At 42.6% G+C, this 57,671-nt stretch carries 46 protein-coding genes and 1 tRNA gene (2 of these 47 cut by a window edge); 22 read left to right on the top strand and 25 right to left on the bottom strand.

Annotation, left to right across the window (positions count from 1 at the left end; genetic code table 11):
• From PQO05_RS13030 to PQO05_RS12965, 14 genes are all read right to left on the bottom strand, one after another.
• Positions 1 to 388: the 5' portion of a carboxylesterase/lipase family protein gene (locus PQO05_RS13030; protein ID WP_273633355.1), read on the bottom strand. 1,166 nt of this gene lie to the left of the window's left edge; only the first 388 of its 1,554 coding nucleotides appear in the window; it begins with the start codon at positions 386 to 388; its stop codon lies beyond the left edge, outside the window.
• Between the two features lie 21 nt (positions 389 to 409).
• A complete protein-coding gene (locus tag PQO05_RS13025) occupies positions 410 to 1,804 on the bottom strand; it encodes a glycoside hydrolase family 30 protein (RefSeq protein ID WP_273633354.1) in 1,395 nt (464 codons plus the stop codon).
• A complete protein-coding gene (locus PQO05_RS13020) occupies positions 1,804 to 3,477 on the bottom strand; it encodes a carboxylesterase/lipase family protein (protein WP_273633353.1) in 1,674 nt (557 codons plus the stop codon). Before PQO05_RS13020 ends, PQO05_RS13025 begins: the two co-directional genes overlap by 1 nt.
• A 25-nt stretch (positions 3,478 to 3,502) precedes the next feature.
• Positions 3,503 to 5,104, bottom strand: a complete 1,602-nt coding sequence (locus PQO05_RS13015) for an FG-GAP repeat domain-containing protein (RefSeq protein WP_273633352.1) — start codon at positions 5,102 to 5,104, stop codon at positions 3,503 to 3,505.
• Positions 5,105 to 5,132: 28 nt separating this feature from the next.
• Positions 5,133 to 5,735, bottom strand: coding sequence for a hypothetical protein (locus PQO05_RS13010; RefSeq protein WP_273633351.1), 603 nt, complete (start codon positions 5,733 to 5,735; stop codon positions 5,133 to 5,135).
• 11 nt (positions 5,736 to 5,746) lie between these two features.
• The gene (locus PQO05_RS13005) at positions 5,747 to 7,444 is read right to left on the bottom strand and encodes a RagB/SusD family nutrient uptake outer membrane protein (protein WP_273633350.1); all 1,698 of its coding nucleotides are present in this window, start codon (positions 7,442 to 7,444) and stop codon (positions 5,747 to 5,749) included.
• 27 nt (positions 7,445 to 7,471) lie between these two features.
• Positions 7,472 to 10,402, bottom strand: a complete 2,931-nt coding sequence (locus PQO05_RS13000; RefSeq protein ID WP_273633349.1) for a SusC/RagA family TonB-linked outer membrane protein — start codon at positions 10,400 to 10,402, stop codon at positions 7,472 to 7,474.
• Positions 10,403 to 10,440: 38 nt separating this feature from the next.
• The gene (locus tag PQO05_RS12995) at positions 10,441 to 12,231 is read right to left on the bottom strand and encodes a RagB/SusD family nutrient uptake outer membrane protein (RefSeq protein WP_273633348.1); all 1,791 of its coding nucleotides are present in this window, start codon (positions 12,229 to 12,231) and stop codon (positions 10,441 to 10,443) included.
• Between the two features lie 30 nt (positions 12,232 to 12,261).
• Complete coding sequence (locus PQO05_RS12990; RefSeq protein ID WP_273633347.1) at positions 12,262 to 15,576, bottom strand: SusC/RagA family TonB-linked outer membrane protein; 3,315 nt, start codon at positions 15,574 to 15,576, stop codon at positions 12,262 to 12,264.
• Positions 15,577 to 16,221: 645 nt separating this feature from the next.
• On the bottom strand, positions 16,222 to 17,214 hold the full coding sequence (locus PQO05_RS12985) for a glycoside hydrolase family 26 protein (RefSeq protein ID WP_273633346.1): 993 nt from the start codon (positions 17,212 to 17,214) through the stop codon (positions 16,222 to 16,224).
• A gap of 8 nt (positions 17,215 to 17,222) precedes the next feature.
• Positions 17,223 to 18,389 (bottom strand): esterase, encoded by a 1,167-nt coding sequence (locus PQO05_RS12980; protein ID WP_273633345.1) that lies wholly within the window; start codon positions 18,387 to 18,389, stop codon positions 17,223 to 17,225.
• 100 nt (positions 18,390 to 18,489) lie between these two features.
• Positions 18,490 to 21,312, bottom strand: coding sequence for a glycosyl hydrolase 2 galactose-binding domain-containing protein (locus PQO05_RS12975; RefSeq protein ID WP_273633344.1), 2,823 nt, complete (start codon positions 21,310 to 21,312; stop codon positions 18,490 to 18,492).
• 161 nt (positions 21,313 to 21,473) lie between these two features.
• Complete coding sequence (locus PQO05_RS12970; RefSeq protein WP_273633343.1) at positions 21,474 to 25,595, bottom strand: hybrid sensor histidine kinase/response regulator transcription factor; 4,122 nt, start codon at positions 25,593 to 25,595, stop codon at positions 21,474 to 21,476.
• A 186-nt stretch (positions 25,596 to 25,781) separates the two neighbouring features.
• On the bottom strand, positions 25,782 to 26,657 hold the full coding sequence (locus PQO05_RS12965) for an AraC family transcriptional regulator (RefSeq protein WP_273633342.1): 876 nt from the start codon (positions 26,655 to 26,657) through the stop codon (positions 25,782 to 25,784).
• A 376-nt stretch (positions 26,658 to 27,033) separates the two neighbouring features.
• On the opposite strand from PQO05_RS12965, the gene PQO05_RS12960 reads away from it, so the two are divergent.
• Genes PQO05_RS12960 through PQO05_RS12950 form a run of 3 tightly spaced genes read left to right on the top strand, consistent with a single transcriptional unit; the run spans position 27,034 to position 29,666 of the window.
• Positions 27,034 to 27,798, top strand: coding sequence for a hypothetical protein (locus PQO05_RS12960; RefSeq protein ID WP_273633341.1), 765 nt, complete (start codon positions 27,034 to 27,036; stop codon positions 27,796 to 27,798).
• Between the two features lie 11 nt (positions 27,799 to 27,809).
• Entirely contained in the window at positions 27,810 to 29,051 is a 1,242-nt protein-coding gene (locus tag PQO05_RS12955) for a glycerophosphodiester phosphodiesterase (protein WP_273633340.1), read from the top strand.
• 27 nt (positions 29,052 to 29,078) lie between these two features.
• Complete coding sequence (locus tag PQO05_RS12950; RefSeq protein WP_273633339.1) at positions 29,079 to 29,666, top strand: outer membrane beta-barrel protein; 588 nt, start codon at positions 29,079 to 29,081, stop codon at positions 29,664 to 29,666.
• Positions 29,667 to 29,672: 6 nt separating this feature from the next.
• Here PQO05_RS12950 and PQO05_RS12945 read toward each other — a convergent pair whose 3' ends face one another.
• The gene (locus PQO05_RS12945; RefSeq protein WP_273633338.1) at positions 29,673 to 30,599 is read right to left on the bottom strand and encodes a metallophosphoesterase family protein; all 927 of its coding nucleotides are present in this window, start codon (positions 30,597 to 30,599) and stop codon (positions 29,673 to 29,675) included.
• 197 nt (positions 30,600 to 30,796) lie between these two features.
• The gene (locus PQO05_RS12940) at positions 30,797 to 34,492 is read right to left on the bottom strand and encodes an ATP-binding protein (RefSeq protein ID WP_273633337.1); all 3,696 of its coding nucleotides are present in this window, start codon (positions 34,490 to 34,492) and stop codon (positions 30,797 to 30,799) included.
• A gap of 166 nt (positions 34,493 to 34,658) precedes the next feature.
• Between PQO05_RS12940 and PQO05_RS12935 the strand changes: the two genes are divergently transcribed.
• Complete coding sequence (locus PQO05_RS12935; protein WP_273633336.1) at positions 34,659 to 35,828, top strand: GAF domain-containing sensor histidine kinase; 1,170 nt, start codon at positions 34,659 to 34,661, stop codon at positions 35,826 to 35,828.
• 94 nt (positions 35,829 to 35,922) lie between these two features.
• A complete protein-coding gene (locus PQO05_RS12930; RefSeq protein ID WP_273633335.1) occupies positions 35,923 to 36,351 on the top strand; it encodes a PepSY-like domain-containing protein in 429 nt (142 codons plus the stop codon).
• 90 nt (positions 36,352 to 36,441) lie between these two features.
• Here the strand turns inward: PQO05_RS12930 and PQO05_RS12925 are convergent, their stop codons facing one another.
• The 4 genes from PQO05_RS12925 to PQO05_RS12910 form a co-directional block, all read right to left on the bottom strand.
• Entirely contained in the window at positions 36,442 to 37,434 is a 993-nt protein-coding gene (locus PQO05_RS12925; RefSeq protein WP_273633334.1) for a hypothetical protein, read from the bottom strand.
• A 68-nt stretch (positions 37,435 to 37,502) separates the two neighbouring features.
• Complete coding sequence (locus tag PQO05_RS12920; RefSeq protein WP_273633333.1) at positions 37,503 to 39,716, bottom strand: LA_2272 family surface repeat-containing protein; 2,214 nt, start codon at positions 39,714 to 39,716, stop codon at positions 37,503 to 37,505.
• Positions 39,691 to 40,656 carry a FecR domain-containing protein gene (locus PQO05_RS12915; protein WP_273633332.1) on the bottom strand — a complete coding sequence of 322 codons (966 nt, stop codon included), beginning with the start codon at positions 40,654 to 40,656 and terminating at the stop codon, positions 39,691 to 39,693. Before PQO05_RS12915 ends, PQO05_RS12920 begins: the two co-directional genes overlap by 26 nt.
• Positions 40,656 to 41,222, bottom strand: coding sequence for an RNA polymerase sigma-70 factor (locus tag PQO05_RS12910; protein WP_273633331.1), 567 nt, complete (start codon positions 41,220 to 41,222; stop codon positions 40,656 to 40,658). The genes PQO05_RS12915 and PQO05_RS12910 overlap by 1 nt, the downstream gene beginning before the upstream one ends.
• Before the next feature lie 103 nt (positions 41,223 to 41,325).
• On the opposite strand from PQO05_RS12910, the gene PQO05_RS12905 reads away from it, so the two are divergent.
• From PQO05_RS12905 to ade, 8 genes are all read left to right on the top strand, one after another.
• Entirely contained in the window at positions 41,326 to 41,907 is a 582-nt protein-coding gene (locus PQO05_RS12905; RefSeq protein WP_273633330.1) for a helix-turn-helix domain-containing protein, read from the top strand.
• Between the two features lie 339 nt (positions 41,908 to 42,246).
• Complete coding sequence (locus PQO05_RS12900) at positions 42,247 to 43,536, top strand: DUF5690 family protein (RefSeq protein WP_273633329.1); 1,290 nt, start codon at positions 42,247 to 42,249, stop codon at positions 43,534 to 43,536.
• Positions 43,502 to 44,590: a zinc-binding dehydrogenase gene (locus PQO05_RS12895; protein ID WP_273633328.1), complete on the top strand. Its 1,089-nt coding sequence runs from the start codon at positions 43,502 to 43,504 to the stop codon at positions 44,588 to 44,590. The genes PQO05_RS12900 and PQO05_RS12895 overlap by 35 nt, the downstream gene beginning before the upstream one ends.
• Before the next feature lie 21 nt (positions 44,591 to 44,611).
• Positions 44,612 to 45,289, top strand: coding sequence for an HAD-IA family hydrolase (locus tag PQO05_RS12890; RefSeq protein ID WP_273633327.1), 678 nt, complete (start codon positions 44,612 to 44,614; stop codon positions 45,287 to 45,289).
• 348 nt (positions 45,290 to 45,637) lie between these two features.
• Positions 45,638 to 45,829: a cold-shock protein gene (locus tag PQO05_RS12885; RefSeq protein WP_174313819.1), complete on the top strand. Its 192-nt coding sequence runs from the start codon at positions 45,638 to 45,640 to the stop codon at positions 45,827 to 45,829.
• Between the two features lie 5 nt (positions 45,830 to 45,834).
• Positions 45,835 to 46,281, top strand: coding sequence for a cold-shock protein (locus tag PQO05_RS12880; RefSeq protein WP_273633326.1), 447 nt, complete (start codon positions 45,835 to 45,837; stop codon positions 46,279 to 46,281).
• A gap of 240 nt (positions 46,282 to 46,521) precedes the next feature.
• Positions 46,522 to 47,085, top strand: coding sequence for a thioredoxin family protein (locus PQO05_RS12875; protein WP_273633325.1), 564 nt, complete (start codon positions 46,522 to 46,524; stop codon positions 47,083 to 47,085).
• Positions 47,086 to 47,106: 21 nt separating this feature from the next.
• Positions 47,107 to 48,735 (top strand): adenine deaminase, encoded by a 1,629-nt coding sequence (gene ade / locus PQO05_RS12870; protein ID WP_273633324.1) that lies wholly within the window; start codon positions 47,107 to 47,109, stop codon positions 48,733 to 48,735.
• On the opposite strand, the gene PQO05_RS12865 is transcribed toward ade, so the two are convergent.
• Positions 48,732 to 49,082, bottom strand: coding sequence for a hypothetical protein (locus PQO05_RS12865; RefSeq protein WP_273633323.1), 351 nt, complete (start codon positions 49,080 to 49,082; stop codon positions 48,732 to 48,734). The two genes, ade and PQO05_RS12865, sit on opposite strands and share 4 nt — an antisense overlap.
• Before the next feature lie 401 nt (positions 49,083 to 49,483).
• The gene (locus PQO05_RS12860; RefSeq protein WP_273633322.1) at positions 49,484 to 50,131 is read right to left on the bottom strand and encodes an MgtC/SapB family protein; all 648 of its coding nucleotides are present in this window, start codon (positions 50,129 to 50,131) and stop codon (positions 49,484 to 49,486) included.
• A 172-nt stretch (positions 50,132 to 50,303) separates the two neighbouring features.
• Between PQO05_RS12860 and PQO05_RS12855 the strand changes: the two genes are divergently transcribed.
• The 5 genes from PQO05_RS12855 to PQO05_RS12835 all read left to right on the top strand — a co-directional run bounded on the left by PQO05_RS12855 (position 50,304) and on the right by PQO05_RS12835 (position 53,331).
• Positions 50,304 to 50,379 (top strand) — tRNA-Gly (locus PQO05_RS12855).
• A 96-nt stretch (positions 50,380 to 50,475) separates the two neighbouring features.
• Complete coding sequence (locus tag PQO05_RS12850; protein ID WP_273633321.1) at positions 50,476 to 50,703, top strand: hypothetical protein; 228 nt, start codon at positions 50,476 to 50,478, stop codon at positions 50,701 to 50,703.
• Between the two features lie 29 nt (positions 50,704 to 50,732).
• Positions 50,733 to 51,692, top strand: a complete 960-nt coding sequence (locus tag PQO05_RS12845) for a quinone oxidoreductase family protein (protein ID WP_273633320.1) — start codon at positions 50,733 to 50,735, stop codon at positions 51,690 to 51,692.
• Positions 51,693 to 51,763: 71 nt separating this feature from the next.
• Positions 51,764 to 53,065 carry a DEAD/DEAH box helicase gene (locus tag PQO05_RS12840; RefSeq protein WP_273633319.1) on the top strand — a complete coding sequence of 434 codons (1,302 nt, stop codon included), beginning with the start codon at positions 51,764 to 51,766 and terminating at the stop codon, positions 53,063 to 53,065.
• Positions 53,066 to 53,082: 17 nt separating this feature from the next.
• Positions 53,083 to 53,331 carry a DUF1456 family protein gene (locus PQO05_RS12835; protein ID WP_273633318.1) on the top strand — a complete coding sequence of 83 codons (249 nt, stop codon included), beginning with the start codon at positions 53,083 to 53,085 and terminating at the stop codon, positions 53,329 to 53,331.
• A 57-nt stretch (positions 53,332 to 53,388) separates the two neighbouring features.
• Here the strand turns inward: PQO05_RS12835 and PQO05_RS12830 are convergent, their stop codons facing one another.
• Positions 53,389 to 53,544, bottom strand: coding sequence for a lmo0937 family membrane protein (locus PQO05_RS12830; RefSeq protein WP_174314988.1), 156 nt, complete (start codon positions 53,542 to 53,544; stop codon positions 53,389 to 53,391).
• 334 nt (positions 53,545 to 53,878) lie between these two features.
• Here PQO05_RS12830 and PQO05_RS12825 point away from each other — a divergent pair, with 334 nt between their 5' ends.
• From PQO05_RS12825 to PQO05_RS12815, 3 genes are all read left to right on the top strand, one after another.
• Positions 53,879 to 54,232, top strand: a complete 354-nt coding sequence (locus PQO05_RS12825; protein ID WP_273633317.1) for a YciI family protein — start codon at positions 53,879 to 53,881, stop codon at positions 54,230 to 54,232.
• Positions 54,233 to 54,275: 43 nt separating this feature from the next.
• Positions 54,276 to 55,502: an RNA polymerase sigma factor gene (locus PQO05_RS12820; RefSeq protein WP_273633316.1), complete on the top strand. Its 1,227-nt coding sequence runs from the start codon at positions 54,276 to 54,278 to the stop codon at positions 55,500 to 55,502.
• An 86-nt stretch (positions 55,503 to 55,588) separates the two neighbouring features.
• Entirely contained in the window at positions 55,589 to 56,260 is a 672-nt protein-coding gene (locus PQO05_RS12815; protein ID WP_273633315.1) for a flavin reductase family protein, read from the top strand.
• Here the strand turns inward: PQO05_RS12815 and PQO05_RS12810 are convergent.
• Together PQO05_RS12810 and PQO05_RS12805 are read right to left on the bottom strand one after the other, a co-directional pair.
• Entirely contained in the window at positions 56,250 to 56,726 is a 477-nt protein-coding gene (locus PQO05_RS12810; RefSeq protein WP_273633314.1) for a low affinity iron permease family protein, read from the bottom strand. The two genes, PQO05_RS12815 and PQO05_RS12810, sit on opposite strands and share 11 nt — an antisense overlap.
• 102 nt (positions 56,727 to 56,828) lie before the next feature.
• Complete coding sequence (locus tag PQO05_RS12805; protein ID WP_273633313.1) at positions 56,829 to 57,347, bottom strand: DUF1003 domain-containing protein; 519 nt, start codon at positions 57,345 to 57,347, stop codon at positions 56,829 to 56,831.
• A gap of 102 nt (positions 57,348 to 57,449) precedes the next feature.
• On the opposite strand from PQO05_RS12805, the gene PQO05_RS12800 reads away from it, so the two are divergent.
• Positions 57,450 to 57,671: the start of a hypothetical protein gene (locus PQO05_RS12800; RefSeq protein ID WP_273633312.1), read on the top strand. The gene runs 423 nt beyond the window's last position; 222 of the gene's 645 nt are visible here — the first part of the coding sequence; the start codon lies at positions 57,450 to 57,452; the stop codon falls past the right edge of the window.

The raw sequence follows: 57,671 nt of genomic DNA, 5'->3' as shown, positions 1-57,671 counted from the left end.
CGCCTGCGGCGAAACCACCACCGTAGAAATAAACCAGCACGGGTAGTTTTTCAGTAGCTTGTTTAGCGGGGGTCCATACATTCAGGTACAGGCAATCTTCGCTCATACCATTGCTTCTGAAAACCATGTCGCTGTAAATAGCGCGCTGCATAGCTTTTGGTCCAAAGTGTGTGGCATCACGAGTGCCGGTCCAGGCTTTGGCAGGTTGTGGATTTTTCCAACGCAAATCGCCAACAGGTGGTGCGGCAAATGGGATACCCTTAAACGAGCGGATGCCGGATGCTTCTTCGGTACCTTTTAATATGCCTTCGCTTACCATAACCGTAGTTTGCGCTAATGCTTCTGACAAAGGAAACATCAAAATCAGCAGCAGTAATATTTTATTCATCTTCATAGGTTTATTATCTGATTACCATACAAATGTGGCTGCCGATTTTTCCTTCATCGTTACATCGGCAACCTTTCCTTTATAACTAATTGCGAAATGCTGCGTTGCATTCCCTTTATTGGATACAATCAGCACCGTTTTACCTTCGGGAGTTTCGAAGGCCACGTTAGATAAGCCATCGGGCACATTACTTTCTATCCGCACCGAACCCGCAGGTACAAATTTGGATACATGTGCCATGGTGTAATAGCCCACATTTCGCCCCACTTTATTATCCTGAATAGTGATTGCTCCCTGGCACGATGGACAGCCGCCGTTATCGGTATGTGGCTTATTGTTTTGATCGGCAGCCAAATTCCATAGTATCACATTACGGCTCCAATTTCGGGTAGCGCCAATCATGATCCGGTCGACGGGGTTAGAGACATTGAACTCACCACGGTTAGTTACCATCATTTCGGTGAAATAAACGTTGCGGTTTGGGAAAGCTTCGTGTGTTTTAGTGAGCGCAGTAATCGGCCCCGCATATAAGTGATAGCCTGAACCATCGATGTATTTATTAGCTTCCGGATCGGTCATAATAGAGATCGGATACTCCGGCGCATCACAATTATGATCGTACAAAATGATCTTGGTTTTTATACCTGCCGACTTAAATGCAGGCCCGAGGTTATTCTTAATAAAGTTCAGTTCTTCCTTCGCGAAAAACTGCATGCTGGGTGTGTTGCCGTTATTAAAAGGCTCGTTTTGTACCGTGATGGCATCTATGTTAATGCCATGCGCCCGCATCCCTTCAATGTATTTCACAAAGTATCTGGCGTAAACCGAGTAATATTCGTCCTTTAAGCGGCCACCCTGAATGTTATTATTACTCTTCATCCACAACGGTGCCGACCACGGCGAGCCCAAGATTTTGATCTTCGGGTTAACCGCCAGGATTTCTTTCAACACCGGAATTACGTCCTTTTCATCTTCCTTTAAAGTGAAATGTTCGAGTTTCACATCGGTCTGTCCATCGGGCAAATCATCATAAGAAAATGTATGGTCATTTAAATCTGACGAACCAATGCTCAGCCTTAAATAACTTATGCCGATACCGTTTTCGGTATGACCGAATAACTCTTGAATCAATTTCTTGCGTTCATCAGCAGGCATACCTATCATTAGCTGTGCGCTGCCGCCGGTTAAGGCAAAACCAAAGCCATCAACCGATTGATATTTTTTGGATGGATCGATAGTAATAACCGGCAAATCAGATTGTGTATTGCTGCCAAAAGTTATAGCTGGTTGTTTGCTGAGTAAAGTTGTTTGGTCTGATGTAGTCAACCACCAGTCTGCCTTTTGTTGCGCCAGGCAAGGGATTGAGAAGCCTGCCACCAAAACAAGTCCTGTTAAAAAAAGCCTTTTTAATTCCATTATACTTCTTTGTTATAAAATATGCGTTGCAATAGTTCGCGGGCCTCATGGTCGGGGTCTACGCGGACTGTTGATTGATTATTGAATATCATCATGGCTCCTTTTTGCTCATTAAAAGACGGCCATTTAGGTAAACCATTATGATTAGGATTTCCAGTACGTGCAAAACTGATCCAGGCCATGGCCATCTGATTAGCTAGTTTACGGGCTTCGGCACTGTCGCCGGTATAGTTTTCGCAGCGGTTGGTATTGGCAAAGGCAAAAGGTATCTCACTGCAATGGAATGATCGCGGCCTACCATCCAACACCGGCGTATGCCAGGCAAACATATACAAGTAAACAGGCGCAGCATTTTGAGCAACTTTACGCTCGGCCTGCAAGTAGGCCATTGGGTTTTGCGCGCTAAGGAATGATAAAATTTCAACAGGCTTTACATCAGGATGTACTTTGCGGATTACTTTGTAAAAGCTTTCACCATTGGCGCCGTACTTATCTGAAAAGCTTTTTTTCAACCCTTCCTCATCCAGGTTTTCTAAAGGCGCATTATCGATACTTGCTGAAGCCTCGTTACGTGTAGTACCCACCATAAACGGGATATGTGCCGAGATAGCGGATGCCGTTGGATCAAAGGGATGAGCAGGTAAAATACGCCCATCAACCACAGGCTGCAAACCAGACCGTCCTACTCCTGAAGGAACTGCGCCACCCATTTTCTTTTCGGCTACAGCCAAAGCTGCTAAAAGTTGTAAAGGCGATACTTCCTGAATTTTATCGATATTTTCTTTGCTGATACCGAGTTCTGTAAGCACAATAGCTGTAATCTGCGTAGCATATTCGTGTGTGGCTACCTGTACAATAGAATTACTTTGAGAGATAGCCCTGTGAAACAATCCTTTGGCCGAAGGCATGGCCATTAACGTAATAACCTTGGTGCCACCACCAGATTGGCCGAAGATGGTTACGTTATCTTTATCACCCCCGAAATTACCTATGTTATCCCTCACCCATTCCAGCGAAGCTACAATATCCAGCATCCCCACGTTGGCTGATGAGGCAAACTGGCTACCATAATCTGCCAGATCAAGATACCCGAAAATATTAAGCCGATGATTGATGGATACTACCACTACATCGCCCAGCTTGCTCAGGTTTTCACCATCGTAAGACGGATGTTCCTGGCTGGAGCCGGAGAAAAACCCTCCGCCGTGGATCCAGAACATTACCGGCCGTTTTTTGCCATCGTTAATGCCTTGCGACCATACATTCAGGCGCAGACAATCTTCATTCTGATAGCCATCTACCCACTGATACAGAAACCCATACTCCTGCTGCGACCAGCCCGTATTAATTTTCTGCGGACTAATTGGCCCGTAAACCAGGCAATCTTTTACACCAGCCCAGGGCTCTGGTTTTACCGGAGGCATAAAGCGGTTCTTTCCGGCGGTATTTGCGCCATAAGGTATCCCCTTAAATGTATAAATGCCATTTCGGATATAGCCTCTCACTTTACCACTGGTGGTAACAGCCACAGCCTCATTGGCCGATGCTGTTACAACAGGTTTACCTTGGGGCGAAGGCGCGGCGCTTACACTGGCCGGCAAGGCACTTGCCAGTCCGGTCGCTGTTGCCAGCAGCCCTGCTTTTTGTAGAAATTCCCTGCGATTGTTTTTCATAGGTCGATGATTTCGCGTGTAAATTTTAATGTTTTATAGATGTTGTTTTGTTCTTTAAAAGAATAAACAGTGGTTCTTTGTGCGTACTTAAATTATCAGTCGAAAAATATCCGTTGCCCAATAATATATCCGGCTTGCCATCCCCATCGGCATCCGCCACATCCATGGTAATGCCTTTCTGAAATGGAGTTTTAACAGGCAGCGACCATGCCTTGAAATTAAAGCCGCCTTTATTTTCGAGATATACAAAGGCTTCCTCCGGCTGTGCTGCTGCCGGGAAGAAACTAATGGTGGCTATGTCCAGGTCGCCATCGCCATCAAAGTCTTTAACTATGGCTTTGTAACAGCCATTTATCGGGAAGAAATATTTTTGACTGAAGTTATTTTTACCATCATTGATGAAAATGTAAACGCCATGGTACGGTTTCAGAATCTGGGTATAGTCGCCATTATCACCGCAGGTATAAATAATATCGGTATAGCCATCGTGGTTAAAATCAACCAAATTAAATGAGGTTGAACCATACGCAGGCGGGAAACGCAATACCTCTCTTTCATCAAAGTGCCCGTTGCCTTTATTGGTGTACAAGAAAATACCTTCTTCGCCCTGTGCAAATTGTGCCCAAATATCGGGTCGGCCATCATGATTGTAATCCTGCACAATGGTACCTAACGCTCCCGGTCTGTTACGTAAAATATGCTCGGTGTATTGGCCATTCCCTTTGCTTTCCATCCACGAAAGCTTGCCGACGAGGTTACCAAACTCAGAAATAAGGTAATCCTTTCTGCCATCACTATTTAAATCGGCTCCCGTAACTTTAACCGGGCGGGCCAATTTGGTAAACAGCGGTTCATTGCTCCAGGAGAGCTTACCATCTGCTCCTATTTTTACCGGCACTATTTCGCCATTATGTAAGTTGTTGGCGCTCATATCTTGCCCTATGCTGCAATACAGCATGTTGTTTGGGCTGAGATCGAAATCGACCACAGGCCCGCTTGTCGAATTTTGGCTTAGGAGGTTAAGCTTGTTATCAAACACCAACATTTTGCTCGCCATACCATCACTTACCATCAGGCGGTGCGGGTTTACCGAAGTATCTATCTTTACAAATGAGGTAAGCGCCATTTTGCCGTAAACAACTGAGTCCTTTGGCATCAGCACCTCAAAAAACGGGTTGCCGCGCTCAATACTAACCGGCCTTTTTTGCGCGGGCAAGATTACGGGAGCAGAAGCGATGTAGTAATTAACGATGCTACCCCATTTTACAGAATCGATGATGGGATGGGATGGAAAATAATCTGAAACCTTAACATCACGGGCGCGGTAATAACCCTGCCCGTGATATTTAGTGATGCCCAGAAATGGCCCCATGCGTGGTAAAGCGCCTCTGTACCACATTTCTTTGGTAAGCAAATTGGGATCGGGCAGCATGTGACATGATTGACAATACTGCAGCGCCAATGCCTTGCCATCGGCCAATTCTTTGGCCGATGGGTTAACACTAAGCTGATCTTCAACTGCATCCGATTTCTTATCGCTGAAGAAGGCATACCTGATCAGTACAACATCAACAACAAGAAATATTACCACAAAAACGATGGTTTTATAGCGCTTTACTCCACTCATTCAATACGTTATAATATATCTAATATAACTATGGCAGCTTTAATGCCGAAACATCAATCACCACCACTGTTTTACTAATGGCCGAATTAAGCTGATACTTTGTTGGGTTACTCAAGGCTACACAAGCTACCAGCTTTTTGCCGGTATATGTTTTCAGCTTGGCTAAATCGACTGACATGTAAAAGGTGTTTTGATTAGCCCCATCCGGCACATCAACCGTGGCCGGGATGGTGTGAGCATCAACCGGTAAAACTACCGCGGTATTACCCAGCGTACCGCCGGCAACAACCTGGGCAGCTGTATCGGCACGCGATATAACGCTAACCGAAAATGCATCATTACTCTGCAAACCGGCACGCTCTACCCCCAACATTACGTTTACTTTGTTGTTTTTGGCATCAACCTTATAATTGTACGTGGCCGAATCTTTACCCGCAGGTACCAGGTAGTTTACCGTGGTACCGCCTGTAGATGTGGCTTGCGGCATAAAAATATTGGTATAACCATAAGCCACGTGGTTATCATCCTTCTCGCAGCCAACTATCACGGCTGCCAACAGTAAGGCAGCCATGAGCAGCGATTGTTTTATATTTAATTTCATCATCATTGATCTTTTAAATATTCGTTTCATTAACCGGGATATTAATATCCCGGGTTTTGTTGAAGTGTTCCTTTTGAATTAGAGATCTCGGCCTGTGTGAAAGGGAAATAGTACATGGCATTGGTAAATACCCGGCTGGCAATTACAGCATCCTGATAGGTATAAACGCCTGCGCTTACCGCTGTAACCTTCACTCCTTTTACAGGTTGATTTAATACGGTGGCTGCATCTTTCCAACGTAGTAAGTCCCAGTAGCGATGATCTTCGAAAGCCAGTTCTATACGGCGCTCATGTTTTAACGCGGTACGAAAATCTGCTGTACCAGTTGCCGTAACAGCAGGCAGAGATGAGCTTGCACGGTTACGTACTAACATTAATGCCTGCCTTGCTGACATGGTGAAACCAGCCGGAACCACATCCGGTCCGTAAGCTTCGTTCAAGGCCTCGGCATAATTCAATAAAACTTCGGCATAACGGAACAAGATCCAGTGATGCTGGGCAGTTGCACCTTGTGTAAGATTTAGGTTATCTGTCAGAAATTTTTTGAGGTAATAGCCCGTTTTGCTGGCGTTGGTATTAGCCATATCATCGGTACCACCAGCGCTTTCATTAATAACCCGGTTATTCCAGGTGCTGTTGTTGGTCACCACACTTGCCGCCAGTCGCGGGTCGCGGTTAACGTAAGGGTTTGTAGCGTTTGGCGTACCGGTATACTCGTAATCGGCTACCAGGTTTTGTGTAGGTGTTAAACCTGTTTTACCGCCAGCTGTTGCTACCGGATAATTGGCTTTTTCGAGTGCATTATCGGCAGCACGTTCTACCAAAAATATGGTTTCATTACTACCCAGCGGGTTACTACCTGTAAAGTAGGTAGCGTAATTGCCATCAAGCGCATAGTTTAAACCTGCGGTGGTTATTACATCGCGGGCAGCTGCAGCTGCGGCCTGCCATTTGGTAATATCATTTGACGGATTATGCAGCGGACTTGCAGCGTACAGCAATACCCTTGCCTTTAAAGCCAGCGCCACACCTTTAGAAAAACGGCCAAAGTTGCCTGTAAACGATGAGGTTTTCCAATTTAACTGCAGGCTGTCTTTGTAAGTATCAACCTCTGATACAATAAAACTTACCACATCATCATAGTTCGATTTTGGTACCTGTGGGTTGTCCATTTGTGTAATGGGTAGAGCCGTTTTAATCAGCGGAACGCCACCATAACGTTTAATCAGTTCTGCATAGTAGTAAGCGCGGGCAATATGTGCTTCAGCACGGTACCATTTTACGTTTTGCTTATCGTTATTGTAATTTACCACATCAGTTATGGTATCGCGGTTAAGCGCCAGTAATGCCTTTGCGTTGTTAGAATAACTCAGAAAATAATTGGCTGCGCGGATACCGTTATAAAAGTTTTTGTACGATGATGTCCCTTTTACTGCCGTATCAATCGGGTTGTTGAAGGAGTTTAACACGCCCTGATTAAATATCATTGCACCAGGCGAGTAAACGGATGCCTGTGCCTCATCTGTGGCATTGGCAAAAAGGTTACCATCCAGCACGTTAAACCCACTTGGCAACGACTGGTAAAATGCATTAGCAAAGCTAAACAGCGTAGCACGGTTGGTTACAATGGTATTGGGGGTATCAAAAGTATCTATTTTGGTATCGAGGAAATCTTTTTTACACCCGCAGAAACAGGCCAGCAAAACGGTGGCGATAAGTGGTGTGTATTTATATTTCATATTCATTTTTTTTGAAATTATTTATGATTAGAAACCTACTATTACGCCTATGTTGTACGATTTAAGACCTGTATAGCCATACGTGGTTTCGGGGTCGATATGGTAATCTTTCAGCAATGAGCTCCAGGTAACAGGGTTCATGGCATTTACGTAAGCCCTTAGCTTACCCAAGCCCCATTTTTTAATAAGTGCTGCCGGGAAGTTATAACCCAGCTCAACATTACGGATGCGCAGGTAATCGCCGCTTTTGATCCAGAATGAACTTGCAGTACCATAGTTATTGATATTGCCCACTGTAGTTAAGCGCGGATAGGTAGCTGTTGCACGGGTATCAATACCCTGTTCCGGGTAATAAGCCCATGCACCCTGTGCTATCTGATAAGCATTACCGTTATTGATAAAGGCAACAGTTTGCGAAGTAAGGTTGGTATTAAGCAGGTTTACACTGTAACCGCTTACGCCCTGAAACAATGCGCCCAGATCAAAGCCTTTAAAATTAACACTGGCACCAAAGGCATAAGTTAACTCCGGGAATGGTGATTTGCCAATCTTGGTAACATCATTTTGATCTACCTTACCATCGCCGTTAACATCCTGGTATTTTAAGTCGCCGGGCTGCACCAAACCGAATGCAGGAATGGGCTGACCTGCTTTTAAAGTACCATCGGTATTAAAATCGCTTTGCTGGTAAAACCCTGTTGATTTCAATCCTCGGAAAGTTCCGTAAGGTAAACCTGTTGCACCGTTGTAGGCATAGTTAGGTGTTACCTCGGCCATGTAATCAACCTTGTTTTTATTGTAGGATGCTTGTCCGTTAATGCTGTAGCCTACTTTACCGAAATGATCGGTATAGTTCATACTCACCTCAAAACCTTTATTGGTCATTTTACCAATGTTCTGGAACACAGCAAGCGTGGTTCCGTTGTTATATCCAAAATCGCTTGGCAGGGTATTGTTAAGGGTGAGGATATTGCTGCGCTTATCTAAAAATGCATCGATGCTCACATCCAGCTTTTTGAAGAATTTAAGATCAGCGCCGATGTTGTATTTCATGCTGATCTCTGGTTTTACATCAGCATTGGCAATGTAACGCGGATTAAGCGTTGTTTGTGCCGATGGACCGGTTGAACCAAAATATACACCACTCGCATTAGACTGATAGTACTGCTGGTATAAATAACGGCCGTTCAATGTACCGAAACCAAAGTTCGACATATCATTGTCAGAACTACCGGTACGGCCCGCAGATGCCCTTAACTTAAAGTAGCTAACAGTCTTGTTATTTTGCAGAAATGCTTCGTTGGATACGATCCACGCACCTGAAATAGCAGGGTATAATCCCCAGCGGTGGCCGGGTGCATAAGCATCTGCCCCAAAATAAGAGAAACCAAGTTCACCAATGTATTTATTCTTGTAACTGTAGTTACCGCGGCCGCTGATATTTTGATAATGGTATTCGAACGAGTTAAAATCATCTGTACGGTAAGCATATTGCTGGTAATTTACAGCCGATGTAATACGGTGATCACCAAACTGGCGGTCGTAACCCAGGGTAACCGTTCCTTGCTTAACATCAATGTTTTGGTTAGCCATTAGCGTACTGGCTACAATGGGTGTGGTGGTATTTGTGGTAGTAGTTACACCATTGTAATAGCGGGCATAGTCAGAATATTTATTATAAACACTCTGTGCCGAATTGTTAAACGAGAATGCTTCATCCAGATACAAACCTTTGGTTATGCCACTCAGGTTTTCTTTCAAACCGAAGTTACCTTGCAGGTAACGGGTATGCAGGCTTTGTACCCCCAATGCATTTAATGATGCAACCGGGTTATTAGGATAAAGCGTGGTGCCCGACCAATGACCCGCAGCATCTTTTACCGGGTAAATATTATCCGGATAGCTGGCGAGATCTTTCCATAACGAGCTACCCAGTGTACCATAGGCAGTATTATAAGGATAATCCGGCTGTTTACGGTCTTCGATGCGGCCATTCAAATCAACCCTTGCTTCAAATATTTTAAACATATTGAAGGTGAGGTTGCTGCGCAGATTGTAACGACCGAAAGTTTGATTTGATGTAATGTCTGAATTTGATACATCGTACAATGCCTTTTGGTTCGAATAATCGAGTGTTACGTTGTAGCGTACAGTAGAATCTCCTCCCGAAAAAATCAGGTCGCCATCAGTATAAGGTGTACGATTTTTCAAAACGGCATCGTACCAGTCTACATTAGTACCGGTGCCATTAGCATAGGCTTGCAACTGAGAAGCGCTGTATTTCGGCGTCCAAACATTGCCATTATCATTACTGATAGCCTGGTTATACAGGTTAGCATAGTTATACGAGTTTAAAGGCTTATTAATATTAAGCGCACTCTGAAAGCCTGTACGCGCCTGAAACTGCACCGAGGCCTTGCTTATCTTCCCACGTTTGGTGGTTACATAAATTACCCCGTTTGCCCCTCTTAAACCGAAGGTTGATAATGCAGCTGCATCTTTCAAGATTGAGATGCTTTCAATTTCGGCAGGTGTGATGTAGGAGAAATAGGCCAAGGTGGTTTCAAAGCCATCTACAAACACTTTGTAAGTGTTATAGCCGCTTGTACCGGCTGCAAGTGAGCCGATGCCACGGATACCCATGTTGGCATAGTCATTACCTGGTTCGCCATTGCCTTGCAGCACAGTTAAACCGGGTAAGCGGCCGTATAAAGTATTGGTAATATTAGGTGCAGGTGTTTTATAAAGCGTGTCGCCCGCTACTACAGATACCGCAGCTGTCGATCGTTCTTTACTCACGTCGAACAGCCGGCCCGGCTCTTTTTTTGGCGCATTGGCATTGCTGGCAGCGCTACTGTCTCTTTTGGAACTCACCGTTGTTTGGGCTGATGCCGGGTGGTTTAAAACCCCAAGCGCCAGGCCAATAAACAGGCTCCGTATTATATATCTTTTATTCATTGTTCTCTTAATATGGTGTGATAAAATGAAGTTGGGGGTTAGTAACCGGGGTTCTGAACGATGATCCCCTTATTGATCTCCGCCTGTGGAAACGGGTCGAGGTACATTTTGGGGTTCCAGTAAGCCGTGTAGGTTACATAATCCTTATAGGTTAATAAGGCCGAAGCCAGGTTAACGTTGGCTGCACCAGGTACAGTGGTGAACGAGAACTCACGCATTGCGCCGCCCAGTAAACCGTTACCTATATCGTCCAGCTTCCAGTGCTTAACCAAAAAGTAGCGTTGGTTTTCGTTGTAAAACTCAACCGCCCACTCGCGCTGGATTGCCTTACGCAAAGCCGACTGATCTGCTGTAGTGATTGACGGCAAACCTGCCCTGTTGTGCACCACATTAAGGTTCTCCAGCGCTTTGGCCGTATTTCCAACTTCATTATAGGCTTCTGCCAGATTGAGGTAAAACTCAGCCATACGGAACAACGGGAACTCCATCCACAAGCGTGAGCCTGCATGGTAATAGAATTTAGTGGTAGTGGCGTTACCTTTACCCTGTCCACCGTTCTGGTTAATAATACCACGTTGCCAGCCCGCTACAGACCAGCTATAATCGCCTGCATTGTTGGCGGCGTCAATACCCGGGAAAAGGTTATCAACCAAACAACGTGGCTCCATTTGCATAATCTTAGTATTATACTCGCTATAAGGGCGAGCTGCATCATTAATACCCGGCCAGGTTTGGTCGGTACCATCAGCTTTGTAATAATTGGTCATGAAATTGCTGAGTGTGCCGCTGTTATCGGTATCGTAACGGTCGCCGTTAAGGTTGTAATAAGGCGAACGGTTAAAGTATTTAGGGATACCGTTTCCGCCCTCGTCAACCTTGTAGGCCAGTATTACCTCGCGGTTTGATGGGGTCGATGTTGCATTACCATAATCATCAAAAGCTTTGGTATTTGGCGTGTTGATGCCGCCACCTGTGTTAATAATGCCGTAACCATTGGCATTAGCCCAGCTGATCATAGCCTCGTTAGCAGTAATAGCAGCAGTCCAACGGTTTTGATCCTGATTACCAAAGCAAATCATTTTGTTGTTGGAGCCAAAACTCAAGTAAGGCGTTGCCGTGTTAAATAACGGGCGTGCAGCAAACATTAAAGTTCTCGCCTTAATAGCCAATACCGATCCCTTGGTTAAGCGGCCGCCAAAGTTATCAGGCCATTTATCGGGTAAGCCCGCAATAGCTGCATCGCAAAGCGTAGTTACCTGATCCAGGGTTTGCTGTAGCGTACCACGCGGTACCGATAAATTATCGCTGGCATCAAAACTTTTGGTAACGATAGGTACACCACCGTAGCGGATAAACATACCCATGTAACGATAAGCGTTAAGGCCTGTCATTTCGGCTTTTATGGTGGCTTTGGTAGCTGCATCCATATCGCTTACCTTATCTACATTTTCCAATACCAGATAATTTTTGCGGATCGATGCATAATCATCGCTAAACTTGTCATCGGCCAAAGCATCATTACCATCGCCCGGGTTTGGCGACATACCATTGCCTGCTATCAGGAAGGTGGCGTGCCAGTTATAACCCTTACTCATTTCGCCCGAAATACCTGATAATGTACCGTGGCCTAAACCGCTGTAAGGTAATCCCTGTATCAAAGCGAGCCTGTAGGCTGCCGACAACGCGCTTAACGCCCCGGTGGTGTTGCTAAATACCGTTTCGATAGTACTACTACCTGTGGTATTTGGCTTTTGCAGAAAAGTTTTCTGACAAGAGTAGATGCCTGTTACCAGCCCCACTCCTATTAATAAATACAATAGCTTTTTCATATTATATATGATTTTATAATATCGTTTCTTTTAGAATCTCACGTTTGCGCCGAAATTGATAACCCGTGTAATTGGGTATAAATAGGTGCTCTGATTATTAATATCCTGCGAAGTCTCCGGGTCTATACCACGCTCAAGGGCTTTTTTATTACCCCAGGTAAACAGGTTATTACCATTGGCATACACTCTGATACTACTAATACCCACACGGCGCAGAAAATCAACCCGTGGGATGGTATAGCCAACCTCCACATTCTTCAGCTTGATGAAGTTGTTTGAGAGCAGCCAAAAATCACTGGTCAGGAAGTCGTTGCTGCTGCCAGTACCGTTCATCACAGCGCGTGGATAGGTTATGGTAGCACCACTGGCCGCTTTTTCAGGTGTCCATCTGCCATCATACTCCCACTGGAAAGCATTACCTGCATTTTTGAAGAAAGGGATAACCATACCTGGCGGCATATAGAACGAGCCTTTGGCCGTACCATAGAATAAGCTGCTTACATCAAAACCTTTGTAGTTGAAGCCTACTTTTAAGCTATAGTTATACTGCGGCAGGTTAGAGTACCCAATCGGCACCATGTCCTTGTTATCAATTTTGCCATCACCGTTAATGTCTTTATAGCGGATATCGCCTAAAGCAGCCACGTTGCTGGTATAAGTATTGTAAGGGCGATTTGCCAATTGCTCTGGCGTGTTAAAGAAACCATCACTTACCAAACCTTTGTACTGGCCAATGGCATAACCGGTCTGGTTCATCCATGGGTAAGGATTTGGTGCTTCGGCCTTGTAAATAATTTTGTTGCGGGCATAGTTAACATTACCGGTAATGTTGTACCCAACCTGGCCAATCTTGTCGGTCCAGCCCAACACAATCTCATAACCGTGATTGGTTGTTACCCCTACGTTAACCGGCGGTACAGATGCCGAAGGCACACCATAAGTAGTAGGGATAGTACCCAGGCTGGTTAAGATATTATTACGCTTATCGTTAAAGTAATCGGCTGTGAAAGAGAGTTTATCGCTAAAGAAACGCAGCTCCAAACCAAAGTCCAGTTTCTTGGCGCGTTCCCAGGTTACGTTAGGGTTACCGATGGTACCTTCGTTCGAACCTGAATAATAAGGGTTAACTGCCGAACCATTAGTATTACCAAAATAATAGCCGCTTTGGTTAATGTTAAAGGTATTAGGAAAGTACAGGTAACGGCGCTGGTTCAGCTGATCATTACCTACCTCACCATACGATCCACGGAACTTCACGAAAGTCACGATCTTATTTTGCGGGAAGAATGATTCGTTCGAAGCCACCCAACCTGCAGAATATGCCGGGAAGTAACCAAACCGTTTACCCGGTGCAAATTGCTCGGTACCATTGTAACCTAAATCGGCTTCAACCAGGTAGCGCTCTTTATAGTTATAAGTTACCCTGCCCAGTAAACCCATAATACCTGATGGCGTGTTGGCATTGTTGGCCGGGTTGTTCGCATCGTAAGGGATGCTGTATAACGAGGCTTTACCCAATAACAATGCAGTAATGGTATGCGGACCGAATGCCCTGTTATAATTTAAACCGGCATCGAAATAGGTTTTATGCCAGGTTGAGTTATGGCCGGGGTTGTTATTGAACGAGTTATTGGTAACCGCACCACCATAAAAATCCAAAATATTAGGATCGGCGTGGTCGCGGCGTACGGAGTAAACCGGCAGCGATGGGTTATAACTTACCGCTTTTACATAGTAATCATCATAACTGGCAGTACCTGTTGCGGTTAAGCCTTTGGTCAGATAATTCATGGTGTGGGTTAGCTTTACACTGTTACTCAATAGAGTATTATAAAGCGTTTCGTGACCACTGGTTAACAGGTTGTAAACCGCGTTTTGATTTCCGATAGAACTGCCTGATTTCAGCGGACCAAGCGGGTTATCCGCCGTACCATCCACACCGGCAAAGGCGTTAACTAAATGGCCGTCAACTATACCCGGACTAATAAAAGGGTTACCATCAAAAATGTATTGCATGATAGCCTTGTAACGTCCGTTCAGATCATTTGGACCGGCTGCGTTTGAACCCGGACCGGTTGTAGTACCAAACTGCCCGGCCAGGTTAACCGAGATTTGGAAATTTTTAACTACATCGATGTCAAAATTAGAGCGGAAATTATATCGGTTGAAATTAGACTGGGTATTAGATCCGTAGTAATTAGTGTTCGTCAAAATACTACCCTGATTAAAGTACCCAACCGAAGTAAAGTATTTAACCTTTTGCGTACCACCCGAAATATTAAGGTTGTACTGCTGCTGAGGACCCGTACCGCCAAACTGATCTTTATAAAGGTTGTGGCTGGTATAATACAATGCCGGGCTATTACTCAATGAAGCTTTCTGTGCCGCAGTAAGGTTAGTCATGGCAGCAACCTGTGCCGGTGTATAATCGCGGTTGTTCTGAAACTTCCACAAATCATCCGGGGTAAACAGGTAGTTGTTGTAACTGGTATTACCAAAACTACTGATCTCGGTACGGATGGCCTCGTTTCTGAACAAAGCATAATCGTACGAGTTTACGTTATCTAAATAATTGGTGGCTTTGGTGAAACCGAAATTGGTAGAAAAGCTCAACACCGGTTTACCTGCCCGCCCCCGTTTAGTGGTAACGATAATTACGCCGTTGGCACCACGGATACCAAATACTGCCGTTGATGCTGCATCTTTCAGCACGCTTACGTTCTCAATCTCGTTAGCGTCCATAGCGTTAAGCTGGGTAAATGGCTGTTCGGCAGCTTGCTCAATACCATCTATAACCACCAATGGGTTGGTACCGCCCGTAAACGTGGATACACCACGAACGTAGATGTTAGTACCGTTACGACCGGGCTCGCCGCTGGCCTGCAGCCCGCTGATACCCGGCGAATTACCTACCAGCATACTGGTAACGTTGGCCACCGATGTTGATACCAGCTCTTTACCGGCCACCGTTGATACTGCACCTGTTACTGTTACCGCCTTTTGCTTGGCAAAGGCTACAACCACCACATCGCTTAGTTGCCCGGCCTGCTGCTTCATCACCAGATTTTGGAAGCTTGATGAGGCCGACATTTCCATATTGGCGTAACCAATAAAGCTAATTACGATTGTTGCATCACTGCGTGGGACTGTGAGTGAGAACTTACCGTTTAGGTCGGTTTGCGTTCCGATTGTGGTACCCTTAACCCTTACGGTTACACCGGGTAAGCCAATCCCCTTTTCATCATTAACGGTGCCTTTTATTGTTTTTTGCTGGGCTAATACGATGCTCATATTGGCCAATACAAAACACAGACACACCGTAAACGTGCGTAGAAGTTTTTCCATACATAATAAATTAAAGTTTAAAATTGGTTATAAAACCGGCTTATAATTGTGTAACAATATTACTCCTAAAAACACTCAATTTAATAATACTATTTTAACATAATAAAATATCATATTATAAAAATTGGATAAGAAATCGTAAAACAAAGCAAATACATCAGCGAAAAACAGAGCACAAAACCAGACAGTATATTTAACTAACAAATACACTAAGAAACAAATATGTAAATTTTCATTTTCATCATCCAGATAAAAATTCAATCAAATTTGATCAAATACATCATTTAATTTAAAAAAAAGAACAATAGACTACCAGATCAGATAAAATCCAATTTAAAAACCAATACACTATTTATTTAATTTACTGCCCTACAATCTCGCTATCAAATCAGTCGGTTTATAATTTTAATTGATAGATAAATTAACAATACTATTTTAACACAAAACAAATTCTTTTAATACTATTTCACACTTAAAAATCGCTGAAACTGATCTGCGTTTCGGCAATCTCTTCATACCCTTTTAAGGGATCTATTTTATTGAAAACTACCTGCAGGCAATTGCTTTTGTGCCGATGCCCAATGCACCGGCCCGAAAAGCAAAACCAACATACTCAACAAAACTAACCTCATAATTTCATCGCTATTACTTCTTCCATCCCGGCATTTCATCCAGCGTTAAAACATTGGATGCCGTGTGGATAGCCTGTATTTGTTCTACTGTATTTTTGCTGAATTCCAATTCCGACCAGCACATAAAGAATGTCCATTTAGGTTGTGCTTTAAGCTGATCGACAGAAGGAAATTTCTGGCACTCGCCAATAGCAATAGGCTTACCATTACATACCGAAAGCATGATGTTATATTTTTCGGCACTGTAACCGGTTTTATCATCGTAAACATCAAGTGCAGCTACATCCCAATATTTATCGCCGGGATTATAGGCTTTGGCATCATCGGCAAGACTATTGAAATCCTGGATATCCCAAACCCAGATCAGGTTAGTCAGTCCTTTTTCTTTAACCATATAATCATGCAGCATACGATATAATTTGGCCGTGCCATCCGGGCCGGGCCTGCCACCCCACCAAAAAACCTTCTGGTTCATTTCGTGCATTGGTCGCCATAAAACTTCTACCCCATTATCTTTCAAAAATTTCAGGTAAACAGCCACTTCATCTACCCGTTTTTTCCATTCTTTATTAAGTGGTGTACCGTCGGTGGTTAATTCCGTCCATTTGGCATCGGTCATTTTGCTGAGCACACCTTCTTTATTCCATCCGCAGGGTTCCAGCATGGCCGGATCGCAGGCATGCCACATGATGTTGATTACCGCTCCCTTTTTCCATTGGCGCAGGGCTTCATCAACCATTAGCTGGCGGTTATTAATATTATCCTGCTGAAACAGAAAATCACCGCTCCACAAACCAGGAAATTTGCCGGTTACAGAATCAACTTTGTTAGTCCACCGTGCTGGTGTAGCATTAGGTTCGCGGTTATGGATGCCGGCAATGGTTTTTGAACCTGATATGCTATACAGAAAATCGAGCGTTTGAAAACCCGTTTTCTTTTGGGCGGATGCAGCTGCGACCCAGCCCATCAATCCAATCAGTAGCAAGCCTTTTAATTTTGATTTCATTTGTCTCATTATTTGAAAAGCTTTTGCATAAAACCAGCTAACTCAATACGCCATACCGTCCACTCATGCCCGCCGGGAATGGCAAGGAATTCATTATGGATATTTCTTTTATTCAGCATAGCCACCAAATCCAGGTGACCAGGGTAACGTGGATCATCTTTACCAATCCCTATCCAAAGCAGTTTCAATTTTTGGTTCAGGGTGCTATTCACTACATTGGGCGCGTACTCATCGGCATTAAAATCTTTATCGCTTAGTAAACCAGCGCTGAACTCCCCTATCCAGGCAAACTTATCGAGGTTGCGCAGGCCAATTACAAAAGCCTGACCACCACCCATTGATAAACCTGTAATGGCGCGGCTCTCGCGACCTTTTTTAACGCGGTAAGTTTTTTCTATCAAGGGAATTACATCCGTGGTTAATTCTTCATCCAGATCTTTTAAACCTTTGGTATTGCTGCCACCTGCCCAACTGCCATCGGTAAGTCCGTTGGTCATTACAATAATCATGGGCACTGCTTTTTTAGCAGCAATGAGGTTTTCGAGAATTACATCGGCACGACCGGCAGCCTGTGTCCAGCTCGACTCATTATCGCCACCACCATGGCGCAGGTAAAGCACCGGAAAACTTGTAGTAGGCTGGTTGTAATATTGCGGAGGCAAATACACATACAATCCGCGCAGTTGCTTTAAAGGGGTTGATAAGTAGCGATGGATCTGTAACGTACCATGCGGAATATTCTGCACCTCATCAAAGCGTGGTGTATTACCGCTTACCTCCACAATGCTCGAGTACAACTGTGTGCCAATTTTGGTTACAGGGTTTACCGGATCTAAAGTTTGCACGCCATCAACCGTAAACACATAAGAGTAAATGCCGGGCTCAACCGGGTTGATGGTTATGCTCCAGATTCCGGCAGTATCTTTAGTCATGGTTTGCGGTTTGATGTTCCACTCACCGAACAAAAGTTTAACATCAGAAGCATGACGTGCTTTCAACCGAAAAGTGATATGATGATCGGCCGCTACAACCGGCGAAAACGTAGGCGCCGGTGGCCCGAACCAGCTTTTAACACTATAAGTATTGCTGCTTTGTGCAAACGTAAAGCCCGTGCAAAACAGGAGCAATAGCGTTGCCGAGGAGCAAAATTTGGTGAAACTTTTAGAAGTGTACATGTATTCTCAAATGGTTATTTTGGTAGGCAATTATAGCCTGCAGCGCGTTTTAAACGGTACACTATGCTCTCTATTTAGTGTACTATGGTTACATGCAGCGTTACATTTTCACATTATAGCCCTCTGCAGCGAGATATACTTTATTTTCGCCGGAATAGCTTACCACTACCTGCTTACTTTCGCCCGGTAAAAGGTTGAAATAACCATCAGAGAAATAAGCCGGCAACACAATTGCCTTGATTAAAGCATTTACCAGATTTAGTTTGATGGCTATCGCCGGAACATTGGAAGTGTTGGTTATGGTGTAAGTTGATTTACCTTTTGCACTAACATTTTGAGTATACTTTAACTGTGCCTTTTTAAGCTTATTGAAAGCATTGAAAGACTTTGCGCTACCCAAATTTTTCCAGTAATCATTTTCTGAAATCAGTCTTCCTTTTTCATCCGATAGCTTTAATCTTACGAGGTAATTACCTGAAAGATCAGCCGGTAATTTTGCTTCAAACAATGCGGTTAATTTATTGGGATCGATGTTGGCAGATGATGAATAATTGTAAACTGATTTTCCATCGAGATCATATACATTCAATTCGGCTTTGCAATTAGACAGTGCCTGCAGACTGGTATTAACCACCATTACCTGATTGCTGGCCAAATCCATCTGAATATGCACCGGCTCGCAAGCTTTCATAGAGGCGAAGTAAGAGCCGAAGGTTTCATAATCCCATGAATAGGTTTGCCATACCATACTTGGCCAAGCGGGGTGCGTCATCCAAAGCAATACGCCCGACGTATTATTCCACAGCTTACTTTGCCAGGCTTCAAACATTTGTCGGTGGCTATCGTAGTTAAGCATTTGGGCTTTCTTACAAAAATCATCCAGACTGGTTGCTTTACCATACAGCGAATCTATTGCAGCCACATAATCCTTTTGCCCGGTATGGAAATCGTGGTAATACCAGGTATCGCTAATAGGCCATTGATCGGCCACCGGCATCATTTTACGGATAGATGCTGCCGTAGGGATAGATGGTGTACCCAGTTCTGTACTAAAACCCGATGCTATTTTGGTATAATTTTCAGAGTTTTTAAAATAATGCCACGGGCCGCTGGTGCGTAAGTTCATAGTACGCGAGTTGGGCTGATAGTAACGGGTCCCGTCCTCCTGCCAAATTAGTTTAGCCAGTTGCTCTTCCAATTCCGGCGGCGCATAACCCTCGTTACGCGGGCACCAGATGGCAATTGACGGATGATTTCTGAACCGCTCAATTACCGCTTTGGCATTCTGCACAAACAGATCGTTGTCCTTTACATTGAGATTATAACCTTCGGTCGAAAGCCAGAAATCATTCCAAACCAGCATACCGTATTCATCGCATAACTGGTAAAAAACCTCCTCGGTACTCTCGCCTGTCCAGTTACGGATCATATTAAAATGCGCATCCCTATGCAACCTGAAATAAGGTTCGAGGTGTTGGCGCGATACCTGTTTCATGGCATCGTCCATACCCCAGTTGCCGCCTTTGCAGTAAATACGTTTGCCGTTAACCTTGATTACAATGTAGGGTGCCATGTCCGTATCCTTATTCGCTTCAAGTAAAGAAGTATCAGCCCCAGGTCTTAATTTGGCAACGGTTACATCATGATCAGTCCGGGTTCTGTTGATATTATCAAACAGTGATTCCTTTGAAACAGATGCTTTGATGGGGTTAAATTCCGCACGATGAATCTTCGAACCGTAGTCGACTGACAATTCGTACGATAGCTCACGGATGCCGAACCGCACGCTCCTTTCATCAGACTTAGTATTGTTAGTTTCAGCTACCAACTTCAATGTATACAACTCTGGATTGCCATAACCATTTGGCCACCACAAGCGCGGATGGTTTATTTGCAATACGTTATATTGATCGGGATTAAAAGTGACTACCCGCATTTCATGCGGTTGCAATGTTATAGTTTGGGCAAAATGCAGGTTACCAATTGCACCCTTGAGTCGGGCTACCTGTGTCTTGTTGGTAATGTTATTTACTTCTGCCGATATGGTTATTCGCGCACTGCTCGTATCTGGCAATGGCAGCTTTGTTACCACATGCGGGTTGCTAATTGTTACCGATCCGACAAATTGCAAACTCACGTTTTGCCAGATGCCGATGTTACGATCGCGGATACCGGGCACCCAATCCCAACCTTCGGATGAGATAAAAGTCGGGCCATCCAGACACAACTGTCCGCCGTTAGGGCCGGTACCTGCCGATGGTGATTCTTCGTGTGGAATACCCGGGTTTGGTGGTGGTATAATATGCACGGCAAGCACATTTTTTACTTCCTTATTTAAGTAAGGAGAAATGTTAAAAACACCTTGTTGAAAAGCACCATTTATGCCCCCCAAACGCTTTCCATTCAACCAAATTTCGGCCTTATAATTAATGCCATCGAAATTTAAAAATGCATTCTGATTTCGTTTATCAGAAGGCACGTTGAACGTTGTGCGATACCACCAACCCTGCCGGCAAAGAGTATCTGGAATGTGGAGATTATTGAGACCGAAGTAAGGATCGGCATACACACCTTGTTGTACCAATGTGGTTAGTACAGTGCCCGGCACAGTGGCATTGTACCAGCTTTTACTGTTGTAATTATTGGTAGAAATCAAATCGCCATTTGCTTTTGCTTGTTTGGCCGAAATCATTTCCCAACCGTTTCTAATAATCAGTTTACCATCGACGGCAGGTTGCAAAATTGTATTGGGTACAACCTTAGCCTTCCGGATAGGCTGCACATACCCAACTTTTGATTTTGGCAACGTCGCTGCATCTTGTGGTTTTAACAGGCCATAGTTGGGTTGTGCATAAATTGAGGTGGATAAAAAAATTAAAAAGACAAGGCCGAGCCAATACCTGGCACTAATAGGTTGTATCATCAATTATAAATTAAAAGACAGCATTTTGTTAAAAGGGCAATATTATCGTGCAGGATGCTTTTGGGGGTACACCATATTTGCATTGTGGTATACTTTTGGACTTTCTACGTTAATAATGCGCTTTTGCTGCCTTTTAATTTTTGATGACCAGTATTTGGATCCTAATTCAGATCAGGCAAACGGTGTTGGGCCCGGTATGTGTTGGGCGAGCAATTGTACACCCTTTTAAACTCACGGAAGAAATAAGTTTTGTTATTGAAACCTGTACGATAAAAGATCTCTGACACCGTTAAATCAGAGGTTTTTAGCAATATGGCACTCTTCTGCAAACGTAGATGTCTGATCAGTTCCGTCGGTGTCATGTTAGAGAGCGATTTGATTTTACGATACAACTGAATTTTGCTCAGGTTGAGAGCATTCTCTAAAAATGCACCGTCGAGTTCTTCGTCCAGGTTATCTTCAATTACTTTTACTACCTTTTCTATAAAGCTTTTATCGCTGTCTTTAATGTCACTCTCATGCAGGTGACTTGCCGATCTATTATTCTCACTGAATACCTTGTGCAACCTTTCGCGGTACTCCAGTAGCTTGTGCACCCTTACCAGCAAATGCTCCGTTTGAAAAGGCTTAGGTATGTAGGCATCTGCTCCATTTTCGTAACCCTCGGTTTTTTGCTCCAGCGTTCCCCTGGCTGATAAAATAACGAATGGAATATGACAGGTTGCAGGCGTGGTTTTAATTACATTGCACAATTGCAGGCCGTCAAAGTCGGGCATCATAATATCGCTGATAATGAGATCGGGGGTTATGCGGTGGATCACTTCGAGGGCTTCCTTGCCGGTAGCTGCTTCATAAACAATGTAGTATTCGCTCAATATATCTTTTAACAGGTACCTGATGCGCTGTTCATCTTCCACAATCAGGATCATTTTTTTATCATCCTGTTCGAAGCTTTTGATCATCGCTTTTTTGTTGTTCTCATCAACTGTAACCTGCCTTACACCGTCTTGTTCATTAGTGATAGATTGCAGCAGGAATGATGGCTTTTCGCTCTTGTCGCCAATATCTGCCACCAGTTGGTTATGCTCGGGCACGAATGATAATGGTAGTAATACTTTAAACGAGATCCAGCCATTCTCGCATTTAACGCTGATATTGCCGTTTAAGAGCGACAACAACTGCCGGGTAAAGGCCAACCCGATACCCGAGCTAATCTTGTTCTGTTGGCCATCATCAACCACAAAAAAGCGATCGAACAGGCGGTGCAATTCATCATCACTAAGCTTACCACCGGAGTTAGCCACTACAATTTCCAATTCTTTTGTTTCCGGCAGTTGATGTACCGAAAAGATGATCGACTGGTTATTGGGAGAATGCTTAAAGGCGTTGGATAGCAGGTTGAAAATGATCTTCTCTAACTTATCCTTGTCAATCCACAAACTAATACCGGGTTCAATATGGCATGAAAAATCGAGCCCCTTAGGCTCTGAAAGCGGATCGAATAGTTGCGAGATATTAGCCAATAGCTTCGATGCATCGAGATACGTGAAATGATTTTTAAGGAAACCGGTTTCTGCTTTTCTAAATTCCAGCAATTGCAAAACGAGATAATGCAACCTCGAGGCTTCCTGTTTTACGATGGATAAAAAGTAGCTACCGCTGGCGCTTTCCTGGTTCTTATTTTTGTACAAATGTCGCTCCAGCGAACCTAGTATCAGGGTTAAAGGCGTTTGCAGCTCATGCGCTATATTGGTAAAAAAATTGAGTTGTTCCTGGTGCAGTGCTTCATCCTTTTCGCGCAGCATGTGTTCCATCTTCAATTCCTGCCTGATCATGAACTTGTTTTTACGGTACCGAAAATAGGCATAACCCGAAATGAGCAACACAAAGGCATACAGCAGGAATGCCAATGAGGTAAGCCAGAAATAAGGTTTAATGGTCAGATCGAACACACTTATACCCGGCGTCCAGGCCCCCTCGCCGTTCGACCATTTGACCATCAGCTTGTATGTACCCGGCGAAAGGTTGTTGTAGATAATTTTTTCGTGATTGCCTATGTAGTGCCATTCCTTATCGTTACCCTCCAGGTAATAAGCATACTGGCATTTTTGCGAATGCACATAGGTAATAGGCTGCACATTCAATTCAAAGTAATTATCCTGCGGGCCCAATTCGTAATGCTGGTTTACTACCGGGCCATTACGGGTTAATACCTGCAAGCCTTTCTCGGTATCATACTTACCTGCAAAGCGCAAATCTGTAACCAGTAAATGTGGTTGCTCTGTACTTACTTTGATGTTTTCGGGCACGAAGTAATTGAAGCCATAAATACCACCGAAAAACAGCATGCCGCTTTCGTTTTTCCACACCGCATTATCGCTAAACTCGTCGCTTTGCAAGCCGTCGGCTTCTTTAAACTGCACTATTTTAAGGCTCGATGGGTTAATCCGTGCCAGGCCCTTGTTGGTGCTCAACCATATATTGCCTTTACTATCTTCGGTAATGGCGTGGATGGTGTTATTTGGTAAACCATTATCTACATTCAGTTTCTTAAATATGGGCTTGGGGTTGGTGCCCGCTTCGGCTTCATTTAACCAATTGAGCCCAAAGCTGGTACCCACCCAAAGGCGACGTTGCTGATCTATGTATACAGACAGCACATCATTATTTGATAAACTACCATCGTAAGAGAAAGCTTTAAACGTGGTGAACTTACCTGTTGCTTTATCCAGGCAGGTTAACCCGCCATAACGGCAACCAATCCAGATACGATTGCCGCCCCCCGCCGCAAGGCTGTAAATAACATTACTACCCGGCCCGTTAGTTTCATTTACCTTATAATGTTGCAGGTATTTAATACTGACTTGGTTGTGCTGATCTTTTTCGAGCTTAAGATGTACCAAACCGCTTTCGTTTAACCCCAACCAAACAGAGCCATCATTATCGTACAAAATACAGTGAACAGATCCGAATGAAGGGAACGCCTTATTATTGGGTATATCCTCCCACTTGATAAATTTTTTAGTTTTAAGATCATACAACGTAATGCCCGGCGCATCTGATCCAATATACATCAATCCGTCTTTGCCTTTCTCCATGGCGTACACACAGTTATCCAACAGATCCATTTGGGTGTGAAAGGTTTTGATGTTAGAGAATGACAAATCTTTTTTATCCCAGTTGCTGATAGTGATAATGCCGTTGCCCTTGGTGCCCACCCAAAGCTCATTACCCACACTGCTAAATGCCCTAACCGGGATATGGAATGATTGCCCGTTCGATTGCTTTTGTATCAGCCCAAAATAGTTTTCGCGTTTGGTTATCTTGATTACCCCACTGCCATCTGTACCCAGCCACAGCAGGTTATCATCATTCATCATGGTGGTAATGCGCACATTTTGCAGTACAGATGATTCATCTGTGAGGAAAACGGCAGGCTTAAAAGCCTCATCGTACTCTCCTATTCCCTTTGCCGACCAAGCAAGTACATAATGATTCCGGTAATAACTCATCGCCCTAACCTCATGAGCCAGTTTTAAAACATTTGTTCTTTGGAAATCATTACCAACCCTCACCAGGTCATCATTTCTGGTGGCGTAAAATATCTGATGATTGCAAAACATCACGTTATCTACATCAGCTACGGTAGCAAACTGCTCTATCCGGGTAAAGCCTCCTCCGACCGATTTAGTGTAACAATCCAATACTCCATTATCGCGCAGCAACCAAAGGTTATTATGCTCATCAAACTGCATTTTAACCAGCAAAAAATTATGAAGGCCCGCAATTTTCACCTTGTTAAAGGCATCGTGTTTGCTATCGTAACAATACAGGTCGGCTCCATTGCGTTTGGCAGCGTAAACCATTCCGTTAAGGTCTGTAGCGATGGTATAGCCATTGGAGATGGCTTTTTTACGATTGTAAAAGTAGTTACTGAAATCGCCGGTGTTTTTATTGAAACGCGATACGCCTTCAACCGTACCAATCCAGATATTGCGGCTTTTATCTTCCGCAATTTTGTAGATTACATTACTGGCGATTGATTTTTTATGGACATCGGCCTTCTCATAGTTAAACACATGCACATTGGTACCGTCGTAAAAATTAAGCCCATCCCAGGTACCGAACCAGATGATATGATCCGAGTCCTGAAAAATATTATTCATGCAGCTGTTAGAAAGCCCGCTACTGTTGTCCAGCTGCTGAAAAGCATACTGTGCGTAGGTGGCATTGGTACCCAGCAACAAGCAAAGCAATACTACAAAAGCGTAGAAATAGCGCATAATTTCCTGATTAGTTTTTGGCCCTATGGTTTATAAACAATAAGATTGGTGAGACAATCTATTGCAGAATTGGTTATAACCAAAGTTAATGATATCAACTATTAAACTTTAAAACAGCCAATACAATTGATGATACTATTTTAACAAACACTAATGCTGTGATTAAAGGTCGGGCGTACAGTTATGCTATATAAAAGTGCGCTGACCGAAGTATCGGGTACGAAACTCGCCGGGGGTACACTTATTCCGTTTCTTAAAAATACGATTAAAGTTGGCCAGGTTATTAAACCCGCATTCAAACGCTACCTCTGATATGGAGTGCGTGGTTTCTATCAGCATACGCGATACATGGCCTAATCTTATCTCATTCAGGTTATCTGTAAAGGTTAAACCGGTGCTCATTTTTACAAACCTGCTTAATGATGCAGGTGTGATACCAATGGCACCGGCCACATCTTCGAGGGTTAATCTTTGGGCGAAATGGATGTTGATATATTCGAAGATCCGCTCGATAGGTGTATTGTTCATTTTTACCACCTTGGCAGTATCCAAAGGGTTTGATAATATGCGCTGGTTGTGAGAATTGGAAAGTTGATGGATAATGGATAATAACTCCATAATGGAATCGAAACTATTCTTTTGAGCCAGGGCAAGTAAACGTGGCGCTATATTGTCAATGGTTTCGGGTGAAAAAGCAACACCACTCTCTGAGTTTTCCAGCATCCTTTTAATGTTGCTGAGCGGTGTTCTTTTTAAAAACTCATCACTTAACAATTCATGGTGTATCTGCACAGTAACTTCTTTAATGTTGTCACTTTTACATTCATTTTTAAACCAGCCATGCACTGTATTACGCCCCAGCAATACCAGTTCTTTATCACTAATTGTTTCTTCGTGATTGCCTACAACACGTTTTGCCCCTGCCGCATTAAGGATAAGGTTTAGCTCAATAGCATCATGATTGTGTACCGGGAAATTAAAGTCGGTTTTGCTTCTCGAGAAAATTAAAAAGCAGTCGCGCGAGGTTAGCGGGATCACCTCTCTGAATATGTTTTTAGACATCTATTTATGATTACAATTGGTTATTGCAATAATAAATTTTGATGCTTTTTTATTGTTACACTATAGTTTCATTGTAGTACACTACTACAGCTGTGCTGTTAAAGCAGGTATTTATTAAGTATTTAGCTTTACAGTAATACGCTACAACTGTTAATGTAACCCTTAGATCTTTTGTGCTCATTATAATTTTATTCCGTGCTTAATAGTGCCTGGTATTTTTTTAATATTTTTTGGGTGCATGTTGCAATATGCAACGCCTTAAACCACTCATGCTGCACATTTAAAAGTCGGTTTGTTATAATTTTAAAAAATTGATCTAACAAAAATTTAACAAATTATTAATAACAGGAATCAACCTGAACGCTAAACACCACACATGAAGTTATCTTTACATATAAGGCAAATTAGTGTTGGTTTATTTCTCGCACTGCTTTGTGCTATTAATTATAGCCATGCACAAACTACCGGATCGAACGCTAAGGGAGAAGAATCTGGCACGGATACTTTCGACATAAAAAAACGCAGCTTCTTATTACCCCAACCCTTGCCTAAAGGCAAATATTCGCAGCAGGTTTCTGTGCAATACATAGTTATCCCTAAAGATTGGATCACTGAAACATTTACAGCGCCCATGTTTGCTTATGCGGGTAAATACACGCTGCCCTACGGGTTTAACTTACAATCGAGCCTGTCTACGTTGTTTATTTCATACCGGCTAAATTTCGGGCCATTCTGGAATTACTCTGTAAACAATCTTCATTTTGGCGCAGGCTACCAGGTAGCTTTTAACCTCGGCTTTCTCAAACAATTTGGATATAACACCACGCTCAACATTTGGGAACAGCAGCCTTCACTTACGGTTGGTTACAGCTTTAAAAAAATGGCAGCCGTATTAAGGGGCGATATGTACTATACCAGTTCGCTTAGTGAAACACAAGCGGGACACACCATTTCTTATCCTTCTTTCTTAAACGGGTACAGTATAACAGGTTCTCTCGAGCAACGATTGTGGAAGAATAACCTGGTATCCTTTGGATTTAAGTTTAATTATCTGAAATATCATATCATCGCCTGGCCTGCATTTCCGGTTAATAAATACCGTTATTCAGTTCCTGAGTTTGACTTAGCCCTTAGTTTTTAATGATCATGAATATGAAACGTCGACATACATACTGGTTACTGCTGCTGGTCGTATTTTTTTCCTGTAATAAGAACCAGCTCACCGTTCCGCCAGTCAACACAGCCGGTAACCTGTCCAATACACAAGCTATTGACGCTTCTGTTATGAAAAGCATGGAAGGTATTTATGCGTTAAGTGACGGCAACTCCACCCTGGGTACCGAATTTGTATGCAAAGTATCCAAAACTAAAGTGTCTTTTTTCAGCAACCAAAGCGGCATATTGTTTATCCTCAGCTATGGCCTGAACACTAAAGATGGCTCAATTCAATTTGCGGGTTTCTGGCGATATGCAGAAAACTCAACACAGGGCACTATTAACTTTTCGGTAGCAAAAACTGATGGCGCATCTGATTTATTGATGAATGGTATTGTAACCAACCTGCAGTTAAAAGGCATATTTAATTCCCCGCAGCAATCTATCAGTTTAAAATATAGCCGGCCTTTTTCGCAATATGTACAAACACATGAGTTTACAATTTTAGCGCATGGGGCTCTTCCGCTTAGAACAAATTCGCCGTTTGCAGTGAACTCGGTAAATGGTGCCATTCATTCTGAAGACTACGGAGCTAACGCAATAGAAATTGATATACAACTAACCAAAGACAATGTGCCGATATGTATGCACGATGCCTCGTTTGATAACAGGCTAACTAAAAAAGGCCCCTTATATGGTGACTATAGGGATTTCACATTCGACTTTTTAGAACAAAACGTACAATTGATTGATGGGCAGAAAATACCTTCACTGGCGCAGGAACTTGGGGCCTTTATAGATTCGACCAACATGAAATATGTTTGGATGGATGTGAAAGGCGACCCGGATATATTTAAATATTTAGAACCTATAGTAAGAAATGCCTACGCACATGCCAAAGCTGTAAACAGGAATGTAGTAATTTTTGCAGGCCTGCCATCAAACGATGTTATAACAGAATATAAAAAGCAACCGAGCTATGGCGCCGATCTGCCTTGCCTGTGTGAGTTAAGCATCCAGGATGCTATTGATAACCATTGCCAGTTTTTTGGGCCAAGGTTTACGATGGGGCTGCTGCTTGATGATGTAAACAAAGGGCATTCGCTCGGAATAAAATCATTTAGCTGGACACTAAACGATAACACCACAATTCTGAACTACTTACAGAATGGAAATTTTGACGGGTTTATTGCTGACAATACACCTTATGTGGTATACGATTATTATGCACTTCATTAAAGGTTTGGATAATTAATAAGGGTGAATATGTATTTAAAACGAATCATTATTATTAAACTGTTGGTCATTGCTTGTGCTATACACGCAATTGCCCAAACAACTACTTATACCAAACTCAAAAGGAAGAAATTTGCTGTTTACGCCGGTGTGGGGCCTAATTATTATTTTAACAACCTCGAACTGGGGAAGAGCTATGTTAATAGTTTTAATTATTCATTTACGGGCAGGGTAATGTGGGAACCCGAACATTTGTTAAGCCTGGGTATCGAGAGTGGTTATTACAGGTTATATACCTTCAACACGCCTCAGCCCAACGAGATTCATATCGCCAATACGGCCATCCCTATTCAGATTGTGTTATCCATGAAGTTCCTGCAAAACTTCTATGTTAATTTCGCTATGGGGCAATCTGTGTTACTTAATAAAATCAATACGGAGGCCTCTGGTAATTTCAGTGCATCCAGTTTTTCTATTGCCGACTTTTCTGGCACGCTCGGTTACCGGCACATGCTGGGCGACCGGTTTTCTATCCATGCAGAGAGCAAGTTTTATTACTCAAGCGCTTTTGTTGACAAAAATATTGCCGTATTATTTGGAGGCGGGTACAGGTTTTAGTTACCGTTAGTTGCCCACATTAAATTTTAATCCATCATCAAAACCAGAAAAATCGGTTTTAAGCCTGCGGGATATTACCTGCAAAGAATCATGTTCCCGTTTTACTTCCAGGTAATGAAACATCGGCTTGTAGTTGGGCGAAAGGTCTGGTGTAGATTCATCCTTCGTTCGTATAGGCTGATGAGGGCCTCCGCCACCACCTATTACCAAAAAGTATTTGCCTTGTACCTTAAATTGTTCAAAATTGTGTGAATGCCCTGAGAGAAATAGTACACACTTCTTCGATCTGATAAAAGCGGGTACAAATTTCTGTTGCACCTGCATAGATGGGCTAACAACCTCACTGTTTGTAAACGGTGAATGGTGACAACCTACTACAATAAATTTAACGGCGGAATCGGCTTCCAGCTGTGCTATGGCTAGGTTATACCAATCATCCTGCTGTTTTATATCCTCTGTTTGCATTTTGCTGAAATTAGAATTCAGCAGGACCACCGCTACCGAATCAACAACTTCCACATAACCGGTAGGTTTGTGCATCGGGAACCTCAATTGAAAGTTTTGTGTCCCTTTGTCTGAACTCCACATAAACTCATGGTTTCCGAGTGCCGCATAAACCGGTATAGCACTATCCCTACACCTTTTAAGATAGGTATCCATTTTATTCCATTTGGAATCCAGGGAGCTTAATGATACAACATCTCCCAATAAAAATAAGCTTGCCGGATGTATGGTTATTATATCCTTAAAAATCATTTCGGTAGCTTTCTCATTATGGTTTATTTTACGGATGATCCGTTCTACAAACAAAGGGGCCTGGGTATCGCTTACAAAATCTATTACGGGGTGTTGAACCTGAGCGATAATTAAATGAGGAAAGCATATCATGCCTAAGCAGAAAACAAAACGGCAAACGGTAATTTTTCCTATCATTTTGATTTTTGTGCCCAGGCAATGGTGGGGCTGCGATATTCTAAGTTATAAAACTTCAAATAATTTTATAGCTCATGCACATTAGGCAGCCTGGTAGAGTTTAATCGGTCAGCATTTTGAAAACCAACCCTTTACAAACCTTCAATAAGCTGCATTAATTATCGCCTCTTGTAACCTTACAAGGATATTTTTCATATTTAAGATAATACCACATAGGGTAATGTAAAATAAAAAACAGAGCCTTTACCTAATTCGCTCTCTGCCCAAATGCGGCCGCCATGGCGGTTAATGATCTCTGCACTTAAGTACAAGCCGATCCCAAAACCTGATATATACTTTGTCTGGTCGTTTTCTGCCCGGTAATATCGCTCAAACAAGTGTTCAAGATCATTGGGCTTAATCCCAACCCCTTCATCACTTACACTAATTGTTAAATCTTTTTCACTAACAACACAGTTAATCTTTACCAGCCCATCCTTAGCATATTTAACCGCATTGCTTAGCAGGTTAGTTAATACAGTTCCAATCTTTTCACGGTCTGCAGCTAATGTTGTTTCATCGCAGTTTATCTCAAAACTTTGGTTACCTGCTGTAACACTCACCTCATCTACAACCTCCCGGATAAGATCATCCAGGCGAAATGTTGTAATATTCAAATAGATTTTACCCGAATCCAGCCGCGACACATTCAAAAAACTATTGATCAGGCCATTCATCTTACGTACCTGGTTATTTACTTTTTCGAATAAGGACGCACTAAAGGCATCCTCTTTTTTCCGGGCATTTAACACCCCCATCTGAGAATAACCATTTAAGGATGTCAGAGGCGTTTTCAATTCATGGCTCACCATGCCGATAAAATCATTTTTACGCAAGTCATCTTCTTTACTTTCTGTTATATCATAGATGGTACCAACAACCGAAATCACTTCTCCCTTTCCATCGAGCTCTACTTTACCTGTCGAATTTATCCATCTGCGCTTGCTGCCATCGAAAGGCTGGATCTGGTAATCTTCGCTGAAACTGCCTTTTTCTTCCACGGCCCTGGCTATTGCCTGCCTAAAACGCTCCCGGTGTTCTGGAACCACAACGGATAATGTACTTTCATAAGACAGCACCTCATCAGGCGGAATAGCATGTATATTTCTTGCACGTGGCGATACTTCCAAAAGATCAGAAGCCAGGGTAATTCTGTAGATACCCATGCCTGTAGAATCCATGGCCAGCCGCAGGGTGTCGCTTACCCTTTCAAGTTCTAAACGGGCATTTACCTGTGCTGTAACGTCCGCTGCAACAGCTATCATACCGTTGATCAGTTTGTTTTCGTCCTTTAAAGCTTCTATAGTCAGGTTAACGTAGGCTGTTTCCTCCTTACCAAACCGGTATAATACTACAGGCAACTCGACCGAAACATATCGTTCACCAGTCTGAAATACGTTATCCATAATTTGCCGGAAACCTTGTTCTGCCAATTCAGGAATAGCTTCAAATAACGGGCGCCTGGCAGTTGCCTCCCTGCTACGCCCCCAATAGGCAAGCATACGCTGATTGGCTAATTCAATAACATGATTCGCTCCCCGGTAAATTGCCATGGCTACAGGGGCTTCGGTTAACAAACTGCGCAATTGTTCTTCTGCGTGCCCACGCGCTCTGCTGATATTGATCTGCGCACGAACCTTTGTCAGCAATTCTGCTGCCGAGAAAGGCTTTACCAGATAATCATCTGCACCGGCTTCCAGCCCATCTATCCGCGCCTCCTCACCCGCACGGGCCGACAGAAAAATAACCGGTAATCGATAAGTATCTTCATTACCACGAATATGCTGCAAAAGTGCTTTGCCGTCCATCACAGGCATCATCATATCGCTTAAAATCAATGAAGGCGTTTCCTGTTTAATTTGCGCTAAGGCATCAGCGCCGTTTATCGCAGTCTGAATGGTAAAAAACGGTTCTAACAAACGTTTGAGATAGGCTCGCATATCCGCATTGTCATCAACAACCAGGATATGGGTTTCCTTATTCACGCTATTATCCTGGCTACTCACTACATCGCTTGTTGTACGTGTAACATCATCAGAACCCTGCCCGGCCTCATCCTGCAGCAAGCTATAGGCTTCACGGATAAAAGGAGCGGTCACTGCAGCAAAATCTGTTTCTCGGATGCTATCAACCACCTGAGCTGCGGGCAAATGTGATTTTCCTGAAGGGATTTTTACGGTAAACACACTGCCGGTTCCTTCTGTGCTTGTTACGCCGATTTCTCCACCATGTAAATGTACCAATTCATGCACCAATGACAAACCAATACCCGTTCCTTCATGGGTACGCCCTGCCGAGTTTTCTACCCGGTGAAAGCGCTCAAACATGTGCGGCAATTCTTTTTCGGGAATGCCTACGCCCGTATCTGTAACTTTGAGCACCGCATAATTTCCTTCCTGTATTAAGTTAACCGTAATGCGGCCTTCCAATGTATATTTAAAAGCGTTGGACAATAAGTTCAATACAATCTTTTCCCACATTTGCCTATCGGCATAAAATGCTCCTGGTAAAGATTCACAATCAACAATTAGTTCCATGCCCGCCTTTTCAATAATCGACCGGAAACTACTGGCCAGATCCGTTGTCAGCACGGCTAAATCTATCAGTTGATAAGCAGCCTGCACCCGGCCGGCTTCTACCCTGCTATAGTCCAGCAGGTTATTTACCAATTTAAGCAAACGCATGGCATTGCGATGCGTAGCGTCAATCTGTGCTTTTTTGTGTTCGTCTAATTCTGTTTGCAAAAGGTCTTCCAACGGGCCAAGCATCAGTGTTAGCGGCGTACGGAACTCATGGCTCACATTGCTAAAGAATGCCGTTTTAGAACGGTCGATCTCCGCCAGTGCCTCTGCACGTTTTTGCTCCTGCTCATAGGCATATACATTAGAGATCGCTGTATTATAGGTACCGGCAAGCTGGTCATAAAAATTCAAATAAGCGCGGTCTAATGCCCGGCAAGCGCTAACTCCTGCAATGATGAAACCAAAAAGGTCATTTTGGCCAGAGATCCTAACCGGCAGGATGATCGCCGTATGCGGTGCACCTTCATAGGGGCCGCTGTGAAAATCCCCGAATATTTTTTGCAACTCCGGCACTTCCAGCATTTCGCCGGTATCGGTCACTTGCTTTAAAGGCCAGCTATCGCCCAAAAGCGATATAACCGACGGCGCTAAAACGCTGTCTTCCGAAACTCCTGCAGCACTTATCAGTTTAGCCTCATTGCCAGCCAGTTCATAGAACAGCATAAAGGGTAGATCTAACTGATAGCTATCGTACTGTGCATTTGTTATATCTGCAATCTCGGTAACCGATTTGGCTTTACCAATGGCTGCACCCAAATCACGCAGAACCTGCGTACGGCGCCCGGCCAGCATTTTCTCGGTGGTTTCTGTAATAGGGTGAAATATACCACCCACACCGCCGGATTCATCACGGATGGGCGCGAAAGAGAAAGTCATCCATGCTTCTTCCAGGTAACCGTAGCGCTCTAAAAACATCCGCTGGTCGGTAATGTACGTACCCTCGCCCTGTTGCCCACGTGTAAATTTATCGCCAACCACTTCAAGTGCAGATTCCCAACAAATACGGAAATTCATGCCCATAGAACGTGGATGCATCTCGCCGCAAATAGGCCGGTAACTATCGTTATAAATCTGGATGGTTTCTGGCCCCCACGCGATAAGGATTGGAAATGTAGAGGATAAACATAAGCTTACCGATGTACGTAAACTTTGCGGCCAGCTTTCAACCGGGCCCAAAGCCGTTTTTGACCAGTCCATAGAACGGATTAATTTGCCCATTTCACCCCCGCCTGATAAAAACTGTTCAGTACTTTCGGTTTCGCGTAAATTCATTTCTGATATTAATAAAAAAATAAAGATAAAAAATAAGGTGATGGGACAGCTAAAATATAGATGAGGTATTTTGGGATCCACAGATGCTCAAAATAAAATAGTATAGTTTGTTACAAACATTTTGTTTACTAAATTATCATGCTAAGTTGTAGCTTAGCAGATACTTATGAGCAAATCCCCTGGCATAGATATCATCCCCGAAAATGATGCAGAACGTGTAGCTGCGCTTGAGCGTTACCAGATTGCCGGATCAGAAAAAGAGACGGCATTCGATAGTATTTGCCGGTTAGCCTGTGAGTTATTTGCTGTGCCGATTAGTCATATCTCTTTCCTTGATGCTAATACCGAATATATAAAAGCTGCTGTGGGCCTGGGTGAAATAGAAAGCGTTGGCCGCGCCGAAGGCTTTTGCACCCTGGCAATATTACAGCCGGAAGTGATGTTGATTGAAGATGCCAGCCAGCACCCTATTTTGGCGAGCCATCCCTACGTGACCGGCGAAATTATGATCCGTTTTTATGCTGCTGCGCCGGTTATAACGCCCGACGGATTTATTATTGGCACCTTATGCCTGATAGACCAAACACCAAGAAGCCTGAGTACCAAAGAACGGGAGTTGCTGCAACGCCTCGCAAAAGTGGTGATGGAACAAACCGAGCTGCGTAATGACAATATCAACCTGCTCTCGCAGCGCGATAAATTTATTGAGGTTGCAAGCCATGAATTACGGACGCCGCTTACTGCCCTTAAGGCCGCGGCACAGGTATTGGGCTTAAAACACCCGGATGATGCTTCATTAATTGAACAGGTTAACAAAAGTGTCCAGAAATTATCCGGCATGGCCAATGATATGTTCGACGCAATACGGCTCACTGAAAAAACATTCGACTTAAAGCGAACCGCCATTAACCTGGAAACCGTCATCAATAATTGTAAGGATTATATTAAGTTAGTTGCCAAAAAGGATTTAACCATTGAAGGTAACACGAGCATTAGTTTAACAGCTGACTCTGAAAAGATTGAGCGTGTACTGACTAACCTGGTACAAAATGCATTGAAATATGCCCCGGGTTCGGCAATTATAATCGGGGTAGAAAAAACACCTGGTTTTGTGAAAGTTGAAGTACAGGACCGTGGCCCCGGCATACATGCAGATAAACTGCCGCATATCTTCCGCCGGTATTACCGCTCTGACCCAAGCGGGGTGCAAACAGGGCTTGGCCTCGGGCTTTATATTGCAGCCGAAATTGTTAAACAACACGGCGGCGATATTGGGGTAATATCCGAACAAGGGAAAGGCTCAACCTTTTGGTTTACCCTTCCTGTTGGTATTTAATATAGTTTTTCATTACTCCTGAAATTATCACCGACAGCAACTTTATACAGAGAAAAAACAGAATGCCATTTTAATATTGAAAAAAAACATCATTATGAAAAAGAGCATTTTAAATGTATTGTTGCTAACTGCAATTACAGGAGTTGCTATTGGTCAGAAAGTTTCTGAAAGCAAGGTGCCGGCAGCTGCAAAAGCAGCTATTATGAAAAAGTATCCTGCTGCAAGTAAAATTACCTGGGAAAAAGAAAAATCAAATTACGAAGCAAACTGGGGAGGAAAATCAGGCGAAGATATGTCGGTACAATTTACACCGGCCGGCGAATTTATTGAGGAAGTTGTAGCCATTACACCCGCCCAATTACCCGCGGGAGTAGCCGCCTATGTTAAGCAAAATTATCACGGCGCTAAAATTAAGGAAGCCGGAAAGATCACTGATGCTAAAGGCACAATTATGTATGAAGCTGAGGTTAATGGGAAAGACCTTATTTTCGACGAAAAGGGCGGTTTTTTAAAAAAAGACTAATAGCTTATTCTTTAGGCGTGCAGCTTTGCAATAGCCCAAACGGCTGCAAAAAATGCAGTCGTTTGGGCTATTAACAGATAACTAAAGCTTTTAGAGTTTAAAACGATAAGCTAACTTAAGCGATATAGCCGAGGGGATATAGTTTCCGCCGGTATAACCATCATATTTAGCGCCAATATCTACTCCATTTTTAAAGGCAAGGCCTATAGTTGGCGAGTATGCAAATGCCACATCACCATCAGACACAAAAGCAGCACCGGCATCTCCGCTTATATAAAATTGATTACCTGCATATAACCTTAAACCCGCTTTAACAGGAATGATACTTTTGCCTGATCTTTTTGCACCATAGCTGTAGGTATCATAACTGGTCATGTTATAGTAATACTGATACATATCAAAATAATGCGTAACACCTGCGGTGGCATAAGCTTCGAGATTGCGTGCAATTGGTTTATAAATACCGGCTTCGCCACCCAATACAAAACCATCATTTTGTGATATACCCGGATTAAGGCCGATAGCCAATTTCCAATCGCTGTCTCCATTTGTTCTTTTATGCGGAACCAATTTCCGGGTATCCAAACCATAGGCTAAACGCAATGATATATCTTTGGTAACACTACTTCTGGTAAAATCCTCATACCTGATACTTAAGTCTAACCCATTTTTAAAGGCAACACCAACCGACGGCGACCATAGAAAAGAAGTCCCCCATTGCTCAAAACCAAAGCCTGCGCCCGCTTCACCGGCCACATACAAATTATCATACAGGAAAAATTTAGCACCGGCTTTAACAGGTATTACATTAAACGGGCTGCCATACTGGCTATAGCCAATAAAATGATCTTTCTCGAAATAATGAGTAAAACCAGCGGTAAGTGTTGCAGCAAATTTGTTATTGAAGTTTTTTTGCAGCCTTACATCGCCTCCAAGGGTAAAAGCAAAAGGATCTTTAATTGGCACACCCGGACTAACACCAAAACCAATGCGCCAGCCAGTTTCATTTTGTGCATGGGCTACTGTAGTGGCCATTAAAAGTACAGAAACCGTAAGGGCTTTAAATAGTGATTTTATTAACATAGCAATTAGTAATTTATTTGATGTAATGACTGCTATGTGGCTCTATACCCCCACGCCCCGCTATTTATTTATTGACTTAACTTAATGCGATATGCCAACCTGAACGCAAATTGTTTGATTTGATAGAAACCGGTATAGTCTTCAAATTTAAGGCTGGCATCAAGGCCATTACCAAAATCGAAACCCAATGTAGGTGAGTAAACAAATGATTTAATAGTTTGCGAATCCCCAATTATATGACTGTGAACTCCATTTATAACTGTGTACATTCCGTCGTCGTGCTTGGAAAATGCTTCGCCTAAATCGCCCCCTATATACAACCCTTTAGTGAGTTTTGATCTTATGCCCACTTTAATTGGGATAATTTTATAGGGTGTTGCCAGGCTTTCAATAGCATAAGAATCTGTTATTTTAGAATAAGCCCAGTGGTAATTATTAAGCACTGAGAAATAGGTGTAGCCAACAGATAGCACGGCCGATAAATTATTCCCCAGATTGCGCTGTGTAAATAGCTCGCCGCCGTACACGGCCTTATAAGGTTGGTCCCAGCCAACGCCGATAGTACCGGCCAGCCCAAGCGACCAGCCATGCGATGTATCCGTACGTTTATCGGGCGATTTGGTAAACACCGAATTAAATGCTAAACCTGCCTCCCATCCCCAGAAGTTTTTTGTTTGGTGGCCATTATCGCCAGGTTCATACCCTTTATAATCCTCATACTTCGGCACGTTGGTTATGTTCTTATATCCATCAATTTGAAACGTTCCGCTATGGTTATAATGGTTATACGTTGGCCCTGCAATAAGGCTTATGTTTTTAGTGATCTGGAAATTAAGCAGCAATTTGGCTTGCGCCCAACGATCGTCCCACAAGCCTGTGTTAGCAAACTGATAATCAACTTCTGTTGATGCGTAAAATTTCTTGCTAAACATAAAATCGTGCCCTATGCCTAAACCAAAGGCATACATTTTTTTATCTGTAGATAAATTGGCCCCTGTAAGTAAAGTGCTGTAAAATGCGTGCGTACCCGTTTTTAAAGTAACGTTGGTATTCATCAGGTTATTGGCGGTGAATGAAACCTTGTAAAAACCGTTACGCACAATATTGATAAGGCCTATACTTGCACCGCACGAGGTATCGGCCACGTTAACCAAACCTATTTGCAGGCCTTTTAACTTGTGGGCCTCGTTATTTAAAACCGAAAGCTGCATACCGTGTACCTCGCCTTCGGCTTTATTGATGAAGCCTGCTACCTGCACACCTCTAACTGTATCAATTGCAAAATTGTGTACGCCCGCTACTTGTAATCCGCGTACGTTACCGCCAACCAGGTTAAATATCCCGGCGGCCTGTAAATAACGGGTGTCTTGTTTATTGATGTTAAACAAACCGCCAATCTCTAAACCATCTACTCCGGCAGTGTAGCCACCAATGAGGTTAAGCGAAAACTTGTTAACCACCTGCGAACTAAACATACCGTGCGAACTTAAACCAGGTGTTAATGAGATCTGAAAAGGCCGGCTTGCAAAGAAATCAGGGATGTTCATCGACTGGATCATTTGCCGGGTAGAGATAAATAACCGACCCAAACTGGTGCGCTCTACGCTTCTGCTTTTATTGCGGGCATCCTCATATAGTGGCCTGTCGTTACGTACGTTTACCAATACGGTTTGAAGAAAACGGATGGTGGTATCCCTGTACAATCGCTTACTCAACGTAATTGCCACCGAACCCAAATTGGGCGATCTGAACCTGAGTTTAAAGTACCCGTGCTCATCCGTCAATGCCGATACCAATTGGTCCTTTTCGTAAACGCTAGCATTCATGAGGCGCTCGCCGCTGGCTTCATCAGTTACAATACCACTTACAGAATAGGTATTGTTATCATTCGTAATATCGGCATTAATGAGCGATAAATGCGGCAAAGCCAACGTAATGATGATATAGTTTTTACGCTCTTCAAACTCGTATTTATTGCCAAGTAAATGCTTTACAATGCTTAATACCGGTTCATTATTGCTTGTCACACTAACCAGGCTATCTTTCGATAACTGACTGCCGCTGTATGAAAAATAGAAACCTCCTTGATTGCCGATGGCTTCGAGTACCTTACCTAAATGCTCGTGACTGAAACTTACAGATAGCTTCTTTCCAAGCAAGCCCTGCGCATGTACCTGCGTAAAGATGCCAAGCATCAATATTGATAAATAAAAGAACTTTAATATTTGTGTATAAGGTTTAGGCATTAAATACGGTTTATTTAAGGATGATCTGTTTGCCATTGGTTTCAACCGTGATTTTGAAGGTCCGGCTGATCACCTGTAAAATATCATCTAATGATTCATTTTTGAAAGTAGTATTCAAAAGCTGGTTGTTCAATTCTTTACGGCCGATAATGATGTGGCTGTCGTAGGCTTCATTCAGTACCTCAACCATTCGCCACAATGGCGTATTATCAGCAACAAACTCTTTGCTTCTGTAGTAAGTGTATAGCTTATCGGGGTTCTGTTCTTTTACCAGGTTTGAATTATCTCCAACCAGTACTTTATCACCAGGAGTAAGCGTAACTGAACCTTCCCTATTGCTTACCTGCACTATGCCGGTTTCTACAATAACTTCTACCCTGCCGTGTTTATTTTTTACATTGAATGAAGTACCCACCACTTTAATGACAGTACCCGATGTATTGATGATAAACGGTTTAGCCTTATTGGGCGATATTTTAAAGAAAGCCTCCCCTTCTTTTAATGACACCACACGCTGATTACCATTAAACCTTTGCGGGTACTGCAATATGCTGTGCCTGTTTAAAGTAATAACAGAACCATCGGACAGAGTATCAACCTTCACTTCATTAACTGAGGCAGTTAAAATTTCTTTATTGAAAATCCGGGCAAAATATAACCAGGCACCACCGCAAATAAGTAATAAAGTGGCTGCCACTTTTAACCAGGTAAAATTGCGCTGTATCCTTACCACTTTAGGCCGCGCTGCAATTTTTTGCTTCAGGGCATATAATGAGGCCTGCGCATCGAGTGGTTCTGTAAACTGCATTGTTTTACTGGTCTCCCAGATAGTGCGAAACTGTTGCAGACGCTGCTGATTGGCAATATCCAGTGCAAGCCATTTATCTACTTCAGCCACCTCTTCGGCTGAGGCTTCACCTAAAAGGTAGGTGATCAGTAAATCGTCGTTCATTTCCATATAATTTGTACCATCCATTATATGAGGTTAATTAAGATCCATAATATAAGCGGCAGATAATCTGCGAGTTGAGCCCGTAAACGTTTAAGCGCCTTACCCATTTGGTTTTCAACTGTTTTTATCGAGATGCCTAGCTCGGTAGCTATCTCGGCATACTTCAATTCCTCAAAACGGCTCATCTGAAAAACAATACGGCATTGCAGGGGCAAGTCATTAATGGCCTTATGCAAACGCTGCTCCAGTTCACGGAACTGAAGTTTGTTTGCCGGGGTTTCTGTTTGATGATTCATGGTGTTCATCGTATACGTTTGATGACTTTGTTTAACTTTTTGGTGCTTGATATAGTTAAGGCATTCATTATTTACCGCTCTGTATAAATAAGCTTTTATTGATGTATGTATGGTTATGGGGGCATTACGCTCCAGCATTTTTAAAAATACCTGGTGTACCATCTCTTCTGCCAGCTGTTTATCGGCCAACATGGTGAAGGCATAACTATACAGGGCCGGGTAGTTACTCAGATAAACCCGATCAAATGCCTCACCGCCCGAAGTTAATTCTACAATTGTGCTCGTATGATTCAATTTTGCTAAAGTATTATTTATGCCTCATAATTAAATGACAACTCACCACGCCACTCCCCCTATAGACCGGCCAAAATATTATATTAGCAACTTCAAACAGGTAATGAAAGCAGACACCATAGTTCAGATCAGTAACCGTATTAAGGAAAAGCGGCGTGAAAAAAATATTACCGTGCAGGAACTGGCTGATAAGGCTAATGTGAGTAAAGGCCTGATATCACAAATTGAGAACAGCCGTACCATTCCATCACTCATCGTTTTAATTGATATTATTAAGGCTTTAGAGATTGATCTGAACGTATTTTTCAAAGACATTAAAACCGGCAATGAACATGCGATGGTTTTAATAAAACATAAGAGTGAATATGAATCTTTTGAAAAAGAGGATGCCGTTGGTTTTAATTACAACCGAATTTTCAGCCAGTCGATCAACAAAGGGACTGTTGATATTGTATTGCTCGAATTAGCTGTTGGTGCCAATCGCCCTATGGTGCAAACAGAAGCCTTTGAATATAAATATATCATAGAGGGCATAGCCGAATACCAAATTGCCGACGAAGTTTACACCCTAAAGGTAGGCGACTCTATCCTCTTCGATGGCCGGATACCGCATACCCCAAAAAATGCAGGGTCATCTAAGCTCAGCATGCTGGTTGTTTACTTTTTTGAAACCGGGGATAACTAAGCGTTATCGGTTCAAGTTCACGACAATTAATCTTGCTGTAACTTCTTTCGATAGTCGGTAACGACAAGTCAATAATTTGTTGACTTATAAGAAATTACAACCACATCTAATTTCATCTTTCACCTGTAACTTGCAGAATTAGTCTGCAATCAGGAAAAATTTTGCCCTTTAAATCCTTACTAACCTTTCGCTAATATTAAGTTATTAAATTGGTTCATTCCTTAATTTCCCAAAAAACTTAATAGAAACTTAACACAAATTAAGTTTACAAATAGTAAACATAGTTTAGTTTTGATAAACAAATTAACGTTTTCAAAAACATCTACTAAAGTGTTAAGTATGTCACCAGGATTTCTAAAAAAATTCGATAAGCTATTTGCAAACCCGGTTTGGGTACTTATAGGCGCCTTTGGTACTTATTTTTGCATGTACGGTTTTCGCAAACCTTATACAGCCGCCACTTATGCCGATCAGAGTTTCTTACACATTAATTATAAAGTACTGCTCATTATTTCCCAAACCCTTGGTTATGTCTTAGCAAAATGGGTTGGGATTAAGTTTGTATCAGAAATAAAACGTGAGCGCCGGGTATTAGCTATTATAGGCTTAATTTGCTTTGCCGAAGCCATGCTGTTGCTTTTTGCAGTTATCCCCAAGCCCTGGAATATCATTTGCATTTTTTTAAATGGCCTGCCGCTGGGTGTTATATTCGGGTTGGTGCTGGGCTTTCTCGAGGGCCGTAAAACAAGTGAGTTTCTTATAGCGGGCTTATGTTCGAGTTTTATACTATCTGATGGTGTATCTAAATCTGTAGGTACATTATTACTTAACTGGGGCACGCCCGAAAGCTGGATGCCTTTTATGGCCGGGTTAATATTTGCAATACCCATGGCCTTATTTATTGGTATGCTAACGCTGGTGCCCGCCCCTACTGCTGCAGATGTAGAACACCGTACCGCCCGCGAACCCATGACCGGTGCCGAACGCTGGAAGTTTTTCTGGGAATACTTTCCTGGCTTATTAGGTATTACCATTGTATACCTGTTTGTTACTTTATTAAGAAGTGTACGTGCCGATTTTGCCGTTGAGATATGGACAGGCCTGGGTTACAAGCAAACCCCCGATCTATTCACCCGCTCCGAGATCTATGTTTCATTCGGGGCCATCCTGATTACCTCCTTTGCTGTATTAATTAAAGATCACTTTAAAGCTTTTGGTTTTGCCTTACTATCGGGCCTTACAGGCTTGGTGCTCATCTTTTGTGCAGTAAGATTTTTAGGGCATGGTATGGATGCATTTCCTTTTATGGTGCTTGTAGGCCTCGGTGTTTACCTGCCCTATGTGGCCATCCACGCCGTTGTTTTCGAACGGTTAATTGCCGTAACACGCGAAAAAGCAAACGTAGGTTTCCTGATGTACATTGTTGATTCGGTAGGTTATACCGGCTATATCGGGCTCATGCTGCTTAAATATCTCACCTCGTCTGAGACAGCTATTTTACCGCTCTTTATCCGTATTTGTATCTATATGAGTGCCATCGGCATACTGCTTATCATTTTCACCTACCTGTATTTTAATATCAAACTAAAACATAATGATTCAAGAGTTTCCTCATTTTCCGCAAGGTAAGGCTGCGATATTTAGTGCACCGGGTAGTCCTTTTAAATTGATAAACGGCGAAGTACCTGCGCTTTCGGAAGGTGAAATATTGGTAAAAAACCTTTATACCACCATTTGCGGCAGCGATGTGCATACCTATTGCGGCCACCGGAAAGAGCCAGACAATGTAGTGCTGGGGCACGAAATTGTGGGTGATATATTGTGGCATCATCCATCAGCCCAAATTAAAGATCTGAATGGCAATAGCACTAATACAGGCGACCGCATTGTATGGTCTATTTTTGCAGCGCCTCCCACATCGGTCCCTCCTCACCCAGATATGCCGCAAAAAAGTGCGGGTTTATTTAAATATGGGCATGCGCCTGCAGCCGGGAATGATATTTTTAATGGAGGCCTGGCCGACTATTGTATCCTGAAGTCCAACACTGCTTTCTTAAAAATATCGAAGGATATACCGCTTAAAGTTGCTGCCACCATCAGTTGTGCACACTCAACAGTAGCGGGCGCGTTGCGTATCGCGGGTGAAATTAAAGATAAGCGGATTATCATCTTCGGTGCAGGCTTGCTGGGGCTTTCATGTTCGGCCATGTGCCGCGAGGCTGGTGCAAAAAACGTTGTACTTGTTGATACAGACGAATCGCGTTTAAAATGGCATAATAGTTTTGGGGCAGATGAAGGCATGCTGTTTGCCGACATACAATCTGGCACAAAGCAAACCGAAGGTGATATTATATTTGACATAACCGGGCACCCCGAAGCCATGAAAACCGGCATAGACTGTTTATGTTTAGGTGGCTATGCTATCTGGATAGGTGCGGTATTCCCGGCCAATGCGGTGCAGGTTGATGCCGAAAAAATTGTGCGTAAACTATTAACCATCCGTGGTCTGCACAACTACAATTACCAGGATTTTATAGCGGCTACATCTTTCGTAGAACGTTTTTATCAGCAATACCCTTTTGAACAATTGGTTGAAAAAGAATTTACGCTGGATGACGTAGAAGAAGCTTTTGGCTTTGCAGCGAATCAAAAACCGGTTCGTGCCGGGGTTAAAATCAGTTAAACCTTATAATAATTTAATAAAATGGAAAATATTAAAATGGTGGTATTCGACATGGCCGGAACCACGGTAAATGAAGATAATATTGTGTACAAAACCCTGCAACAGGCAATCAACAATGCAGGTTTTAATGTAACCTTGGACCAAGTATTGGCACAGGGTGCAGGCAAAGAAAAACTACAAGCTATTAAAAGCGTACTGGCTGAATACGCCGATAACCACGATAAGCAATTGGCTGATAGTATTTACCAGGATTTTGCTGTGCAATTGAAAAAAGCGTATGAGGTTAATCCAATATTCCCTCAGCCTAATGCGATAGAACTTTTTACCGAACTGAAAAGAAGGAACATCCTCACCGTTTTAAATACAGGCTATAACCGGCAAACCGCTCAATTTATTATTGATAAACTGGGATGGAAAGAAGGTGTTGATTTTGATGGCCTGGTAACCGCATCCGATGTTCCGCAGAACAGGCCTAACCCGGACATGATTTTTTTTGCTATGAAACGCTTCGGCATTACCGAACCAGCTTCGGTAATCAAAGTCGGTGATTCGATCATTGATATTGAAGAAGGTAAAAATGCAGGCTGTGCTTTAAACATAGGTATTACAACGGGTGCACATACCGTAGAGCAGCTCGAATCGGCACATCCTGATCGGGTTATCAATAATCTGATCGAACTTCTGGCCTTTATTGGTTAATCAATACCGTAGGATACGCTCCCCGGATACAAACATTTTGGCGATAAAAATTTCGCTAAGCTGGCTGGGCAATACCGGCAAGGCTTTATTAAGATTATTTGCGTTTCACAAATATGTTGATGTTTAATTTTTATGTTTCAATAAAAACAGGCGCGAGGCCTGTTTTTTGTTTGGATGTAACCTTCACGCAAGTCCTTAAAAGCTTTTTTAAAATGATAAAAACATTGAATTAAGGTTATCGAATTATTAAGAAGGCAACTAATGTATAAGTCATACTTGTGCATTTTATGTATTATTTATGGTAAATCCCGGTAATTAAGCGTACCTTACCAACTTATAATAAAAATAATGGCAACAGGAACAGTAAAATTTTTTAATGAATCAAAAGGATTTGGCTTTATTACGCCAAATGATGGTGGTAAAGAAGTATTTGTACACGTTACAGGTTTAATTGACCAGGTACGTGAAAACGATGCAGTAAGCTACGAAGTGGAAGAAGGAAGAAAAGGCCCAAGCGCCGTTAAAGTAAAAATAGCATAACAACATTGGCAAGATCAACAGAAACATTTAGTAAAAAGGAAAAGGAAAAGGCCCGCCTAAAAAAGGCCAAAGAGAAAAAGGAAAAAGCCGAATACCGGAAAGCAAACCCCGGAGGCTCAAGCCTTGAGGACATGATGGCTTACACCGATGAGTATGGCAACATCACTTCAACCCCACCCGATCCGTCGAGGAAAATTAAGGTTAACCTCGAAGACATTCAGGTTAGTGTAGCCAAACAGGAAGATATTCCGTTTGATGCAGTAAGGAATGGAATTGTCAGCTTTTTTAACGAAGCTAAAGGCTATGGATTTATCAAGGATCTGCAAACTCAGGAAAGCATTTTTGTCCATATTAACGCTTTAACAGAGCCAATTAAGGAAAACAATGCCGTAACTTTTGAGGTGGAACAAGGCCAAAAAGGATTAACCGCGGTTAAAGTAAAAAAGAAATAAATAGCGATTAAGAACATCTTATCGATTCTCGCTTAATCATATACAAAGCCCGGTCTGCAAATGCAGATCGGGCTTTGTTGTTACGTTTCACATATTGTCAGATTTTTGAATTTTAATAGGGTATTTGTCTGTCAGCTGTAAACTAACAACCTTAAACCCATACCGGTTAATTGAGTAATATTTCAATTGCCTTTACTTTGCGTATATTGTTTTATTAGAAATTTTAAATCTAAGCGCATAATGGATTTTATAGGCTATCAACAGATTTTTCAGGATATTATAAACGACCCCAATCCTGCATCCCCTTATGATAATCCAGACTATCTGAATTACACTAAGCTAAACTGGGCACGGCAGCATCGCTGGCTAAAATCGGGCATATTGAATGAAGTTTTAGCCGGCATTATAGAGCGTATAACCCATCCTCAATTCTGGACTATTATTACCGAACCCTGGTGCGGCGATGCATCGCACAGCATACCCTTTATACATCGGTTATCTGAACTAAACCCATTAATAAAAGTAGACTATCAGTTAAGGGATGCCGAACCATTTCTCATCAATCAATATCTTACCAACGGGAGCAAATCAATCCCCAAGCTAATTATTGCTGATCAGGACAATAACGAACTTGCTGTTTGGGGGCCAAGGCCGGCCGGCTGCCAGGCTTTATACGATCAATTACTCAAAGACCATGTACCAATGGAGGAAAAGAAAATTGCCTTACAACAATGGTACAATGCCGACAAAGGGGTAAGTTTGCAATTAGAACTGACAGCCATTTTTTCGCGGCTTTTAGTCTGATACAAACTCATCTCCCACGTCATGTCGCAAGTAATTACAGCTCAATTTGTTGATATAACTAACAAGGATATTTATCCGGCCACGGTAACTATTGCCGATGGGCGAATACAATCAATCCAAAAAATCGAGCATGCCGGTGATGCTTTACCCTACATCCTCCCCGGTTTTGTAGATGCCCATGTGCATGTAGAAAGCTCAATGCTGGTACCGGCAGAGTTTGCGCGCCTTGCAGTTGTACATGGCACCGTTGGCACCGTGAGCGACCCGCACGAAATTGCCAATGTTTGCGGCATTGCCGGCGTAGAATACATGATTGAAAATGGCAAAACAGTGCCCTTCAAATTTAATTTCGGCGCACCGAGCTGTGTACCCGCAACCATTTTTGAAACCGCAGGGGCACATTTAAATGCCGCCGACGTTGACGCTCTGTTGCAGCGGGATGAAATCAAATACCTTACTGAAGTTATGAACTTTCCCGGGGTACTAAATAAAGACCCTGAAGTAGTGTCTAAAATAGCCGCTGCACAAAAAGCCGGAAAACCTATTGATGGCCACGCCCCGGGCCTGCGCGGCGAAACTGCAGGTGCATACATCGATGCCGGTATCAGCACAGATCATGAATGTTTTACTAAAGATGAGGCTTTGGATAAGCTGAAGTACGGTATGAAGATCCTGATTCGCGAAGGTAGTGCCGCCAAAAATTTTGATGCGTTGATTGACATGCTGAATGATTACCCAGACATGATTATGTTTTGCAGCGACGACAAACATCCGGACAGTTTAGTTCTGGGCCATATTAACCAGCTTTGTGCCCGTGCGGTTGCTAAAGGCGTTAATGTTTTTAATGTATTAAAGGCTACCTGCGTTAATCCTGTAAAACATTACAAACTCGACATCGGTCTGTTAAACGAAGGCGATTATGCCGACTTTATTATTGTTAATGACCTGGTTAATTTCGAGGTATTGCAAACTTATATTGATGGCGAGCAGGTTGCATTGAACGGTAAATCAGCCATAAAATCTCGACAGGCTACTATTATCAATAATTTTACTGCGGATAAAAAATCACCTGCTGACTTTGAGTACCCACAGCCCTCGAATCATGAGCTGATCCCTGTTATTGAAGCCATCGACGGGCAATTGATCACCAATAAACTATTGGTGGCCATGCAGCCCGTAAACGGATTGCTGGTTACAGATCTGCAAAACGACATCCTGAAAATTGCCGTGGTAAACCGTTATAAGCAAATGCCTATTGCTAAAGGCTTTATCAAAAACTTCTGTTTAAACCGCGGCGCAATTGCGTCATCTGTAGCGCACGATAGCCATAATATTGTAGTGGTTGGTGTAGATGACGAAAGTATTTGCCGCGCTGTAAACCTCATTATTGCCGCCCGGGGCGGTATTAGTTGCGTAAGCGATACCGAAGAGATGATTTTGGCCCTGCCCATTGCCGGGCTAATGAGTGAAAAAGATGGGTATGAGGTTGCCGAAGCCTATACGGCTATAGATGCAATGTCTAAAAAATTAGGTTCTACACTGTCATCACCATTCATGACCTTATCATTTATGGCCTTGCTGGTAATACCACATCTCAAATTAAGTGATATGGGTTTGTTTGACGGTGCAGAATTTAAACTAATCAGCTAAGCTAATACAGCATTTTCCTGGTTAAATTTTATCGTGTTTAGATAAAATATAAGCTTAGGTAAATACGCGTCGCAAGTGTCGTAGCCACAATCGTATTGTTGCTTCCCTTTCCATAAAATGTATACAATGTTACCCTCATTGGTTGAATGCATATAAAATTGCCATTGCTTCATCACTAGGAAAATGCTTAGCCCTCCCGAAAAGGTAGTGTTAAGCGTAATATAATCTAACATCCCCCTGCCGGTGATGTACATAATTAGCCTTTCGGCATTGCGTTGCGCAACTTCACTTAAGCCAGGGAAACCCTCTGGGGCCTGATTAATAGCCATTTTAATTTCAGAATTCATTTTAATAAATAAAAAATGTAAACAGTAGTACCACAATTAATATTAAATATCATTCGTTTTTTACAGACAGTAAGCTCCCGCCACAGGTAAATTCACCTATGCCAAGTTTCATTATAAATAGCAAGTACGTTTAGAAATTTTAATCACACAGCGATTACGGCACCGATGGTATTCATCGTTGCCTGATCGCCCGGTTTATATTTAGAGGGTTAATAATTCAGAAATAAAAACACCTTTCATTTTTTGCATTTACAGCCCCATAAAAAAACAAACCGGGTTTAAACATAGGTATAAAAAACAAAAAATGCAATTATTTAAATTTTTATTGAAAGAAAAGTTAAAAACCACCCAAATACAGCAAAAATTGCGGATTCAGGCTTGAATCAATGGTTGATAAAAGCCTACCAAACAAATGAAAATACCTCTTCATTTTGCTTAAGCCACTGGTTAAACAGCTCAAGATTGTTCTCTTTGCCACTTATATCAAATTCAAAATTGGTTTGGGTGTCCTGTCGGGTCTCTTTAAAGTTGCGGACTTTAAGCTGATGCTGGGCAAATTTCTCGTTTAGCTGGTTATGATTATATTCGCCACGGCAGGTAATGGTGTAGTTACGGTGTTGAAAACGGCTATCAATATAATCCTGCAAGTATTCCATTACCGAGAGAATGATGAGCGAGGTAACGAGCGACAATGCTGTGAGGCCATACTCCCCTATCCCAATCAGCATACCTAGTGCCGCCGCAATCCAGATGGTGGCTGCCGTTGTAATGCCTGACACCGAAAAGCCATTTCTATAAATAACGCCAGCCCCCAGAAAGCCTACTCCCGTAATAATATTGGCAGCAATGCGGTCCTGGTTACCCGGGAAACCCAGTTTATAAGAGCAGATGGTAAATATGGTTGCCCCCACACTAATAATAGCCAGCGTTCTGAAACCGGCAGGCTTACGCCTAATTTCGCGCTCCAGCCCTACCATGCAGCCAATTACAGCTGATAAAAGTATTTTAAAGATTTCCTGGTTATACTGAATGTGGTCTGGATTTACCATAATTTATAAAATTATAGATATTTTATTGAATCTAACATTTGTTAATTAAACCCATCAAAAAATTAAGTTCCTCAATTTGAATATACTTAGGCCATAAAATCACAATCCACAAAGCATTTTTTATTTTTTCTCTTGCAGAATATTCTTTTCTGTCTATATTTGCAACCCCAACGCGAAAGTAGCTCAGTTGGTAGAGCACGACCTTGCCAAGGTCGGGGTCGCGAGTTCGAATCTCGTCTTTCGCTCCAGCAGAAAAGCCCTTCAGAAATGAAGGGCTTTTTTTGTGTGGGTTCGATTCCCACTCTGAGTATTCACATCTAATTCATAATCCTTAATTTAGCGCCATGAAACACGAAGAGGTAGTTGCAGCGCTTAAAACGATTGCAAACAAAGGATTGGCCAAGGGTATAAGTGCAGAGGATTTGCAAAGTTTAAAATCATACACCCTGATAGATATTATAACTGACGCCAAAACTAAAAAAACAACCTACGCTTTAACCAAAAAAGGCCGCGTAATGTTGAAGGCAAACTCTAAAGACCAGCAAGCACCCGAAGATAATTCAGCAGAGTAAATAGCATTCTTTATTTAATTCAGTATTAAATGAAAGCCCTTTGTTTCGACATTTTTGGCAGCCCTGATGTTTTGTATTATGGCGATGTTGCCGATCGGGTTATCGGCGATGACGAAGTGATGGTTAAAACAAAGGCCATCGGCTTAAATTTTGCCGATACCTACCGCCGTAACGGCAACTATCATTTGGTAGGCCAGCCACCATTTATTGCAGGTTACGAAGGTGCGGGCGAAATTGTACAGATTGGCAAAAACATCAGCCACCTAAAAATAGGCGACCGTATTGGCTTTGCCGATGTACCTTTGGCCAATGCCGAATTGGTTGCAGTACCCGCAAGCCACGCTATCCCCTTACCCACAAATATTGGTCTCGAGACCGCAGCAGCCATGTTATTGCAAGGCTTAACAGCACAATATTTAACTACCGACAGCTATCAGGTAAAGCCTGGCAATGTTATTTTAGTACATGCTGCTGCTGGTGGCGTAGGTCAGTTATTGGTACAATTGAGCAAGCATTTTGGGGCTACAGTTATCGGCTTAACATCATCGGCCATAAAAAAACAGAATGTTATTAATGCAGGTGCCGATGATTGTTTTCTGTATAACGAAGACTGGAAAAAACAACTTGTAGATAAATACAAAGGTGTTGATGTAGTATACGAAAGCATCGGCAGCACCTTAATGGACAGTTTTGAAGTTACCAAAACCGGAGGCACAATTGTTTTCTTCGGTTTTGCAGGGGGTAACCCACCATTAATTGATCCACGGATGCTGATGGATACCTCAAAAACCATAACAGGCGGCGACCTTTGGAGTTATCTAACTTCGGCCGAAGAACGTTTAAAACGCTCTGCTGAGTTGTTTAACTGGATAGAACAAGGAGTTATCAGCGTTGACATCAGCAGAAAGTTTGCTCTCAGCGATGGCGCTGCTGCCCATGCTTTTCTGGAGAGCCGCCAAAGCACTGGAAAAATATTGCTGATCCCTTAATAACTTCTTTAACAAGCTATCGGCCTCCCTCCCATCATTTTAGCTTATCTTTGATGCCAATCCAACGGTACATGATAAAGCAAGCGCTCGATAACTTAAAGATAAATGCCCTTAACCCCATGCAGGAGGCCGCCATTGCAGCTGCTAAAAAAAGTGATGTCATATTGCTTTCGCCTACAGGTTCGGGCAAAACGCTGGGCTTTTTATTGCCATTACTGGGTTTGCTTGATGCCAACATCCCAGCCGTGCAGGCAATGATATTGGTACCATCCCGCGAGTTGGCTTTACAGATAGAGCAGGTTTTCAGGGCTATGGGCAGCGGCTTTAAAGTAAACTGTTGTTATGGCGGCCACGATGTAAAAATCGAACGCAACAACCTGTCGCAGCCACCTGCTGTATTAATTGGCACACCGGGCCGTATTGCACATCACCTGCGCCGAGAAAGTTTCAGCACGGACACTATCAAAACATTGATACTCGACGAGTTTGATAAGGCTCTCGAATTCGGTTTCCAGGAGGATATGTCGTACATCATCAAACAAATGCCGGCCATAAAAAAACGGATCCTTACCTCGGCCACACAAATGGACGAGATTCCGTCGTTTACAGGCATTAACAAACCCGTTAAACTTGATTATCTGGATAAAACAGAAACAGTCTCCAACCTTAAGCAAAAAGCAGTAGTTGCCGAAGCAGCCGATAAACTGGAAGCGTTGTTTGCACTCATTTGCAAGGTAAGCGACCAACCTACACTTGTTTTCTGTAACCACCGCGAAGCAGTTGACCGCATCAGCGACCTATTGTACGACATGGGTCTGCCCCACGATATTTTTCACGGTGGTATGGAGCAGGATGATCGTGAGCGGGCATTGATCAAATTCAGAAACGGCAGTCATAGGATCTTAATTACTACCGACCTGGCTTCGAGAGGACTGGACATTCCAGAAATTGAGCACATCATCCATTACCAGTTACCGCATAACGAAGAAGCTTTTATCCACCGCAATGGCCGTACAGCACGAATGCATGCCACAGGTACATCGTATTTAATGTTAACACCTGATGAAAAGCCTGCCTATTTAAAGGAAGTTCCTGAGATTGAAGATTTGTCTGCCGATCCTGTTCTGCCTAAACCATCACCCTGGGCTACGCTGTATATTGCTGCCGGTAAAAAAGATAAAATTAACAAGGTAGATATAGTAGGCCTGCTTCTACAAAAAGGAGAACTTGCCAAAGAAGATCTGGGCTTGATAGAGGTGCTCGACCATTCATCGTATGCAGCTGTAAAACGTAACCGTATAGAGCGTGTTGTACAGTTAGTTAAAAACGAAAAAATTAAAGGCAAAAAAATAAGAATAGAAATTTCCCGCTAATACATAAACTTACTATTATGAGCAATAACGATATCATGAAAAAGCTTCGGGTAGCTTTAAAATTTACAGACGACGATATTATTAAGGTTTTGTTACTGGCCGATTTCAAGGTAACCAAAAATGAGATCAGCGCCATCTTTCGCAATGATGACCATCCCAACTTTAAACCTTGCGGCGATCAGATCCTCCGCAACTTTTTAAACGGGTTGATTATCTACAAACGCGGCCCCCGTCCGCCAAAGGCTCCGAAGCAAGACCCGGCATAAAAACAAAAAGCCCGGCTATTAAATAGCCGGGCTTTTATTTTAAGTTCTGTTTTCTGCTTAAACTACAGTATCTCTTCTCAGGAATCCTAAAATTAAGGAAATGATAGCGATAACTAATAAGATGTGGATTAAACCACCTGCAGAATATACGAATTCGCCTAATACCCATCCAATGATTAAGATAACTGCGATGATATATAATAAAGATCTCATGACTGTTTGTTTGTTTTTTAAAGGTAAATGATGATGTTTTTAATTGTATTGATTTATACAATAGGTATACCATATTTCTATTTAATGGCTTAAAAGGCATTAAACACGTATTTTTTAATATTTAAAACAAAATATTGTCTTAAATATTAAAAAAATAGCTTATTAATCAGGACAGTTTGCAGACAATGGGATGACATACCCTTCATTTCCGGTCGCCAATTTTAGTCTTCAGAATACGCTTTTATTGTAAATTAGTATCTGGTGTCCAATTTCAATACTCCTGATTGTTATGGATATATAAGTACATATCACACAACAATTAAATTTTAACAAAATGGATGAATTTATTTTAATCTTCAGGCACGAAGACGGCAACAAGGTAGCATCACCAGAACAGATCCAGATCTGGATGAAACAAACGATGGATTGGATTGGCGGCATTGCAGCACAAAACAAATTTGTAGGCGGCAACGGTTTATCCTTTGATGATGCCCGTATTGTTAAGTACAACAGTGTAGTAACCAATGGCCCTTTCGGTGAAATTAAAGAAACAATCGGCGGCTATATTATAGTTAAAGCTGAGTCGGCCGATGAAGCTGCCGAATTTGCCAAAGGCTGTCCGGTTTTACAAGGCGATGGCAATAGTGTTGAAGTGCGCAAACTGGCGAAAAGAGATGGTGTTCATTAAAACTACCAAAGCCTTCCTTAATTGAGGAAGGCTTTTCTTTGTCATGCAAAACCAGGAATTAATAGACCACCTGTTCAGAACAGAGTTCCGTAAAATAACGGCGGTACTCTGTAAATACCTGGGCATCGACCATATTGATATTGCCGAAGATATTGCCGGTGAAACATTCCTTTCGGCACTCGAAACCTGGCCGTATAAAGGTGTCCCACCCAACCCATCGGCTTGGTTGTATGCTGTCGCTAAAAACAAAGCAAAAAATCATATTATCAGAGGTCAAATTTTTGCAGATAAGATAGAGGGCACACTTACTTCTTCCCTGCCGCAGGAGTATGAAATTGAGATTGACCTTTCGGATCAAAACATTGCCGATAGTCAGTTGCAAATGCTGTTTGCTATATGCAATCCCTCAATTTCTGTAGAGGCACAAACGGGGCTTGCCCTGCGTATACTATGTGGCTTTGGTATTGATGAAATTGCCAATGCATTTTTGAGCAATAAAGAAACCATTAACAAGCGTTTGTTTAGGGCGAAAGAAAAATTAAGGGCGGAAAAAATCAAAATCGAATTTCCGCCACCAACAGAGATCAACAAGCGCATAAATGCGGTGTTAACCACTTTATATTTATTGTTTAACGAAGGTTATTATTCAGAAAGTCAGGATAGCGTATTGCGCAAAGACCTGTGTTTAGAGGCCATGCGCCTTACCTATATGCTGATAGAAAATGCGCAAACCAATCTGCCCGTTGTAAATGCATTGCTTGCCTTAATGTGTTTCCACTCTTCCCGTTTTGAAGCCCGAAAGAATGCCCAGGGTGAAATTATTTTGTACGATGACCAGGACGAAACCTTATGGGATAAAAGCCTGATTGCCAAAGGTGCTTATTATCTTAACCAGGCATCACAAGGAAACGAAATTACCAAATATCACCTCGAAGCCAACATTGCCTGGTGGCATACCCAAAAAGCAGATACTCCCGAAAAGTGGGAAAGTATTTTACACTTATTTAATCAGTTGTTGGTAATCGAATATTCGCCCATTGCAGCGCTTAACCGTACTTATGCGGTTTCGAAAGTACGCGGAAATGCAGCCGCAATAATTGAAGCAGAGAAACTGAAACTAACTGATAATCATTTCTATTTTACCCTACTCGGCGAATTATATAAGGAAATTGATACCCAAAAAGCTAAGCAACATTTTGCACAAGCATTGCTGCTTGCCAAAACCAGTGCAGATAAACAGCTTATTCAGCAAAAGATTGATAAGCTTTAACCAATCCTTCCAACTCCGCAAGAAACGGGTTCTATACCTATTTACATGTACCGATCTTTGATATTGAAATCATAAAACACAATATCATGCATATCGAAAGCAATCCTTCTATACTCTACTTCGGTACTCCAGTAGTATTAATCAGCACTAAAAATGAAAATGGCACAGATAACCTCGCCCCTATGTCGTCGATATTTTGGCTGGGCTGGCGTTGTGTAATTGGGCTGGCTGCTGCATCTAAAACCACGCATAATTTAATGCGCAATAGAGAATGCGTTTTAAATCTGCCTTCGGTTAATGAAGTAAAAGCCGTAAATCGCATGGCTAAAACCACGGGTTCCAATCCTGTACCCGATGGTAAAATAGCCAAAGGCTACCGTTATGAAGAAGATAAATTTGGCATTGCCGGCCTGCATGAACTGCCATCAATATCTGTAACGCCGCCACGTGTTGCAGAATGCCCGGTTCAATTAGAAGCTGTGGTTGAAGCTGTACATGGCTTGGCCGAGGGCGATATTAACCAACGGGGCCGCATAGTAACATTCGAGCTACGGATCACGAAAGTACACCTCGAAGAATCTATTTTAACGGATGGCCACCCCAACCGGGTTGATCCCGATAAATGGCGGCCATTGATTATGAGCTTTCAGCAATTTTATGGTTTAGGCCAGCAAGTGCATTACTCTACCCTTGCCGAAATACCTGAACATCTTTACAACTCGCCCGACAGAGAAAGAGCGATGGACATTACTTCTTAGATTCTGCTTTAACCTTACTTGGTATATACCTGTTCGATTTACGCTTTTGATTCTCTTCAGCTGCATCTATCGAATGGGTACAGGTAAGGTCATCCTCTTTCTCAGCAAGATCTGATAATTTCACATAAAATTTATGAAGCTGATCCAATTCTTCTTCGGTTAAGTCTTCAATATCAACCATTCGGTTGCTCGAACCTTCGTGCGAAGCCAGTATCTCATTTAACTTGAGGTGGATGGCTTTCGAATCCTTATTCTGTGATTTCTGGATCAGGAAAACCATTAAAAAGGTAACTATAGTAGTGCCTGTATTAATGATAAGCTGCCAGGTATCCGAATATTTAAATATGGGGCCAGATACCAGCCATACTACGATTACTGTGATTGCGATAATAAATGCAGCAGAACTGCCGGTTGCTATTGTTGCCCAGTTCGAAAACCTTTCGAACAGATTCTTTTTCTTTGCCATAGGGATATTATTTATCTCAAAAGCATTTCACAACCATATTGTTTGCATTGATTTTAAAAAGGACGATAATCCTTTTCAAATTACTATAATCTGGACAGTAGTTTATTGATCGGGATCGGCTTTAATGCTTTCGTTTGATTCGATATCATCAATAGCCTTATGAATTTGTTTAATATCTGTAGGCTCCTTCATTTCTTCCAACTGCTGGTCGGTAACAGTAGTAATCCCCATCCGCTGGTGTATTTCGTGTACCATATTTAATATTTTAGTGATCTCTTCTTCTGCCCGCACATTAGCCTCAAATTCTACCTGTTGACGGATAGTTTCAATCCTGCCCTGCCGGTTTTGATTAATTAAAACGGACACCGACAATATAATGGCGAATAAAGAGACTGCCATTTCTAAGATCGGAAACGGGAACGGATCAAAGGGCTTTAAGAGTGGAAATAAGTTTATATTCCAACAGATCCAAACTGCAAAAATTATAAAACATGATAGCAGGAATTTCATGCTGCCCAAAACATCAATTATAAACACGGTAATGTGATCTGTGCGCGTCTTGGTAAAATCGAGCGAAGATTTTAGTTCCGGCTCCGGGGCTTGTTGGCTTTTCTTTTCCATAGCAGGGGTTTCTATAAAAAATAATTAATATTATTAATTAATACTATTATTGTGTAATTATAAATCATATATTCTTATTACAATCATTATACCCCTATTCTGATGAAAATATTTTTCACGCTAGTATTTCTATTGGCGGTCACTTGCTCTTTTGCACAAAATCCTTCGGTAATTCCTAACATGACCAAGGCTGTTATTTCCCACTCACAACCACCGCCTAAATCGGCAAAAGATACGGTCATAGAATCAGACACATCAAAGGAGAATAAAGAACCCCGTTACTTCTATATTACAGCAAGCGCCAATGTTTTTGTTAATGCTAAA

Source organism: Mucilaginibacter jinjuensis, from assembly GCF_028596025.1.
In the GTDB taxonomy this organism is placed as follows: domain Bacteria; phylum Bacteroidota; class Bacteroidia; order Sphingobacteriales; family Sphingobacteriaceae; genus Mucilaginibacter; species Mucilaginibacter jinjuensis.
This window is presented reverse-complemented; position numbering and strand designations above follow the sequence as displayed.

What these genes read in the sequence shown, in the direction of transcription:
- PQO05_RS13025 (WP_273633354.1), bottom strand. Translation starts at nt 1,804, where the DNA reads ATGGAATTAAAAAGGCTTTTTTTAACAGGACTTGTTTTGGTGGCAGGC.
- PQO05_RS13020 (WP_273633353.1), bottom strand. Translation starts at nt 3,477, where the DNA reads ATGAAAAACAATCGCAGGGAATTTCTACAAAAAGCAGGGCTGCTGGCA.
- PQO05_RS13015 (WP_273633352.1), bottom strand. Translation starts at nt 5,104, where the DNA reads ATGAGTGGAGTAAAGCGCTATAAAACCATCGTTTTTGTGGTAATATTT.
- PQO05_RS13010 (WP_273633351.1), bottom strand. Translation starts at nt 5,735, where the DNA reads ATGAAACGAATATTTAAAAGATCAATGATGATGAAATTAAATATAAAA.
- PQO05_RS13005 (WP_273633350.1), bottom strand. Translation starts at nt 7,444, where the DNA reads ATGAAATATAAATACACACCACTTATCGCCACCGTTTTGCTGGCCTGT.
- PQO05_RS13000 (WP_273633349.1), bottom strand. Translation starts at nt 10,402, where the DNA reads ATGAATAAAAGATATATAATACGGAGCCTGTTTATTGGCCTGGCGCTT.
- PQO05_RS12995 (WP_273633348.1), bottom strand. Translation starts at nt 12,231, where the DNA reads ATGAAAAAGCTATTGTATTTATTAATAGGAGTGGGGCTGGTAACAGGC.
- PQO05_RS12990 (WP_273633347.1), bottom strand. Translation starts at nt 15,576, where the DNA reads ATGGAAAAACTTCTACGCACGTTTACGGTGTGTCTGTGTTTTGTATTG.
- PQO05_RS12985 (WP_273633346.1), bottom strand. Translation starts at nt 17,214, where the DNA reads ATGAAATCAAAATTAAAAGGCTTGCTACTGATTGGATTGATGGGCTGG.
- PQO05_RS12980 (WP_273633345.1), bottom strand. Translation starts at nt 18,389, where the DNA reads ATGTACACTTCTAAAAGTTTCACCAAATTTTGCTCCTCGGCAACGCTA.
- PQO05_RS12975 (WP_273633344.1), bottom strand. Translation starts at nt 21,312, where the DNA reads ATGATACAACCTATTAGTGCCAGGTATTGGCTCGGCCTTGTCTTTTTA.
- PQO05_RS12970 (WP_273633343.1), bottom strand. Translation starts at nt 25,595, where the DNA reads ATGCGCTATTTCTACGCTTTTGTAGTATTGCTTTGCTTGTTGCTGGGT.
- PQO05_RS12965 (WP_273633342.1), bottom strand. Translation starts at nt 26,657, where the DNA reads ATGTCTAAAAACATATTCAGAGAGGTGATCCCGCTAACCTCGCGCGAC.
- PQO05_RS12960 (WP_273633341.1), top strand. Translation starts at nt 27,034, where the DNA reads ATGAAGTTATCTTTACATATAAGGCAAATTAGTGTTGGTTTATTTCTC.
- PQO05_RS12955 (WP_273633340.1), top strand. Translation starts at nt 27,810, where the DNA reads ATGAAACGTCGACATACATACTGGTTACTGCTGCTGGTCGTATTTTTT.
- PQO05_RS12950 (WP_273633339.1), top strand. Translation starts at nt 29,079, where the DNA reads ATGTATTTAAAACGAATCATTATTATTAAACTGTTGGTCATTGCTTGT.
- PQO05_RS12945 (WP_273633338.1), bottom strand. Translation starts at nt 30,599, where the DNA reads ATGATAGGAAAAATTACCGTTTGCCGTTTTGTTTTCTGCTTAGGCATG.
- PQO05_RS12940 (WP_273633337.1), bottom strand. Translation starts at nt 34,492, where the DNA reads ATGAATTTACGCGAAACCGAAAGTACTGAACAGTTTTTATCAGGCGGG.
- PQO05_RS12935 (WP_273633336.1), top strand. Translation starts at nt 34,659, where the DNA reads ATGAGCAAATCCCCTGGCATAGATATCATCCCCGAAAATGATGCAGAA.
- PQO05_RS12930 (WP_273633335.1), top strand. Translation starts at nt 35,923, where the DNA reads ATGAAAAAGAGCATTTTAAATGTATTGTTGCTAACTGCAATTACAGGA.
- PQO05_RS12925 (WP_273633334.1), bottom strand. Translation starts at nt 37,434, where the DNA reads ATGTTAATAAAATCACTATTTAAAGCCCTTACGGTTTCTGTACTTTTA.
- PQO05_RS12920 (WP_273633333.1), bottom strand. Translation starts at nt 39,716, where the DNA reads ATGGCAAACAGATCATCCTTAAATAAACCGTATTTAATGCCTAAACCT.
- PQO05_RS12915 (WP_273633332.1), bottom strand. Translation starts at nt 40,656, where the DNA reads ATGGATGGTACAAATTATATGGAAATGAACGACGATTTACTGATCACC.
- PQO05_RS12905 (WP_273633330.1), top strand. Translation starts at nt 41,326, where the DNA reads ATGAAAGCAGACACCATAGTTCAGATCAGTAACCGTATTAAGGAAAAG.
- PQO05_RS12900 (WP_273633329.1), top strand. Translation starts at nt 42,247, where the DNA reads ATGTCACCAGGATTTCTAAAAAAATTCGATAAGCTATTTGCAAACCCG.
- PQO05_RS12895 (WP_273633328.1), top strand. Translation starts at nt 43,502, where the DNA reads ATGATTCAAGAGTTTCCTCATTTTCCGCAAGGTAAGGCTGCGATATTT.
- PQO05_RS12890 (WP_273633327.1), top strand. Translation starts at nt 44,612, where the DNA reads ATGGAAAATATTAAAATGGTGGTATTCGACATGGCCGGAACCACGGTA.
- PQO05_RS12885 (WP_174313819.1), top strand. Translation starts at nt 45,638, where the DNA reads ATGGCAACAGGAACAGTAAAATTTTTTAATGAATCAAAAGGATTTGGC.
- PQO05_RS12875 (WP_273633325.1), top strand. Translation starts at nt 46,522, where the DNA reads ATGGATTTTATAGGCTATCAACAGATTTTTCAGGATATTATAAACGAC.
- ade (WP_273633324.1), top strand. Translation starts at nt 47,107, where the DNA reads ATGTCGCAAGTAATTACAGCTCAATTTGTTGATATAACTAACAAGGAT.
- PQO05_RS12865 (WP_273633323.1), bottom strand. Translation starts at nt 49,082, where the DNA reads ATGAATTCTGAAATTAAAATGGCTATTAATCAGGCCCCAGAGGGTTTC.
- PQO05_RS12860 (WP_273633322.1), bottom strand. Translation starts at nt 50,131, where the DNA reads ATGGTAAATCCAGACCACATTCAGTATAACCAGGAAATCTTTAAAATA.
- PQO05_RS12850 (WP_273633321.1), top strand. Translation starts at nt 50,476, where the DNA reads ATGAAACACGAAGAGGTAGTTGCAGCGCTTAAAACGATTGCAAACAAA.
- PQO05_RS12845 (WP_273633320.1), top strand. Translation starts at nt 50,733, where the DNA reads ATGAAAGCCCTTTGTTTCGACATTTTTGGCAGCCCTGATGTTTTGTAT.
- PQO05_RS12840 (WP_273633319.1), top strand. Translation starts at nt 51,764, where the DNA reads ATGATAAAGCAAGCGCTCGATAACTTAAAGATAAATGCCCTTAACCCC.
- PQO05_RS12835 (WP_273633318.1), top strand. Translation starts at nt 53,083, where the DNA reads ATGAGCAATAACGATATCATGAAAAAGCTTCGGGTAGCTTTAAAATTT.
- PQO05_RS12830 (WP_174314988.1), bottom strand. Translation starts at nt 53,544, where the DNA reads ATGAGATCTTTATTATATATCATCGCAGTTATCTTAATCATTGGATGG.
- PQO05_RS12825 (WP_273633317.1), top strand. Translation starts at nt 53,879, where the DNA reads ATGGATGAATTTATTTTAATCTTCAGGCACGAAGACGGCAACAAGGTA.
- PQO05_RS12820 (WP_273633316.1), top strand. Translation starts at nt 54,276, where the DNA reads ATGCAAAACCAGGAATTAATAGACCACCTGTTCAGAACAGAGTTCCGT.
- PQO05_RS12815 (WP_273633315.1), top strand. Translation starts at nt 55,589, where the DNA reads ATGCATATCGAAAGCAATCCTTCTATACTCTACTTCGGTACTCCAGTA.
- PQO05_RS12810 (WP_273633314.1), bottom strand. Translation starts at nt 56,726, where the DNA reads ATGGCAAAGAAAAAGAATCTGTTCGAAAGGTTTTCGAACTGGGCAACA.
- PQO05_RS12805 (WP_273633313.1), bottom strand. Translation starts at nt 57,347, where the DNA reads ATGGAAAAGAAAAGCCAACAAGCCCCGGAGCCGGAACTAAAATCTTCG.